The organism is Streptomyces sp. NPDC052016 (assembly GCF_044548445.1).
Classification (GTDB): domain Bacteria; phylum Actinomycetota; class Actinomycetes; order Streptomycetales; family Streptomycetaceae; genus Streptomyces.
The window spans coordinates 113,513-171,183 of record NZ_JBIUBX010000001.1 but is presented as its reverse complement, the minus strand read 5'-3'; the positions used below and the strand labels follow the sequence as shown (position 1 = coordinate 171,183).

The following is a 57,671-nucleotide window of genomic DNA, read 5'->3' as shown; positions in this document are numbered from 1 at the left end:
GCCTCGTCCTGCAGACAGGCCTCGGGCGGGAAGTGGAGGTGCACGGCGAGCGGGTCGCCCGAGGTGTAGCCGAGGGTGACGGGCACCGGCAGGTCGTGCTCCTCCGAGGTGATGAGCTCGGCACGGGCGGGCTGTTGGACGGTGACGTGGGCGAGGTCCATGGACGGTCTCCGCAGCGGTGAGTCGGCCGTTTCGGTGTGACGCTTGTAGGACTTCGCCGAGGCCGTTCGCATTACGGGGAAGCGGCGGCGAATTGGTGTGAGCTGCGTCACAAGCGCACCGTCCACCCCGTCCGGACGCCACAGCATGGAACACACAGCCGTCGAACACTCGGATGAACACTCGCCGCACACCATTGCGACTCCACCAAGTCACGTACCCCGTCTACGACTTGCACCCTCGACCGACGTACGCATTCACACGTCCCGACGCCCCCCTGAAGACTGTGGCATATGCCAAACGCATCACCGGATCGTGTGTTGCCAAATCCCTTACACGGCGTCGCGGGCTGTGCAACAGTCGTAACAGCCCTTCCGTCGGCCTTGGTTGTCCCGTCCCCCCGCATCGGAGTGCGTCATGCCGTCCCACCTCTCTGCGGATCACCCAGCCGCCCAGCCGCCGGGTCGCGGCTCGGTCGACGCGCTGATCACGCAGACACGGCGGCTCAAGGGCGAGGTGGACGCCGTACGACGGGACGCACAGGGCGACGGAACGGACCTGCACGGACGCTGGCAGCGCGCCCTCTGCGACCTGGCGCTGCACCAACTCAACGACGTCGGCGCCCACTTGACCGAGCTGCGGGACGGCCCACCCGCCGTGGAGACCGCCCCCGTGTCGCCCGCCCCTCGAGGCGACGCGCTGCTCAGCAGGGTCGGCAGCGCCGAGTGGAACCTGCTGACGGACGAGGCCGACTGGTCCGCCGAGCTGTACCAGATCCTCGGCCGCGACCCGGCCGCTCCCCCGCTCACCCTCGACGAACTTCCCTCGCTCGTCCTCGAAGAGGACCGGCCGACGCTCACCGCGATGGTCACCGACTGTCTGGTCGACGCCCGGCCCATCGACGGGGAGTTCCGGATCGTACGGCCGCACGGCGAGGTCCGGACCGTGCACATGATGGGCGAGCCCGTGCTCGACTCCGACGGCGGCACCGCCGCCATGTGGGCGGTGCTGCGCGACGTCAGCGAGCTGCGGCGCAGCCAGCGGACGGTGCGCGCGACCCGTGACTCACTGCAACGTCACCGGCATCTGGCACAGACCGAGCACCGGCTCACGGCCGAGCTGCAGGAGGCCGTGCTGCCCCCCCGGCGCGGCTCCCTGCGCCTCCCGCACCAGGGCCGCCCCTGCCTCGACATCGCCGCGCACCACCTGCCCGCCGGGGCGAGCTCACCGATCGGCGGCACTTGGTACGACGCACTCGAACTCTCCGACGGCGAGACCCTGTTGAGCGTCGGCGACCTCACCGGACAGGGTCCCGCCGTCGCCTCCACCATGGCCATGATGCTGGGCGCCCTGCGCGGCATGGCGATGGCGGGCACCCAGCCGGCCCAACTGATGTCCTGGCTCAACCAGTTACTCGACTCCGGCGTCCAGCCGGCCCTCGCCGGCGCCGTCTGCTGCCGCTACCGGCCGCAGACCCGCACCCTGGTGTGGGCGCAGGCCGGACACCCCGCCCCGCTGCTCTTCCGCGAGGGGACGGGGCGCCGGCTGAGCGCACCAGGCGGTGTCCTCCTCGGTGCCACCTCGGGCGCCGTCTACGGGCAGGCCGAGGAGACCCTGGAGGAGGGCGACCTCCTTCTGCTGTACACCGACGGACTGGTGCCCCGGGGATGGGAGTCACCCCGCTGCCCGAGCGAAACCGAGAGCGGGGGACGACCGGCCGACGCGACTCCCCTCCTGGACCTGGCCCCGCGCTTCCACGCGGCGCCCACCGCGCGGGACTGCGTGCGGATCGTCGTGGAGGAGTTCGGCACGGGCGACCGCGAGGACGACGCCTGTGTGCTCGTCGCCCGGGTGACGCCCTGACAGCAATCGTGAGAGACGGGGACCGCGGCACCGGCCCCTACCGCATCATGGACGTCACCGCATCTACGCATCAGCGGCGTTGCCGCTCCGTCCTCCCCTCGGCTTCGGCAGCGCCTGCCGGATCTCCTCGCGCAGTTCGCTGATCCTCGGGTAGTTGGCGTACTCCGCGGTGAGCCGGTACATCTGACGCAGCCGGTCCCAGGTGCGACGGGAGGAGTTCGACCCCATCGACATCAGGGCGAGACGGGCGTACCGGTCCGCCTGTTCGGGATCGTCCGCGATGAAACAGGCCGACGCCATCGACAGGTGGTCGAAGATCTTCGACCGCTCCCGCCCGTCGATCCGCAGCGCGAGCGCCTTCTCCGCGTAGTGCTGGGCGTGCACGGCCGCCCCGGGCTCGAACTCGGCCAGGGTGCGGTAGGCCAGGGCCTGCATGCCGTACAGGTCCTCGTCCTTGAAGGTCTGCATCCAGGACGGCGGTTCCACGTCGCTCTTGTCGGAGACGAACAGGTCCTCCGCCCGGCCGAGGGTGCGGCGCATGGCCTGGCCCTTGCCCATGGACGCCTGTGCCCACGCCTCGATGGTGTGGAACATCGCCCGGGTCCGCGGCAGCACCTCGTCACCGGAGCCGGACTGGGCGAGCTTCATCAGGTCCAGGGCGTCGTCGGGCCGGCCGAGGTGGACCATCTGCCGGGCCGCCCGGGACAGCGCCTCACCGGCCCGGGGTCGGTCACCGCCCTCACGCGCGGCATGGGCGGCGATGACGAAGTACTTCTGGGCCGTGGGCTCCAGACCGACGTCGTGCGACATCCAGCCCGCGAGGACGGCGAGGTTGGCGGCGACGCCCCACAGGCGCCGCTGGAGATGGGGAGGGTGACGGTAGGCGAGCATGCCGCCCACCTCGTTGAGCTGGCCCACCACGGCCTTGCGCTGGAGCCCGCCGCCACGGGCGGCGTCCCAGGCCCGGAACACCTCGACCGAGCGCTCCAGTTCATCGACCTCCTCCGTCCCGATGGGGGCGGCCTCGTAACGGTCGAACCCGGCGGAGTCGGCGTGCAGAAGCGGTTGGTCGACGAAGGGAGCGTCGGCGGAGAGGGTGGGGTCGGAGTGCAGCCAGTCGTACATGGCGCTGCTGAGTGCTGATCCCGCGGCGAGCGCGGCACCCGCGCCCACCAAGCCGCGTCGGTTGAGCATGAGGTCCATTCCCGTGAATTCGGTGAGGACCGCGGCGGTCCGTTCGGGCGCCCACGGCACGCCGTCGGGATGTTCCGCGCTCCCGCCGCCCTGCCGTTTCCCCGTACGCCCGTGCCGTACCAGACCGAGGTCCTCGATGGTCACGACACGGCCGAGTCGCTCGGTGAACAGAGCCGCCAGCACCCGCGGCACCGGATCGCGCGGGATCTCTCCCATGTCGATCCACCGCCGCACCCGGGAGGTGTCCGTCGCCAGCTGGGGGTGGCCCATGGCCGCCGCCTGCCGGTTGACCAGCCTCGCGAGTTCGCCCTTGGACCAGCCGGCCAGGCCGAACAGGTCCGCGAGCCGGGTGTTGGGTTGTCCGCTCACGTAAGCCCCCAGGTTCTCGGCTGAGTTGACAGTAGCCCGGTGAAAGTTGCCGAGGGACTATTCGCCAGGGTTTCGCCAGGGTCCGCCAGATGGTGTGCCAGTGGGCCTTGGGTGTCAGGTAGGAACGCGCCACCCCGACCCGGTCGCCGAGGGACATTCCCCAGGGTGTACCCGTAAGGGCCGGTCGGGGCAGCGTTTTTGACGTCCGGCACACGAAGGGATCTGTTTCGCCCATGTACGCAGCATCGTCCTCCGTGTCCGCCCCGCCCCGGTCGCTGCACCCTCGCCCGGGCGGCGGCGGCCCCTACCTCGACCCCGCGCGGTCGGCGGCTCCCGTGCTCGGCACGGGCCGTGGCCGGCGTCCCGCGGGCGTCGGCACGCAACCGCTCAGCGGGAGACTCGACTTGTCCGGCCCCCAGGGCGCCCAGCTGCGCACGGCGATCGCCTCGGTGCACCGGATCTGCCCGGAGTTCGCTCCGGTTCAGGTGCTGCGCCGCAGCGGACGCTCCGTGCTCCTGGTCGGTACGACAGGACGCAGCACGGCCGTCGCGAAGTGTTTACTGGACCACTCCCCCGTGTGGGCCGAGCGGATCCGCCACGAGATAGCGGCATACCGCACGTTCGTCCGGCACCGCCCTCCGGTGCGCGTGCCGAGACTGATCGCGGCGGACCCGGACAACTGCACACTCGTCGTCGAACGGATGCCGGGACGGGCCGCGGCCCTTCAGCGCCACCCGGCGGAGGCGCCGCCGCGCGCGGACATCCGGGCGGCGCTCGGCGCGCTCTGCCGGCTCAACGCCTGGCGGCCGCCGGCCGGCACCTTCGACGCGCCGCTGGACTACGCGGCACGGATCTCCCGGTACCACGAGCTGGGTCTGCTCACCGACCGGGACCTGGGCGACCTGCAGAAGCTGCTGCACGGCATCGCGACGACCGCGGGCCGCCAGGGCATGGGCCAGTTCTGCCACGGCGACGCCCTCCTGTCCAACATCCTTGTGTCACCGGCCGGTCCAGTGCTGGTGGACTGGGAGCACGCGGGGTGGTACCTGCCGGGCTATGACCTGGCGACGCTGTGGTCGGTGCTCGGGGACGCACCGGTGGCGCGCCGTCAGATCAGCCAGATCGCGCAGTCGGCGGGCCCGGCCTCGCGCGACGCGTTCCTGGTGAACCTGATGCTGGTGCTGACCCGGGAGATCCGTACCTACGAGACGGCCGTGCAGCGTTCGATGCACGAGACGGCTTCGACGGCCTCGGGGACGGCCCACCCGGGTGCCGCCCCGTCCGGCGAGGAACAGCGGCTGCTGCTGCGGCGGCTGCACGACGACTGCCAGATGGCCCGGCGGGCCGTACGGGCGGCGGTCGGCACTCGCTGAGGGAGAAAAGCCCGCGGTGCGCCCGAGCGGCGGCGCACCGCGGGCCTTCGTATGTCCGCCCCACGCGGCACCCGGTCCGCGGTGGCACGCAGCGCTGCCGTGCCCCTCGGTCGGCCGTGCGCGGGGAGACGGTCAGCGGGAGGTGAGGGGGGTTTCGGACTCGACGCGGGTGAGCTTTTCGGGGTTGCGGACGTAGTAGAGACTCGTGACGCGGGCGTTCTCCACGCGGAAGGCCAGCACGCCGTCGATCACGCCGTCCACGCGCAGGATGAGTCCGGGGTTGCCGTTGACCGTCGTGGGCTCACTGGTGAAGGTGCCGCCGGCCTTTTCGACACTGCCGGCCATGTAACGGAGCACCTTGTCGGCGCCGACGACCGGCCGCTGGGCCGCCAGCTTGAGGCCGCCGCCGTCGCTGACGAAGACAACGTCCGGGGCGAGTACGTCGAGGAGCCCGTGCAGGTCCCCGGTTTCGAGCGCGGACTGGAACGAAAGCAACGCTGCCCGGGTTTCTTCCGGAGAGACCGATGTACGCGGCCGGCGGGCGTCGACGTGTTGGCGGGCGCGGTAGGCGATCTGGCGTGTGGCGGCGGGGCTCTTGTCGATTGCGGCCGCGATGTCCTCGTAGCCGATGTCGAAGACCTCACGCAGCACGAAGACGGCGCGTTCGGTCGGTGAGAGGGTCTCGAGGATGAACATGAGTGCCAGCGACAGGTTCTCGGACAGTTCGACGTCCTCGGCCACGTCCGGCGCGGTGAGCAGGGGCTCGGGCAGCCAGGGGCCGACGTAGGCCTCCTTGCGCCGTGTGAGGGTGCGTAGCCGGTTGAGTGCTTGCCGGGTCGTGATCCGTACCAGGTAGGCGCGCTGGTCCTGCACCTGCTCCAGGTCGACCTCGACCCACCGCAGCTGCCAGGACCACCGCAACCGCCGCCACCCCCCATGCAGTGGACGCGGCATCAAGACACCAGCCACCCCTCTGCCGTAACAGCCCGCGGATGAGACGTGGCGCACACCGGACACAACGGAACGCTCAGCCGGGAACGCGCGGCGAACGAGCGCGGCTTCGCCGACCTGAAAAACTGGCGCGTACTCACCAACCTCGCCTGGACGCGAAGCAGGCCACCGTCCTCCTGCGTGCCCTCCTCGTCCTGACGAACGCGGGGCGAGCCGCTGACTCGACGCGGCAGACGATCACCCCGGCACGCTCAGTCCGACGACCAGCACGAGCACCCCACCCCCGCTCACACCAGCCCCACTGACCAGCACATTTCAAGGTGGCAACGTCTCAATGGTGCGCCACGGACGCCCCCGCAGGTCCGGGCCTCCGTTGACGCAACGCGCCGGACCCCCGCCGACAGGGGAAATCACCATAAGCTCGGCATTATTGACGGGTCATCGGCAAGCGGGTACCACTGCCTCACGCCCGGCCCCGCACGCCCCGCCCCCCTCGTTCTCCCAGGAGGCCGCATTGCGAGGATCCGTCACCCACCCCGGTTCGCTCCCCGGTCGTGCGCGCGCCCGAAGAGCCGTAGGCGCCGCGGCGTCGGTGGCCCTGCTGCTGCCGCTGATCGGGGCGACCCCGTCCACCGGCGCGACGAGCGACTCCGCGACCGGGCTCCAGAAGGCGTTCGCCGCCGCGGCCGCCGAATACCGCGTGCCGCAGAGCGTACTGCTGGGCGTTTCCTACCTGCAGTCCCGCTGGGACGCGCACGGCGGGGCGCCGAGCGTGATCGGCGGCTACGGCCCGATGCACCTCACCGACGCCCGCACCGCCCTCACCACCGCGCCGCACCACAGCGAGGGCCTGGAGGACGCCCGCGGCGACGGCGCCCGCGCCCCGCTGCACCCCGAGATGACGCTCCCCGAGGACGCCGAGATCCCGGCCCGCTTCACGACGCTCCTCCAGGCGGCCGAGCTGACCGGCCTGAGCCCCGACCTGCTGCGCACAGACCCCGCGGCCAACGTGATCGGCGGCGCCGCGCTCCTCGCCGCCGCCCAGCGCGATCTGGGCGCCCCGCTGAGCGCCGACCCGGCCGACTGGTACGGCGCGGTGGCCCGCTTCTCGGGCGCCGACGACAGCGCGACGGGCGCCACCTACGCCAACGACGTGTACGAGGTGATCCGCACCGGCGTCGCCCGCACCACGGACGCCGGGCAGCGGATCGACCTGCCCGCGCAGCCGCGCCTGGCGCCCGAGACCGCCCAATTGCGGAACGTCGGTCTGCGCCTGGCCTCCGCCGCGGGCACCGAGTGCCCGGCGACCGTCTCCTGCGAGTGGATCCCGGCGCCCTACGAGCAGTTCGGCGACGACGACTACGGCAACCACGACCTGGGCGACCGCCCACAGTCCCAGCCCATCCGGTACATCGTCGTCCACGACACCGAGGGCGGCTGGGAAGGGGTCATCAACCTCGTCCAGGACCCGGCCTACGTGTCCTGGAACTACTCGCTGCGCTCCACCGACGGCCACGTCGCGCAGCACGTGAAGGCGAAGGACGTCGCCTGGCACGCGGGCAACTGGTACGTCAACGCCAGGTCGATCGGCCTGGAGCACGAGGGCTTCCTCGCCCACCCCGACTCCTGGTACACGGAGGCGATGTACCGGTCGTCGGCGCGCCTGGTGTCGTACCTGGCGGCGAAGTACGGCGTCCCGCTGGACCGGCAGCACATCCTGGGCCACGACAACGTGCCGGGCCCGACGACGGCGACCGTCGGGGGCATGCACACGGACCCCGGCCCGTACTGGGACTGGCGGCACTACTTCGAGCTGCTCGGCCGGCCCTTCCAGGCCACGGCCGACCCGAACGGCTCCCTGGTGACGATCCTGCCGGACTACAAGGCCAACCAACCGGTGTACACGGGCTGTGTGGCCAAGGGAGAGCCGTGCGCGGCGCACGGCTCCAGCGCGGTGCGGCTGTACTCCGACCACTCCGAGACCTCCGCCCTGATCAAGGACGTCGGTCTGGGGACGGCGCCGAGCACGGGCGTGAACGACATCTCCTCGCGGGTGTCCACCGGTCAGCAGTACGCGGTCGCCGACCGGTGGGGCGACTGGACGGCGATCTGGTACCTGGGCCAGAAGGCCTGGTTCCGCAACCCGGCGAAGAAGCCGACGGCCGTGCCGGCGTCCGGCCTGGTGGTCACCCCGAAGAACGGGGTGGACAGTGTCCCGCTCTACGGAAGGGCCTACCCGGAGGCGTCGGCCTACCCGGAGGGAGTCCCGGCGCAGGCGGTGTCACCGCTGCCGTACCGGATGCCGAAGGGCCAGAAGTACGTCGTCGGTGACAAGGTGCCGGGCGAGTACTACTACGCGGTCACCTTCGACACGGGCGGACACCGGGTCGTGGTCGGCAAGGACCTGTATTACCAGATCCAGTACGGCCACCGGGTGGCGTTCGTCCGGGCGGCGGACGTACGCCCGTCCGCCGCGTAGAAACGCCGGCCCGGCCCACCGGGCGGGCCGCCGGTCAGCCCTGCTGGAAAAGCTCCGCCGGGAGCGGCTTCAGCAGGGCGTACAGGTCGTCCGTGATGGGGCGGTCCCAGGCGGCGATGGTCACCAGGACGTTGTCGCTGCGGTCGAACTGCACGCAGGAGATGCGGCTCTCGGAGAGCTTGAGGCGGCGCACGATCAGGAGGTTGTCGCCCTGCATCACCGGCAGGTCCTCGGTGCCGACGACGGTCACCTCCTCGTCGTTCTCCAGTGCGAGCAGCAGCTGGGCGACCTCGAAGGGCACCTGGCCCTCTTCGACCTCGCGGGCCGGGGAGCCCTCCGGGAGATTGCCGATGATCATCGCGGGGCCGCGGCCGCCGAAGAGGTCGTAGCGCAGGAAGACGCCCTGGCAGGTGCCGTCGGGGGCGGGCAGCAGGCCGGCGCCGAGGTTGCCGGGCCAATCGCCCGGATCCATGGCCAGAACGTCGAAATCGGGCCCGGCGGGCGTGGCGCTGCGGCGGCGGAGGAACGACATGCGGCCATGGTACGTGCACCGGGGCCGCGGGCGTCGGCCGGGAGGCCGCCTGTTCCCGGTGATTCGGCGGCTCTCCCCAGGGGGCTCATCGGGCCGCTGCGAAGGACGGCGGTTCCGGCGGTTCCACGCCGATCGTCGCCTCCCGGAAGTCCGGGACGGCGGGGAGCCGACGCGGGAGCCCGGCGGTCCCGGCCCCTCCGTCTCCCCGGCCGAAACGGGCGTTCCGCATGTCCTTTCGGCAGGCGGAGTCGCCCCTCGGCCGCTCGCGCGTCGGGACCGCGCCTGCCGCCTCTGCCCGATCGGTGCAGGCCTATCAGCCCGATCGGTGCGGGCCCCTCTGCCCTATCGGGGCGGGCCCGGCGCTACGAGGACTGCTTGTGGCGTTCGTGGTGGCGGGCCACGCGGGCGCGGTTCCCGCAGGACGGCTTGCACCACTCCTGGCGCGGGTGGTCCTTGAGGAAGTAGCGGACACAGCGGGGGGCGTGGCAGGCGCGCAGTCGGTGCAGGTCGGGGCCGGCCAGGAAGGCGATCACGGCCTGTGCGAGGGCGGCCGTGAGATCAGCGCCGTCCTGGGCGGGCCGCCGGTCGACGACGGGGCCCGCGTCCTCGGCCCAGCGCAGCACGGGGACGGTGGGGGTGCGGGCGGCGGCCGCGTTGAGGCGTTGCAGGGCCTCCGGTACGGGGAGCAGGCGAGTGGCGTCGGCGGGGCTGGGCGCGCCGGGGCGCACGGCGTGCGCGAAGAGGGCGCGGACAGCGGCGCGCAGGTCGCGGACGGCGGCATGGGCGGTCGCGTCGGCTGGGTGCCCGGCGACGTGCGGGAGATCGTCGGCGTGCGCGCGGATCCAGGCGGTGAGGGCGGCGGGGTCGGCCAGGTCGTCGGCGATCCCGCCGCGGCCGTCGTGCCGGATGGTCAGGGCCAGGTCGAGGGCCAGGCGGGTGTCGCGGGAGGTCGAGTCCTGCATGCCCTAATGATAGGTCGGCAGGCATCCATTAGCATCCGGGTCATTCCTCCCCGGACTTCGGCGGCACCACCGCCACCGGGCTCGCCGCGTGCAGCAGGACGGCCTGGGTGACGGAGCCCAGCATGCGGGCGGGGGCCAGCAGTCGGCGCCGATGGCGGCCCACGACGACCAGGTCGGCGTCCTTCGAGGCCTCGACGAGCCGGCCGGCCGCGTCGCCGGGGGCCGGGTGGATCTCGGCGCGGACGCCGGGATGGCGCTCGCGGTGCGGGGCGAGGAAGCCCTCCGCGAGGGTGCGCGTCTCGTGCTCGACGACCTCCTGGTCGACGGGCGGAGCGATCAGGTCACCGGGCGCCGCCCACGTCTGGACGGGCCAGGGATAGGCGGCGACCACCTGGACGCGGGCACCGCGCAGGCCGGCCTCGGTGAAGGCGAAGTCGAGGGCGGCGTCGTCAGGGCCGTCCACCTTGAGGCCCACCACCACGCGGGGACCGGGCTCGGGCTGCGGGCCCTCGACCTCGCGGCCGGGTCGGGGGACGACCACGACCGGGCACTCGGCGTCGCGTGCCGTGGCCAGGCTGTTGGAGCCGAGCAGCAGGCTGGCGAAGCCACCGCGGCCCCGGGAGCCGAGGACGAGCAGTTCGGCCTCGGCTCCCAGTTCGGGCAGGAGGGCACCCGCCGCGCCGTCCAGGCCGACGTACTCCAGGTCCAGACCCTCAGCACGCCCGGCCAGCCGGGCGCGGGCGTCGTCGAGCACCGGGTCCTGGTCCGGGGGCGGTGGCAGGACGACGGGCCCACCTGGCTGGGTCCAGACCGCGTACTGGCGTACGTGCGCCACGCGGAGGGGAGCCCCGCGCCGGCGGGCGGCGTCCAGGGCCCAGTCGAGGGCGCGCCGGCTGTCTTCGGAACCGTCGACCGCCGCGACGACCGGCAGGGTGCTCATGGTCCTCACCTCCGGGATACGACCTTCGTCCTGCTGGGCCCAGCCTGGCCGAGGTGTCGGCCCGGGCCGGGTCCCAGAGGTCGCGTGTCCGGAAAACGAGAGGAAACACCGCCGGTTCGGGCGTTTCGCGGAGGCCTCCGGCCGGGTCAGGTCAGGTCGAACTCCCCCTCCCGCGCGCCGGACACGAAGGCGCCCCATTCCGCGGGCGTGAAGATCAGGGAAGGGCTCTCGGGGCGGCCGCTGTTGCGCATCGCGATGAACCCCTCGACGAAGGCGATCTGGACATCCCCCAGGCCCCTGCTGCTGGACTGCCAATCGGCCTTGCTGAGGTCCAGCTCCGGCTTGTCCCAGCCCGCGAACGGCTGCTGCTGGATGGTGCTCTCGGCCACGTCCGTGCTCCTCCCGGTTCGTCGTCCGCGGGCAAGCCTAGCGATCGGTCACGGACGCGGACAGAGCACATGAGTAGGACCTTTCAGGAGTCCGGAGGCCGTGCGCCCACGAGCCACATGGAGAAGAACTGCGAGCCGCCGCCGTAGGCGTGCCCAAGGACCTTCCGGGCCCCGTCCACCTGGTGTTCCCCCGCCTGGCCGCGCACCTGGAGCGCCGCCTCGGCGAAGCGGATCATGCCGGAGGCGCCGATGGGATTGGTGGACAGGACACCGCCCGACATGTCGACGGGCAGGTCACCGCCGAGTTCGGTCGCACCGGACTCGGTGAGCTTCCAGCCCTCGCCCTCGGCGGCGAAGCCGAGGTTCTCCAGCCACATGGGCTCGTACCAGGAGAACGGCACGTACATCTCGACGGCGTCGATGTCCCGGCGCGGGTCGGAGATCCCCGCCTGCCGGTACACGTCGGCCGCGCAGTCCCTGCCGGCCCGCGGCGACACGAAGTCCTTCCCGGCGAACAGGGTCGGTTCGCTGCGCATCGCGCCGCCGAGCATCCAGGCGGGCGGACGGGGGGAACGGGCCGCGCCCGCACGGTCGGTGAGGACCATGGCGCAGGCGCCGTCGGAGGAGGGGCAGGTCTCGGAGTAGCGGATCGGGTCCCAGAGCATGGGCGAGGCCTGCACCTTCTCCAGGGTGACGTCGTGCTCGTGGAGATGGGCGTAGGGGTTCTTGAGGGCGTTGCGGCGGTCCTTGTACGCGACGAGCGATCCGATGGTGTCGGGTGCGCCGCTGCGCCGCATGTACGCGCGTACGTGCGGTGCGAAGAAGCCGCCGGCGCCGGCCAGCAGGGGCTGCTGGAAGGGGATCGGCAGGGACAGGCCCCACATGGCGTTGGACTCGGACTGCTTCTCGAAGGCGAGCGTCAGGACCGTGGCGTGGACGCGGGAGGCGACGAGGCCCGCGGCGACGAGGGCGGTGGATCCGCCGACGGAGCCCGCCGTGTGCACGCGCAGCATGGGTTTGCCGACCGCGCCGAGGGCGTCGGCGAGGTACAGCTCGGGCATCATGACGCCCTCGAAGAAGTCGGGCGCCTTGCCGATGACGACGGCGTCGACGTCGGCCCACGTCAACTCGGCGTCGTCGAGCGCGCGACGGGCGGCCTCGCGGACGAGTCCGGCGATCGACACGTCCCGCCGGGCGGCGACGTGCTTGGTCTGGCCGATCCCGACGACGGCCACGGGCTCCTTGCTCATCGCGGATCCCCTTCGAGTACGGCGACCAGGTTCTGCTGCAGGCACGGGCCGGACGTGGCGTGGGCGAGGGCGCGGTCGGACTCGCCCCGGTGGACGCGGGCGGCGGCCTCGCCGATGCGGACGAGTCCGGCGGCCATCATCGGGTTGGCGGCGAGGGCCCCGCCGGACGGGTTGACCCGCACGTCGTCGCCGAGCCGGAGGGCCTTGCGCAGGACGACCTCCTGCGCGGTGAACGGAGCGTGCAACTCGGCGGTGTCCACTGGCCGTTCGAAGGCGCCGGCGCGCTCGGCGGCGAGGCGGGTCGAGGGCGAGTCGGTCAGGTCGCGCACACCGAGGCCGTGCGCCTCGATGCGGTGGTCGACGCCCCTGATCCAGGCGGGGCGTCCGCACAGCTCACGGGCCCGGTCCCCGGCGGCGAGGATCACCGCGGCGGCTCCGTCGCCGATGGGCGGGCAGTCGCCGGTGCGCAGCGGCCGTACGACGTAGGGGCCCTGCGCTGTCGGGCCCCGAAGCTGGGCGTGGGGGTTGGCGGCCGCCGCCGTTCTGCTGCGGGCGGCGATCGCGGCGAGGGCCGGCTCGTCGGTGTCGCCGGCGTCGATGAGGGCCTGGGCCTGGAGGGCGGCGAGGGCGACGGAGTCCGGCCACAGGGGCGCCACGTAGTAGGGGTCCAGTTGGCGGGTGAGGACGTCGCGGACGGAGCCGGGTGAGGACTTGCCGTACGAGTAGACGAGCGCGGTGTCGGCGTCGCCGGTGAGCAGCTTGGTCCAGGCCTCGTAGAGGGCCCAGGCGCCGTCGGTCTCGACGTGGGACTCGGAGATCGGCGGCCAGGCGCCGACGCCGTCGAGGGCGAGGGTGAAGGAGAAGGCGCGGCCGGCGAGGTAGTCGCTGGAACCGGAGCAGGTGAAGTCGATGTCGGCGGTCCTCAGGCCGGTCTGCGCCAGGACGTCGTGCAGCACCGGCATGAGCATCTCGACCTCGGAGAGCTCGTCGGTGGTGCGCAGGACGTCGGTCTGCGCGAAGGCCACGACGGCGATGTCCCGGAAACCCGGTGCCTGGCGCGTCACAGCAGCTCCTTGTAGGTGTCGTAGTCCGCGTCGGGTTCTCCGGTCGGCCGGTAGTGGTCCGGGTGGCGGGCGCCCTCGGTCCAGACGGGCTCGACCCGCAGGCCCATCCGTACCTGGTCGTAGGGGATGCCGCCGATGCGTCCGTGCAGGGCGAGGTCGGCTCCGTCGAGGGCGATGTGGGCGTAGACGTAGGGGACGTCGATGTCGAGGTTCTTCGCCTTGATGTTGACGATGCAGAAGGTGGTGACGGTGCCGCGCGGGCCGACCTCGACCTGTTCGGCGGTCGCGACACCGCAGGTGGGGCAGGCGCCGCGGGGCGGGACGTACACCTTGCGGCAGGACGGGCAGCGCTCGCCGACCGTGCGCTGCCGGGAGAGCTCGGTGATGTACGCGGACTGGGCGCGGCCCGGCGAGTAGGTGTAGTCGAGGCGGGCATGGGCGACGATGCCGGTCACCTCGTCCTCGAACCGGCCCGAGTGCCCGGTGGGTTGCCCGGCCACGCCGTCGTGGGGCTCGAAGCAGGCGATGTCGGTGATGGCGCCGGTGCGTTCCTCGGACCAGCGGACGCGGACGCGCATGCCGGTGTGCACGGCTTCGGGGCCGGGGACGTCGAGGGCGTGCAGGAGGGCGGTGTCGGCGCCGTCGAGGCGGACCAGGGCCCAGGCGAACGGGGTGGCGAGGGGCTGACCGCGCCGGGGGGCGTGGTTCCAGGCCCAGGTGGTGACCGTGCCGGTGGGGGCGACTTCGACGAGGTCGTGGATCTCCTCGGCGGTCGTGGGGTCGTACTCGACGGGCGGGACGAGGGTGCGGCCGTCGGTGGTGCGCACGCCGAGGACGACGCGTTCGCGCAGGCCGGTCAGGAAGGCGCTCTGTACGGGGCCGAGGGAGCGGGTGAAGGGGAACTCGACGACGAGGGGGGCTTTGAGGACTTCGGGCATCGAGGCTGCCTCCTTGGGAGGTCGGCGGTGTGGGCGTGCCCCGGGGAGGGCGCCGGGGCTGTGACACCTGCGGCTCGGCCGCGCGGGTGCGGCCGAGCCCATGGCGGCCCGCGGCCCCTCGCACGGCGTCTGCCGGCCGGCCCGGCGGAGCGTCACGCGCGTCGGTAGACGGGCGGCCGCTTCTCGGTGAAGGCGCGGGCGCCTTCCTTGGCGTCGGCCGTGTCGAAGACGGGCCACCCGCGGGCGAGTTCGGCGGCGAGTCCCTCGGTCTCGGTCATGTCGGCGGTCTCGTAGACCGACGCCTTGACGGCCTCGACGGCCAGCGGACCGCAGGCGTTGACGCGTTCGGCGATCTCCAGGGCCTTCTCCCGTGCGGTGCCGTCGGGGACGACGTGTCCGATCAGCCCGATGCCGGCGGCCTCGGGCGCGCTGTACGGCCGTCCGGTGAGCAGCATCTCCAGGGCGTGGGTGCGCGGGATCTGGCGTTGCAGGCGGACCGTGGAGCCGCCGATCGGGAAGAGGCCGCGCCGGACCTCGAAGAGGCCGAAGGTGGCGGACTCGCCCGCGACGCGGATGTCGGTCCCCTGGAGGATCTCGGTGCCGCCCGCCACGCAGTGCCCCTCGACGGCGGCGATCACGGGCTTGCGGGGGCGGTGGTGGCGCAGCATGGCCTTCCAGTGCAGGTCGGGGTCGGCCTTGAGGCGGTCGCGGTACTGCTCTCCCTCCATGCCCTGGCCGGCGAGGGCCTTCAGGTCCATGCCCGCGCAGAAGGAGCCGCCCGCTCCGGTGAGGACGATCGAGCGGACCGAGTCGTCCTCGTCGGCCTCCGTCCAGCCGTCGTACAGGCCGACGAGCATCGCGAGCGAGAGCGCGTTCTTGGCCTCCGGCCTGTTGAGCGTGAGCACGAGTGTGGCGCCTTCGCGCTGCACGGTGAGGTGTTCCGTACCGCCCACGGCCGTCTCCCGTCTGCCTGCCACGTCCAGAACGAGAACAGGTTGCAGGAGGCGGGGAGGCACTTCAAGGGTTTTCTGACAGACAGTCAGATTTTCTGGTGCGGGCCCTTCACACTTGGTGCGCCCTTTGCTCTGATGACCGGCGAACCGTCAGCAGCCAGGCCCGCCCGAGGTCAGGAGGATCGGTGGAGTACAACCTTGCCGACCTGTTCGAGTCGGTCGTCGACGTGGTGCCGGACCGCGAGGCGCTCGTGTACGTCGACCATCCGGGCACGGGCGCGGAGCGGCGGCTGACCTACGCGCAGCTGGACGCGGCGGCCAACCGCATCGGTCACCACCTCCTGGACAGCGGTGTCCGTCCGGGCGAGCACGTCGGACTCCACCTCTACAACGGAGTCGAGTACCTCCAGACGGTGCTCGGCTGCCTGAAGGCCCGCATCGTGCCGGTGAACGTCAACTACCGTTACGTTCAGGAGGAGTTGGCCTACCTCTACCGGGACGCCGATCTGGTCGCGCTGGTCTTCGACGCGGAGTTCACCGACCGGGTGGCGGGTGCGCTGCCGCAGGCGCCGATGCTGCGGCACCTGATCCGGGTGGGCCCGGAGGCCGAGGGAGCCGCCGCCACGGCCCTGACGGCGGTGCCGTACGCGGAGGCGGAGGCGGGCGGCTCGCCGGAGCGCGGGTTCCCGGCGCGCTCGGGCGACGACCAGTTCATCATCTACACCGGCGGCACGACCGGACTGCCCAAGGGCGTGATGTGGCGCCAGGAGGACCTGTTCTTCGCCGGGCTGGGCGGCGGCGCGCCGACCGGGGAGCCGGTGAAGAAGCCGGAGGAACTCGCGGAGCGGGTGGCGGCGGGCGGATCGGGCATCACCTTCTTCCCCACTCCCCCGCTGATGCACGGCACCTCCACCCTGACGGCGTTCATCGGCTTCCACTTCGGCCAGCGGGTCGTGATCCACCGCAAGTTCGTGCCCGAGGAGGTGCTGCGGACGACCGAGAAGGAGAAGGTCACCAGCATCTCCCTGGTGGGTGACGCGATGCTGCGGCCGCTGGTCGACGCGCTGGAGGGCCCGATGAGGGGCACGGACTGCTCGTCCGTCTTCAGCGTCTCCTCGTCGGGGGCGATCATGTCGGACACGGTCCGCCGGCAGTTCCAGGCCCTGCTGCCCCACGCGATGCTGCTGAACAACTTCGGTTCCTCGGAGTCCGGCTTCAACGGCACGGCGACGGATGACGCGGGACCCGAGCGCGGCTTCCGCGTCCGGGTCAACTCCCGCACGCAGGTGGTCGATCCGGTGACCCACGAGCCGGTCCGGGCGGGCGAGCCGGGCCGTGTCGCCCAACGCGGCCACGTCCCTCTGGGCTACTACAACGACCCCGTGAAAACGGCCGAGACCTTCTTCGAGAAGGACGGCGAGCGCTGGGTGCTCCTCGGCGACATGGCCACCGTCGACGAGGACGGTGTGGTCGTCGTCCTCGGCCGCGGCTCGCAGTGCATCAACACCGGGGGCGAGAAGGTGTATCCCGAGGAGGTGGAGCAGGCGCTGAAGTCGCATCCGGACGTGTACGACGCCCTGGTGGCCGGCGTGCCGGACCCGACGTGGGGCCATCACGTGGCGGCCGTGGTCCAGCTGCGCGCGGGCGCGCCCCGGCCCTCCCTGGAGGACATCCAGACCCACTGCCGCGGCCGCCTCGCCGGGTACAAGATCCCGCGCCGGCTGGTCGTCACGGACTCCATCCGCCGCTCGCCGAGCGGGAAGGCCGACTACCGGTGGGCGCGGGAGGTGGCGGGGGGCGCGGACCGCTGACCGGTCCCGGCCGCAGGGGACGCGCGCCGGGGCGGCCACGGCCTGCCGCGCGATCCTACTCCGCCGGCGGCCGCGCGGATCCGGTGGCGGTGCCGGTTCCGGTGGCGGTGGCGGTGCCGGTTCCGGTGGCGGTGCCGGTGGCGGTGGCGGTGGCGGTGCCGGTACCGGTGGCGGTGGCGGTGCCGGTTCCGGTGGCGGCTCCCGTGCCGGTGCCGATGTCGGTGCCGTCCAGGAAGGCGACGGTGCGGCGGACGAACCACTTCGGGTCGTCCAGCCAGGGATAGTGGCCGGCGCCGGGCTGGACGACGAACTCCGGGTTCGGAAAGGCGTCTGCCACGACGCGGGCGAGTTCGGGACGGGGTCCGCCGTCCGCCTCGCCGGCGAGGACGAGGACCGGCGCGGTGACCCGGGCGAGGGCGGGCCGCAGGGCGGGCGGGTCGTAGGCGCCCGGCTCGTGGAAGCGCTCCTCCGCCTCGAGGTCGGCCCCCTCCTCCATGGCGGCCGCGTGGGCGCGGGCGGTGTCGTCCCAGCGGCCGTAGAAGAAGCCCCCGAAGGCCGCGAAGTCGTCGTCCTCGAGGTCCCCCGCACCCGTCAGCCACGCCTCGAACGCCGGGAAGACGGCCGGGAACCACGGCTCGTCCTTGCGCAGGAGCGCCGCCTTCAGCCGGTCCTCGGGGGTGGCCGTCCTGCCCAGCGCCCACGGGATGCAGGTCACGAGCACGAGCCGGGCCACGCGCTGCGGGCACCGCGCCGCGTACAGCATCGCCAGGCTGCCGCCGGCCGAGTGCGCGAGCAGGTCCATCCGCTCCAGCCCCAGGTGGACGCGGAGCGCCTCCACGTCGTCCACCTGCCGGTCGCAGCGGTACGTCGCCGGGTCCGCCGGGACCGCGGAGTCGCCGGTGCCGCGCAGGTCCAGGAGGATCAGGCGGCGGTGGGCGGTGAGTCCGCCCAGGTCCCCGAGGTACGAGGAAGCCTTCATGGGCCCGCCGGGCAGGACGACGAGGGGGTCGCCCTCGCCCCGGACGTGGTACGCGAGCTCGGTTCCGTCGGGTGCGGTGAAGGTCGGCATGCGCCGATCCTGGGGGCGGGCCGTGTCCGGGCGCAACGCAGTTCTCGGCGCGCGGAAAGTGCGGGCCGTCCTCTTGCCTCCTGGGCGTGGGTGCGGATCATTGACCCCGAAGGGTTCGACCGAATGATCGGTCGCCCGGATCGCCGTGTTCGCGAGGGAGACGTCCGTGATGGCTGCGAGGGATCTGCTCGACGAGGGCGAGCGGCTCGACCCGGACGCGCTGCGCGCCCTGCAACTGGACCGGCTGCGCAAGTCGTTGCGCCACGCGTACACCCACGTCCCCTTCTACCGCGAGGCCTTCGACAAGGCGGGCGTCCACCCCGACGACTGCCGCGACCTCGCCGATCTGTCCCGCTTCCCCTTCACCACCAAGGCGGATCTGCGGGAGCACTACCCGTTCGGCATGTTCGCCGTGCCCCGTGACCGCATCCGCCGCATCCACGCCTCCAGCGGCACCACCGGACGTCCCACGGTCGTCGGATACACGCACAACGACCTGTCGACGTGGGCGGACATGGTGGCCCGTTCGATCCGGGCGGCGGGCGGCCGGCCCGGCGACACGGTCCATGTGGCGTACGGCTACGGCCTGTTCACCGGCGGCCTCGGCGCCCACTACGGCGCCGAGCGCCTCGGCTGTACGGTGATCCCCGCGTCCGGCGGCATGACTTCGCGCCAGGTCCAGCTGATCCAGGATCTGGAGCCCGGGATCATCATGGTGACGCCCTCCTACATGCTCACCCTGCTCGACGAGTTCGAGCGGCAGGGCGTCGATCCGCGCGGCACCTCACTGCGCGTGGGCGTCTTCGGCGCGGAACCGTGGACGGAGGAGATGCGCCGCGAGATCGAGGAACGGTTCGCGATCGACGCCGTCGACATATACGGGTTGTCGGAGGTGATCGGTCCGGGGGTCGCCCAGGAGTGCGTGGAGACCAAGGACGGGCTCCACATCTGGGAGGACCACTTCTACCCGGAGGTCGTCGACCCGATCACCGGCGAGGTCCTGCCGGAGGGCGAGGAGGGCGAACTGGTCTTCACCTCGCTCACCAAGGAGGCCATGCCGGTCGTCCGGTACCGCACACGGGACCTGACACGCTTGCTGCCCGGCACGGCGCGGGTCTTCCGCCGGATGCGCAAGGTGACCGGCCGCAGCGACGACATGGTCATCCTGCGCGGGGTGAACCTCTTCCCCACGCAGATCGAGGAGATCGTGCTGCGCACCCCGGACGTCGCCCCCCACTTCCAGCTCCGGCTCACCCGCGAGGGCCGCCTCGACGCCCTGACCGTACGGGCGGAGGCCCGCCCCGGCGCGGGCCCGGAGAGCCGGGAGGCGGCCGCACGGGCGATCGCGGCGGCCGTGAAGGACGGCATCGGCGTGTCGGTCGACGTGGAGATCGTCGAACCGGAGTCGCTGGAGCGGTCGGTGGGGAAGATCCGGCGGATCGTGGATCTGCGGCCGCGCTGAGGACGCGGGCCCGGGCCCGGTGAGTGGCCCGTGGCCGGCTCCGTCCCGCGCCGCCCGTCCGGCCCCGTCGCCTTCCGGGCCCGCTGGTCCGAGCGCGGGGCGGCCGACTCAGCCGAACCGCTCCCTCAGCTCCCGCTTGAGGATCTTGCCGCTGGCGTTGCGCGGCAGTCGCTCCACGAACAGCACCCGCTTCGGCGCCTTGAAGGCGGGCAGCTTCTCGCGGGCGTGGGCGATCAGGTCGGCCTCCGTGACCTCGCCGCGGGGGACGACGACCGCGGTGACGGCCTCGATCCACTTCTCGTCGGGCAGGCCGACCACGGCGGCCTCGGCGACCGCCTCGTGGGTGTAGAGGGCGTCCTCGACCTGGCGTGAGGCGACCAGGACGCCGCCGGAGTTGATGACGTCCTTCACACGGTCGACGACGGTGAAGTAGCCGTGGGCGTCGCGGACGGCGAGGTCGCCGGAGTGGAACCAGCCGTCGCGGAAGGCCTCGGCGGTCTCCTCGGGCTTCTCCCAGTACCCCTCGCACAGCTGCGGGGAACGGTAGACGATCTCACCCGGTGTGCCGTCGGGGACGTCCTCGCCGTTCTCGTCGACGACCCGGGCGTCCACGAACAGGACCGTACGGCCGCAGGAGTCCATGCGGCCCTTGTGCTCGTCGGGGGCCAGGACGGTGGCCAGGGGGCCGATCTCGCTCTGGCCGAAGCAGTTGTAGAAGGCCAGCTCGGGAAGGCGTTCGCGCAGGCGTTCCAGGACGGGGACCGGCATGATCGACGCCCCGTAATACGCCTTGCGCAGCCCGCTCAGGTCGCGGGTGGTGAAGTCGGAGCGGTTGGCCAGGCCGATCCACACGGTGGGCGGGGCGAAGAGACTGTCGACGCGGCCGGCCTCGACGAGGTCGAAGAGCGTGTCGCCGTCCGGTGCGTCGAGGACGATGTTCGTGGCGCCGACGGCGAGGTACGGCAGCAGGAACACGTGCATCTGCGCCGAGTGGTACAGCGGCAGGGAGTGCGCGGGCCGGTCGCCGGCGCTCAGGTCCAGGGCGGTGATCGCGCTCAGGTACTCGTGCACCAGGGCGCGGTGGGTCATCATCGCGCCCTTGGGCAGCGCCGTCGTGCCCGAGGTGTACAGCAGCTGGACGAGGTCCTCGGTGCGCGGCTCGGGGCCGTCGTACGCGGGGGTGGTGGCGAGGAGGGCGAGGAGCGAGTCGTCGGTGTCGCGCAGCGGCAGCGTCCGTACGCCGTCGGGGAGCCGGTCCGACAGGTCGGGGTCGGTGAGGACGAGGGCGCTGCCCGACTGGCCGACGATGTACGCCAGGTCATCGCCGGTGAGGTTCTGGTTGACGGGGACGTGGACCAGGCCGGCGCGGGCACAGGCGAGGAAGGCGATGACATAGGCGTCGGAGTTGTGGCCGTAGGCGCCGACGCGGTCGCCGGGGGCGAGGCCCTGGCCGAGCAGGACGTTCGCCGCGCGGGAGACGGCCTCCTCGAGCTCCTCGTAGGTCCACGTGCGGTCGCGGTACTCGACCGCGACGCGTGCCGGGGTGCGGCGGGCGCTGCGCCGCAGCACCCCGTCGACTGTGCTGCCGTGTCCGGGCGTCATGACGCCCGATCCTCGGGTGGCGGCCGGTGCAGGTCAAGTCGGCCGCGCCCGGCGGGCCGTCAGGCCACCTCGCCCGCCACTCCCGTCCGCCGTCGGGGACGCCGACGACGGTCACGATCGTCTCGTCACGGATGCCTTGCCCGAGCACCGCAGCCACCGCGTCGGCCGTGGCGCCGATCAGCCGGGCGGGGGCGTCGGGGACCTGGGGGAGGTGGTAGGCGGCCTCGCGCATGCTGAGGGTGACGTCGGGGGCGGTCCTGTCGGTCGGAAGGCCGCCGATGCCCCGCCGGTGCGACGGGAGACCGATCAGGTCGACGCCGGCCGGACCGCGGAACCGCGCGCCGTAGAAGGAGCCGACGGCGCCGCGTCACCTCTCCCTGCCGCCGTACGTCCTCTTCGACGGCCCGATGACCGTGAACGAGCCGGCCGCCCGTCTCCAGGTCGCCCGACCACCGTGAGCCTGCTCATCGGCGACCTGAGCCGTAAGGGGATCCTGGAGCGACGGGAGGACGAGCGGGACCGAGGGCGCCGGATCGTCGCCGTCGCGGCCGACCACGAGCCGGCGATCTCGGCGTGGCTCGCCCCGGGGGGCGGCGGCCTGGCGCGACGCCCTCGCCCCGCTGACGCCCGATCAGAGGCGGCCGTTCGTCCACACGTTGCTCACATGCGAGGCCGGGGTGGAGGCGGAAGGGGAGGGAGCGCGCGATCCGGGGACGTCCTGATCCCGCTCAACCCCGACTCGCAGCCCTGACGCGGCACATACCGGCTGGTACGCTCAACCGCTCCTTCCCTCGACGATGTTGGGAGGCACGATGCGCACCGGCCCGAGACGACTCGTCGTCGCCGCCGTCGCCCTGCTGACCGCCGCCACGGGCACGCTCCCGGCGACCGCGGCCGGGCAGCGGGACCACGGGTCCCGCCATGAACGACCGGGCGCCGGCGGCCTGTCCGCCGTCATCCGCTACACCGAGTACGGCATTCCGCACATCCTCGCCCGGGACTACGCGGACCTGGGCTTCGGCACGGGCTGGGCACAGGCCGCCGACCAGGTGTGCACGCTCGCCGACGGTTTCGTGACCGTGCGCGGTGAGCGCTCGCGGTTCTTCGGTCCCGACGCGGCGCCGGACCTCTCGCTGTCCTCGGCCGCCGGGAACCTCTCCAGCGACCTGTACTTCCGCGGGGTGCGGGAAGCGGGCACGGTGGAGGGTCTGCTGGCGCGGCCGGCGCCCGGCGGTCCGAGCGGCAGCGCCAAGGAGCTCATGCGGGGCTTCGCGGCGGGGTACAACGCCTGGCTGCGGCAGAACCGCGTCACCGACCCCGCCTGCAAGGGGGCCGCCTGGGTGCGGCCGATCACGGCGCTCGACGTGGCCACCCGGGGCTTTGCGCTCGCCGTCCTCGGCGGCCAGGGCCGGGCCGTCGACGGCATCACGGCGGCCCAGCCGCCCACCGCGGCCTCCGCCGGCTCGTCCTCCCCGACGACTCCCGACGCAAAGGACACCGCCCGGGCCGCCGCCCGCCTCTTCGCCGCCGACTCCGCCGACATGGGCTCCAACGCGGTCGCCTTCGGCGGCTCCACCACCGCGAACGGCCGCGGCCTGCTGCTCGGCAACCCGCACTACCCCTGGCAGGGCGGCCGCCGCTTCTGGCAGTCGCAGCAGACCATCCCGGGCAGGCTGAACGTCTCGGGCGCCTCCCTGCTCGGCACCCCCACGGTGTCCATAGGCCATAACGCCCACGTCGCCTGGAGCCACACCGTCGCCACCGGCGTTCCCCTCAACCTCCACCAGCTGACGCTGGATCCGTCCGATCCGACGGTGTACCTGGTGGACGGCAGGCCCGAGGGGATGACGCAGCGGACGGTCACCGTCGCGGTCCGGGAGGGCACGCCCGTGACACGCACCCAGTGGTGGACCCGCTACGGCCCGGTCGTCACCTCTCTCGGCGCCGGCCTGCCCCTGCCCTGGACGACCACGACGGCGTACGCCCTCAACGACCCCAACGCCACCAACCTGCGCGCCTCCGACACCGCGCTCGGCTTCGGCAAGGCCCGCGGCACGGCCGACGTCCTCGCGTCCCTGCGCCGCACCCAGGGCCTGCCCTGGGTGAACACGATCGCCGCCGACTCCCGCGGACACACCCTGTTCTCCCAGTCGCAGGTGCTCCCCCGGGTCACCGACGAGCTGGCCCAGCACTGCTCCACCCCGCTCGGCAAGGTCACCTACCCCGCCTCCGGGGTGGCGGTCCTCGACGGCTCGCGCGGCGACTGCGCCCTGGGCCGCGACCCCGACGCGATCGAGCCGGGCATCTTCGGCCCCGCCGCGCTGCCCACCCTGCGGGACGCCCCCTACGCGGAGAACTCCAACGACAGCGCCTGGCTGGCCAACGCCGACCGGCCCCTGACCGGCTATGAGCGCGTCTTCGGCACGATCGGCACGGCACGCTCCCTGCGCACGAGGGGCGCGATCGAGGACGTGGCGGCCCTGGCGGAACGCGGCCGTCTGACCGTGCGTGACCTGGAACGGCAGCAGTACGCCAACCGGGTGCCCGCCGCCGACCTGGCCGCGGCGGACGCGGCGAAGGCCTGCGCCGCGTTGCCGGGCGGCACGGCGACGGGCAGTGGCGGCACGGTGGTCGACGTGAGCGAGGCGTGCGGGGTGCTGGCCGCGTGGGACCGCACGGCCGACACCGGCAGCCGGGGCGCGCTGCTCTTCGACCGCTTCTGGCGCAGGTTCCCCGCGGCACAGCAGTGGAAGGTGCCCTTCTCGGCGGCCGACCCCGTCCGCACGCCCCGCACGCTCGACACCGGTGCCCCCGCCTTCACCACGGCCCTCGCGGACGCGGTCGCCGAACTGCGCGCGGCCGGCATCCCGCTCGACGCCCCACTCGGGGACCACCAGTTCGTCGTACGGAACGGCAGGCGGCTCGCCGTCCCGGGCGGCACCGAGTCCCTCGGCGTCTGGAACAAGGTCGAGGCCGCGTGGAACCCGGCGGGCGGCGGTTACCCGGAGGTGACGACCGGCTCGAGCTACCTGCAGGCCGTCGGCTGGGACGGCAGCGGCTGCCCGGTCGCCCGCACCCTGCTGACGTACTCCCAGTCCTCGAACCCCCACTCGCCCCACTACGACGACCAGACCCGCTTGTTCTCCGGGGAGAAGTGGGTGACGTCCCGGTTCTGCGAGCGGGACGTTCTGGCGTCGCCCGCGCTGAGGGTGGTGCGGGTGGCCGAGCGCCGGTGAGCCGACGCCTCACAGCGGGCGGCTGCGGCCCTCCCAGTACGGCTCCCGCAGCCGCCGCTTGTACAGCTTGCCGTTGGGGTCGCGGGGCATCTCGGTGATGAAGTCGATGCTCCTCGGCCGCTTGTAGCCGGCCAGACGGTCGGCGCAGTGGGCGAGGAGGGTGGCGGCCAGTCCGGCGCCGGGTGCGTGGCCCGGCGCCGGCTCCACGACGGCCTTCACCTCCTCGCCCCAGTCGTCGTGCGGAATGCCGAAGGCGGCGGCGTCGGCGACGGCGGGGTGGGCGAGCAGGACGGACTCGATCTCGGCCGGGTAGATGTTGACGCCGCCGGAGATGATCAGGTCGATCTTGCGGTCGCGGAGGAAGAGGTAGCCGTCCTCGTCGAGCACGCCGAGGTCGCCGACGGTGAAGAAGTCGCCGATGCGGTTCCTGCGCGTCTTCGTCTCGTCCTTGTGGTAGCTGAAGCCGCCCGTGCTCATCTTCATGTACACGGTGCCCAGTTCACCGGGTGGGAGCCGGTTGCCGTCGTCGTCGAAGACCGCGAGTTCGCTGATGGGCCAGGCCTTTCCGACCGTGCCGGGCTTCTTCAGCCAGTCCTCGGCGGTCGCGAAGGCGCCGCCGCCCTCGCTGGCCGCGTAGTACTCCTCCACGCAGTCGCCCCACCAGTCGATCATCGCCCGCTTCACGTGGTCGGGGCACGGCGCGGCGCCGTGGATGGCGTGCCGCATGGACGAGACGTCGTAGCGGGCGCGGACGTCCTCCGGGAGGGCCAGGAGGCGGTGGAACTGGGTGGGGACCATGTGGGTGTGCGTACAGCCGTGGACGTCGATGAGGCGGAGCATCTCCTGGGGCGTCCACTTGTCCATGAGGACCAGGCGGTGCCCGATGTGCAGGGAAGCGCCCGCGAACTGCAGCACGGCGGTGTGGTAGAGCGGGGAGCAGACGAGGTGCACGTTGCCGTCGAAGGGCTTGATGCCGAAGATGCCGAGGAAGCCGCCGAGGTGGGACTCCTCGGGGAGCGTGCCGGGCAGCGGGCGCCGGATGCCGCGCGGGCGGCCCGTCGTGCCCGAGGTGTAGTTCATGACCCAGCCGAGGGTGCGGTCGGCGGGCGCCGAGTCCGGCTGCCCGTCCAGGAGTCGGGCGTACGGGCGGAAGCCGTCGACCTCCCCGACGGCGTACCGGTGGGTGGCCGGGAGGCCGGCCTCGTCGGCGGCCCGGCGGGCCTGTGCGGCGAAACGCTCGTGGGCGAGGAGGACCTTGGCGCCGGAGTCGGCGACGATCCAGGCGATCTCGGGGCCGACGAGGTGGTGGTTGACGGGGACGAGGTAGAAGCCGGCCTGGGTGGCGGCCAGGTAGGCGGTGAAGAACTCGGCCGAGTTGGGCAGGACGACGGCGAACGCGTCGCCTCGTTCCATCCCGGCCGCGCGCAGGCCGTGCACGAGGCGGTTGGCGGCGGCGTGCAGGCGTCCGGCGGTCCACGTGTCGCCGTCCGGAGCGACCAGGACGGTGCGGTCGGGGTCCTGCGCGGCCTGGGCCCAGAATCCGGTCGGGGGTGTGCTCGTCACCGGGCGCTCCTTCCGGCGATGCGGTGGACACGGTCCACGGCCTGTTCGAAGCCGCGGGTGAGGTCGTCGAAGACGGCCCGGACGGTGCGAACGGAGTTCATCCTGCCGACGATCTGGCCGACGGGTGTGCCGAGCAGCGGGTCGACCTCGTACTTCTGGATGCGGGAGACCGCCTCGGCGACGAGGAGTCCCTGGAGCGGCATGGGGAGGGTGCCGGGTCCGTCGGGGTCGTCCCAGGCGTCGGTCCATTCCGTGCGCAGCTGGCGTGCGGGTTTCCCGGTGAGGGCGCGGGAGCGGACGGTGTCGCCGGAGCCGGCGGCGAGGAGCTTGCGGGTGAGGGCGGGCGAGTGCAGGTCGGCCTCGGCGGTGGTCAGCCAGAGGGAGCCGAGCCACACGCCCTGGGCGCCGAGGGCGAGGGCGGCGGCGATCTGCCGCCCGCTGCCGATGCCACCGGCGGCCAGCACCGGCAGGGGGGAGACCGCGTCGACGACCTCGGGCGTGAGCACCATGGAGGCGATCTCGCCGGTGTGTCCACCGGCCTCGTAACCCTGGGCGACGACGATGTCGATGCCCGCCTCCTTGTGCTTGAGCGCGTGCCGGGCACTGCCGGCGAGCGCCGCCACCAGGACGTCCCGCTCGTGGGCGCGGGCCACGACGTCGGCGGGCGGGGAGCCGAGGGCGTTGGCGAGCAGCCGGATGGGGTAGTCGAAGGCGACGTCGAGCTGGCTGCGGGCGACCTGCTCCATCCACCCGGTGATGCGCCACCCGGACGCCTCGCCCTCGGGCAGTTCGGGCACCCCGTACTTGGCCAGGGTGTCGCGTACGAACCGCCGGTGCCCCTCGGGGATCATCGCCTCGACGTCGGCCTCGGTCAGTGTGCGGTTGTCCGGGGCCTCCGCCTTCTTCGCCGGCATGACGACGTCCAGGCCGTACGGGCGGCCGCCCACATGGGCCTCGATCCAGTCGAGGTCGCGTTTGAGGTCGTCGGGGGCGGTGTAGCGGACCGCGCCGAGCACGCCGAAGCCGCCCGCGCGGCTGATGGCCGCGGCGACGGCGGGGAACGGCGTGAAGCCGAAGACGGCGTGCTCGACTCCCAGTTGGTTGCTCAGCTCCGTCTGCATGGGCGCAGGATGCCGCAGCGGGGCGGACGACGGAAGAGCTTTTCTGATGCTCCGTCAGATCCGGTCGGGAACGCCCGACGTAACGCCTGACGCGGCGTCGGCCGAACGGCGGTTCAAGCAGGAGCCCACCCCTCTCGACCGGCGAGACGACATGCTCCTCGGGCGGCGAGACGGCTGGGGCGGCGAGACGGCAGCTCCTCGGACGGCGAACGGCATGCTCCTCGGCCGGCCCGTCGGCCGGCCGAGGACGGCACTCCAGTCCTGTGGACTACTCGTTGAAGACGGCCTTCTGCACCTCGTTCGGCCCGTCGAAGTGGTCCTGCTTCAGACCGTCCAGTCGGCTGACGACCTTGTCGTCGGCCTTGTTCTGGCGGGCACGCTCCACCAGGTGCTGCTTGTCCGTCGGGTAGTCCATGCCCTTGAGGGCCTTCTGCAGGTCGACGGGGCTCAGGTCCGCCATGACAGCCTCCCTGTCAAAGGTGCGGTATTTCCGTTATGTCGCAGTACCCATCCCCGTCCGCGCCATGCGGCTCGTCAGCCCTCTCCCGCCTCCAGGACCGCCATCGCCGCGTTGTGCCCGGGCACGCCGCTCACCCCTCCCCCGCGTACCGCGCCCGCGCCGCACAGCAGGACGTTGGCATGCCGGGTCTCCACACCCCAGCGGCCGGTGCCCTCCTGCGCGTACGGCCAGGCCAGGGCGCGGTGGAAGATGTTGCCGCCGGGAAGACCGAGGTCGCGCTCCAGGTCGAGCGGGGTCTTCGCCTCGATGCAGGGGCGGCCGTCGGCGTCGGTGGCCAGGCAGTCGGCGAGGGGTTCGGCGAGGTGGGCGTCGAGCTGGGCGAGGGTCGCCCCGAGCAGTTCCTCGCGCACGGCGTCGTTGTCCCGGGCGAAGAGACGGGCCGGTGTGTGCAGGCCGAACAACGTCAGCGTCTGGTAACCCTCCGCGACCAGGTCCGGGCCCAGGATGCTCGGGTCGGTCAGGGAGTGGCAGTAGATCTCGGAGGGCGGGGCGGTGGGCAGCTCGCCGGCGGAGGCCTGGGCGTGGGCGGTGGCCAGCTGCTCGTAGCTCTCGGCGATGTGGAAGGTGCCGGCGAAGGCCTCGCGCGGGTCGACGGCGGCGTCCCGCAGCCGGGGCAGCCGTTTCAGCAGCATGTTCACCTTGAGCTGGGCGCCCTCGGCGGGAGCGGGCGGCTCGTCGCCGGTGAGGGCGGCGAGCGCTTGCGGGGAGGCGTTCACCAGGACGTGCCGGGCCGCGGCGACGCCCTCGCCGTCGGCGGTGCGGTAGGTGACCTCGGCGCCGTGGCCGTCCGTGGCGATCCGTACGGCCTCGTGTCCGGTGGCGAGGACGGCGCCCGCGTCCCGCGCGGCGGCGGCCAGGGCGTCGGTGAGGGCGCCCATGCCGCCCACGGGGACGTCCCAGGCGCCGGTGCCGCCGCCGATGACGTGGTAGAGGAAGCAGCGGTTCTGCTGGAGGGACGTGTCGTGGGCGTCGGCGAAGGTGCCGATCAGCGCGTCGGTCAGGACCACGCCCCGCACCAGGTCGTCCGTGAAGTGCTCCTCGACGGCGACGCCGATCGGTTCCTCGAAGAGGATCCGCCAGGCGTCCGCGTCGTCGACCCGGCGGCGCAGCTCCTCCCGGCTGGGCAGCGGCTCGGTGAGCGTGGGGAAGACGCGCCGGGCGACGCGCTCCGTCATGCCGTAGAAGCGCTGCCAGGCCTCGTACTCGCGCTCGCCGCCCGTCAGCCGCGCGAACGCCTGCCGGGTGCGCTCCTCTCCCCCGCCCACGAGCAGCCCGGTCGGCCGCCCGCCGCGTTCCACCGGGGTGTACGACGAGATGGTGCGGCCCTGGACGCGGAAGTCCAGGCCCAGATCCCGCACGATCTTCTGCGGCAGGAGGCTGACCAGGTAGGAGTAGCGCGACAGCCGCGCGTCCACGCCGGCGAACGGGCGGGTGGAGACGGCGGCGCCCCCGGTGTGGTCCAGCCGTTCCAGCACCAGCACGGACCGTCCGGCCCTGGCCAGGTAGGCGGCGGCGACCAGGCCGTTGTGGCCTCCGCCGACGATGACGACGTCGTAGGCGCGGTGCCCCTGGCGGCCAAGGGGTGCATGGTCTTCATGGGGTCGCTGGGATCCCTGGGGTTCCTGGTGTCCCTCGTGTGCAGGCATGGTTCTTCGTAACACGGGACGATCAAGGTCGGCCAGAGGGGGGCGGCGACCGGTGCGCGGCGCGTCAGGGGCGGCGGAGCCGGACCGCCAGGAAGGTCGGGGAACGGTGCGTCCGCTCGTACTTGCCGGGATCGACCAGCCGGCCCTCCTCGACGGCCCGCGGCTCCGCCAGCTCCTCCAGTACGTACCCGGCGCCCAGCAGCTCGCCCAGGAACGTCTCCAGCGTCATCCGCCGGTATGTGAGGGCGTGGTCGTTGCCGAAGGGCAGGGAGACCCGGTCGTCGGCGAAGTAGGAACCACCGAAGTAGTTCCAGTCGGCGGTGGGGTGGGTGGTGGAGACGAGGAGGGCGCCGCCCGGCCGCAGGACGCGCCGGACCTCGGCGAGGAGCCGGGCCCGGGCGTCGACGTGGTGGTAGACGAGGGCCAACACCGCGAGGTCGAACGACGCCTCCGCCAGGAAGGCCAGCGGCTCCTCCAGATCGTGGTGGTGCAGCTCCGCCCGCTCGCCGAGGCGCTCCCGCGCCACGCGCAGCAGGCTCTCGCTGCCGTCCACGCCGACGACACGGCCGGCGCCCCGCTCCAGGAACGCGGCGGCGTAGTGCCCGGCCCCGCAGCCGAGGTCCAGCACGCGCAGCCCGCCCACGTCACCCGCGAGCCGCAGCATGGCCGGACGGTCGGTGTAGGCGTTGTAGACGCTCCTGCCGGCCCGGGCGGCGAACTGCTCGCCCATCTCTCCGTGGTACGCGGTCTCGGCTCCCATACGATCATGATGGCTCAAGTGCCGTCCTGAGTCCGCCCGTCGGGACGAAAGGGGTGGACGCATGGACGCCGAGCCACGGCCGACCGCCGCACTCCGGCCAACCGGCGTGGGCGGTACCTCCTCCCCACCGCCCAGCCGACGATGGCGCCGCGGGCGGCGGACTGCGGACTACGCCGACGCGCAGTCCGGGCACAGCCCGCGATACGTCACCTCGACGTCGTGGACCGTGAAACCGAAGCGCTCCGCCTCGGCCGGAGCGGCCGGCGGACTGCCGCTCGGGGAGACGTCGCGCATCGCGCCGCAGCCGGCGCAGACGAGGTGGTGGTGCGGCCGGTGGGCGTTCGGGTCGTACCGCTTGGCACGTGCGCCGGTGGCGACCTCGGTCACCTCCCCGAGTGCGACCAGCTCCCCGAGGGTGTTGTAGACCGTCGCCCTGGAGATCTCCGGCAGCTTCGCGACGGCCCGCGCGTGGACCTCGTCGGCCGTCAGGTGGACGTGGTCGCCGTCCAGAACCTCGGCCACCACGCGCCGCTGCGGGGTCATCCGCCACGTACGCCCGCGCAGCCGTTCCAGGAGGTCGCTCATGGAGCGCATCGTACCCGGATAAGTACAATTTCCAGAACTGGTTTGAACCTGGAGTCCTGTTTGACTTAGACAAAGTCCATTGTAGGATCAAGTCAAGCTTCGGCCAGGGTCCTCCGGTGGAGGAACCGGCCGGGAGACAGGAACAGCGAATGGCGTGGGAGAAGCACGTGACCCAGGGACCCCTCACCACGGAGGCCGGCGCTCCGGTCGCCGACAACCAGAACAGCGAGACCGCGGGCGCGGGCGGCCCGGTCCTCGTCCAGGACCAGCTCCTGCTGGAGAAGCTGGCCCACTTCAACCGTGAGCGCATCCCCGAGCGTGTCGTGCACGCCCGCGGCGCCGGCGCCTACGGCACCTTCACGGTGACCGCCGACGTCACGCCGTACACCCGGGCCGCCTTCCTTGGCGAGGTCGGCAAGGAGACCGAGGTCTTCCTGCGCTTCTCGACCGTGGCCGGCAACCTGGGCGCGGCGGACGCCGTCCGCGACCCGCGGGGCTTCGCGGTGAAGTTCTACACCGAGGAGGGCAACTACGACCTCGTCGGCAACAACACCCCCGTGTTCTTCATCCGGGACGCCATCAAGTTCCCCGACTTCATCCACACCCAGAAGCGTGACCCGTACACGGGTTCGCAGGAGGCGGACAACGTCTGGGACTTCTGGGGGCTCAGCCCCGAGAGCACCCACCAGGTGACCTGGCTGTTCGGCGACCGCGGCATCCCCGCCTCCTACCGCCACATGGACGGCTTCGGCTCGCACACGTACCAGTGGAACAACGAGGCCGGCGAGGTCTTCTGGGTCAAGTACCACTTCAAGACCGACCAGGGGATCAAGTGCCTCACGCAGGAGGAGGCCAACCGGCTCGCCGGTGAGGACCCCGACTCCCACCAGCGCGACCTGCGCGAGTCCATCGAGCGGGGCGAGTTCCCGTCCTGGACCGTGGGTGTGCAGATCATGCCGGCGGCCGAGGCGGCGGACTACCGCTTCAACCCGTTCGACCTGACCAAGGTGTGGCCGCACGCCGACTACCCGGTCATCGAGATCGGCAAGCTGGAGCTCAACCGCAACCCGCAGAACATCTTCGCCGAGGTCGAGCAGTCGATCTTCAGCCCCGCCCACTTCGTGCCGGGCATCGGCCCGTCCCCCGACAAGATGCTCCAGGGCCGCCTCTTCGCCTACGGCGACGCCCACCGCTACCGCGTCGGCATCAACGCCGACCACCTGCCGGTGAACCGTCCGCACGCCACCGAGGCACGCACCCACTCCCGTGACGGCTTCCTGTACGACGGCCGCCACGGAGGCGCGAAGAACTACGAGCCGAACAGCTTCGGCGGCCCGTTCCAGACGGACCGTCCGCTGTGGGGCGCCACGCCCGTCACCGGGATGACGGGCAACCACGCGACGGCGGTGCACGCCGAGGACAACGACTTCGTGCAGGCGGGCAACCTCTACCGCCTGATGTCCGAGGAGGAGAAGGGCCGCCTGGTCGACAACCTGGCGGGCTTCATCGCCAAGGTCTCCCGCGACGACATCGCCGAGCGGGCGATCAACAACTTCCGTCAGGCCGACGGAGACTTCGGCAAGCGGCTGGAGGCGGCGGTCCAGGCCCTGCGCGGCTGACACACCGGCACCGGATCGCTTGACGTGTCCGGCGGGCCCGGCTCCCCTCGGGGACCGGGCCCGCCGGCGTGTTCGCCGGCGGGCCCGTCCCGCCCGGCGCCCCGGCGGCGGACCGACGTCGCGGACCGCACCGAGGCCGAGGTTCGTTCTGTCCGCGCCCTGCGGCCCCCTACGCCCCGCCCGCCGCCCTCCGGTACAGCTCGACCGCCTCCGGTCCCCGGCCGAGCCGTTCCAGGCAGTGGGCCTCGTCTTCGCGGCCGGCCAGGGTGTCGGGGGGTCGGCGCGTACGCCGGTGTGGCGCGGCCCGAGACGATGCGGTGCCCTACCTCACGGGCGTCGTGGGGGCGTTGGTCGGGTCGTTCGGCGAGCAGGTCCAGGATGACGCGGTCGAGGTATTCGGGCAGGTCGGCGCGTTGCTCGCGGGGCGGCCGTGGCGGGGTGTCGCGGTGGGCGACGAGGACGGCCCAGGGGTCACCCAGGTCGAACGGCGGTGCCCCGGTGACGATCTCGTACAGGACGCACCCCAGCGAGTAGAGGTCGCTGCGCCGGTCGACCGCGGTGCCGCCGATCTGCTCGGGTGACATGTAGTGCGGGGTCGAGGTCCTGCCCGAGGTGGGCGATGCCGAAGTCGCAGAGTTTCACGGTGCCGTCGGTGAGCCGGACGATGTTCGCGGGTTTCAGGTCGCGCTGCACGATGCCCTGCCGGTGGGTGCAGGCGAGGGCGGCGGCGACCTGTTCGGCGATGTCGGGGACGGGCAGCGGCCGGCGTTCGCCGTCGGGACGGGAAGGAGTAGACAAGGCCGCTGCCGTTCTGACCGGCACGTCAGCGCGTCCCGGTGGACCGCCCTTGGTATGCATGATCGCATCGGCCGGCTACCGGATGAGGAGGAATCGGGTGGCCTGTGCAGCAGTTCCCGCCATCCGGTTCGATGCGGGCATCGTCCGAGCCCCGTCGGAGGAGGCGTCATGGCCCGGTTCAATGAGGAGACGCTGCGGGGGATTGCTGAGCAGCTGCGGCGCGAGGATCCCCAGCTCGCCCATGCGTTGTCGGACGACCGCCCTGCGCGTCCGCGTCGCGGGTACTCGCGCTGGTCGCCCTGTTCACGCCGACCCTTGCTGTTGCAACCCTGGCCCTCGGCATCGCGCCTACGCAGGGCCTGCTCATCGCCACTGGCCTGGTCCTGGCCGGCGTCACCGCGAACCTGTTCGACCCTCTGCCTCTCAAGTCCAAGTCCCCCTACCCCCCGCCCCGGTGACGTGAGGACCGGCTGGCCGATGTCCGGCTGGAAGGTGGTCCGGTGACGCTTGCCGAGCTGTATATGGCGTTGCTCATCGGCGGCGCCATTCTGCTCGCCAGTATCGCCGCCGCCCGCGCCGCACACCGTGCCGGCCTGCCGAGCCTGCTGGTGTTCCTGGCTGTCGGCATGGTCATCGGCGAGGACGTCATCGGCCTGGAGTTCGACAACGCGCAGCTGGCGCAGGCGGTGGGTACTGGGGCGCTGGCGGTCATTCTGGTCGAGGGCGGCCTGACCAGCCAGTGGAGCGATGTCAGACGCCTGCTGGCCCCCGCCGGGGTACTGGCCACGGCTGGTGTGGGCATCTCGGTGGCGGTCACTGCGGCCGGCGTGCACTGGTTGCTGGGCATGGACTGGCACCTGGCCTTGCTGCTGGGGGCGATCGTGTCGTCCACCGACGCCGCGGCCGTCTTCGCCGTGTTGCGCTCGCTGCCGCTACCGCAGAAGGTCACCGGCCTGCTGGAGGCCGAGTCCGGCTTCAACGACGCGCCGACCATCATCTTGGTGCTGGTGTTCTCCACCGCTGCCGCCGACCTGCCCGGCCCGGCGTATGTCGCGGGCAACATCGTGTACCAACTGGTGGTGGGCGGACTGCTCGGCGTGGCCATCGGGCGCCTGGGCGCCGCCGCGCTGCGGCACATCGCCCTGCCTGCGACCGGCCTGTATCCGCTGGCCACGCTGGCCTTCGGCATCATCGCCTTCGCTGCGGCGGGTGTGGCCAACGCCAGCGGCATCATCGCCGCGTACCTGTCCGGGCTGGTGCTGGGCAATTCGAAGCTGCCGCATCGCGCCGCCACCCGCTCCTTCGCCGAGGGTGCCGGCTGGCTCGCCCAGATCGGCCTCTTCGTCATGCTGGGCCTGCTGGTCACACCCAGGGAGCTGCCTGGGGCGGTTGCGCCGGCTCTCGTTGTCGGACTGGTGTTGCTGCTGGCCGCCCGACCCTCCTCGGTCGTCGCCTGCCTGCTGCCTTTCCGGGGCATCTCATGGCGTGAGCAGGTGTTCGTCTCCTGGGCCGGACTGCGCGGCGCCGTCCCGATCGTGCTGGCCACCTTCCCCATCGTCGCCGGCGTAACGGACGCCGACGACCTTTTGAACATCGTCTTCGTGCTGGTGGTCCTGTTCACCCTGATCCAAGGCCCCACCTTGCCCGCCGCCGCCCGAGCTCTGGGCCTGACCCGCCCGGATGCCCTGCGGGACGTGCAGGTGGAGACCGCACCGCTGGACGTCCTGGACGCCGACCTGCTGACACTGACCGTGCCTCCGGGCTCGCGCCTGAACGGCGTGGCCGTCTTCGAACTGCGGCTGCCTCCCCCGACAGTGCTCACCCTGATCGTCCGCGACGGCGCCACCCTCGTCCCCCGGCACGACACGCTGCTGCGCAACGGCGACGAGCTTCTTCTGATCACTACGCCAGCCACCCGTGAGGCGGCTGAACGGCGACTGCGGGCGGTGGGTCGGCGCGGCAAACTCGCTCGTTGGTTCGGCGAGAAGGGTGATATCGAGCCCGTTCGGACAGGTCGCCATGGATGAAGCCGACCTGGGTCAGACGGTGAGCACGAGCGCGACCGAAGTGGCTGACCGTCCCTCGCACAGAGTAGGCGCCATTCAGAAAGGTCAGCGTCCTTCTTCACAAGGACGCTGTTGCGGTTGCAGCACAGATCGCGGCTGCTCCATGGATCGGATGTCCCGGAGGCGGTCGAGGCGTGCGATGACCGGCCTGCGCCGTCTCCGACCGGCGCTGGGTCTCCTGTCGAGGAAGCCCCCTGCCCCAGCCGACGGCTTGGGCCCGTTCCGCTCGTTGTCGTCCATGAACTGCGTGATGTGGGGTATTCGGCCGGGATGCCCGGCGGGGCAACCCACTGATCCATGGTGACGAGAAGGGCGGGCCGTACCGGTGACGAGCGCGGACGCGGTTTTCGCGTGGCTGGGGGTCGGAGCCTTGCTTGCGGCCGTGCTGCCGCGGGTCCCGTCCTGCGGGAGCGGTTGCGATGCGCACGGGCGGACGCGACGCTGTATGGGCCTCGGCCCATCAGCGGCTCGCAACCTGCCCAGCCCCGTTCGGCGGCGCACGCCGTTGGCAGAGCCCGCAAGCGTCAGCGGTAGCGGAGCATCAGCAGGGCCGCATCGTCGTGCAGCGGGCCGCTGACGTGCTGAAGCAGGTCCTGACGCAGGCATCTCCAGGGCTGCCTCCGGGTCGCCTTCCTTCAAAAGGTGAGCGCGCTCCGCAAGGGGGTGGAAACGGCCCTTCGCGTCGCGCGCTTCGGTGATCCCATCGGTGTAGAGCAGGAGCTGGTCGCCCGGGAGAAAGTCGGTGCGGAAGGTCTCCGCCGGCTCCGCGCCATGAGCGCCCAGGCCGAGGGGGAGAGCGTAGGAGGGGGCTCGGGAGACAGACGGTCCCGGCTCCCATCCCTGCACAGGACAGGACGCGGCCAGGCGCCGTCCTTCCGCCCGTGCGAGCGGAGTGCCTTCCGAGGGCCAGTGCCTGTCCGGCCCTTCAGGGTGAGCCTGTCTTCCCTCCTTTCTGGGTGTTCATGCGCTCCCACTCCGCAGCCCACCGCCCCATGCGGTGCCGCTCCAGTCCTTGGCGAGCCACCCAGCCAACAGCCAGAACGGCCCCGCCCGCCCCTGACGCGGTCAGCACGCCTCCTGAGATCGCGTGCCACCGGGTCTCCTCATTGGTCAGGGGCTCAGTCGCGATCTTGCCGTTCCGGTCCGTCCACACGGTGACCGTGTGCCCGGCCGGGGTCCCGGACGGCACTCTTGCCTCGTCCGTGTGCGTGGAACCTTCCGGCGCCGTCCAGCGCACTGTCGCCCAGACCCGATAGCCACTCGGTGCCCGTTCGGGCAATCGGTCCTCCGCGTCCTCGACGAGTACGGCCGAGATCTCACGCCGCTCTGCCCGCTGCCGCTCGGCGGAGTCTGTTACGGCGTTCGCCGCTGCCAGGCCCGCGAGCAGGCCGCCAACCAGTGCGACCACCCACGAGGCGAGCAACACCCATGCTTCGACGATGTCGCTGCGCCGCCGCAGCGGATTCCGCCGCCACCGCCACCACCGCACCCTTCCGTGCTGTGACGCTCCCATCGGCTGACACCCCAACCCCTGCTGACCGTTACCGACTTTCCGTGCCGCGGAGTGCCTGGCGCCGGACGATCCGGGAGATGTCGTCCGCGGTGATGATGCCCGCCAGTTTCTGCCCCTCGGTGACGAGGACGGGCAGGGCGCGGCCCGGAGAGAGCTTTTCGAGCACGTCCTGCAGCAGGTCGTCCGGCGCGCAGGTCGCACAGCGTGCCCAGGGGGTCGCCACGTCGCGCACACGGAGCGTCTCCCGTTGTGCGGCGGGAATCCTCGCGAGCCGTGGGAGGTGCACCAGACCGCTGGGACGCCCATCGAAGTCGATCAGGGCCAGTGCGGAGTGGCGGGTCCGCGCGGCCACGTCATCGACGCAGCGTTGCACGGTCAGCCAGTCCTGACATGTCTCGACGGGGCTCGTCATGGCATCCGCCGCTCGTATTCCGCGCAGGGCGGGAGCGAGCCTCGCACGCTGGTGTTCCGCGCCGGCGACGATCACGACGAAGAAGCCGATGACCGTCAGCCACAGCCCACTCATGGCGCCGCGCAGGACGACGATCCACCCGAGGCCGATCAGCACCACGCCGAGAACCTGACCGGCTCGTGCGGCCGCTCGCTCGGCCCGGTCCTGGTCTCCGGTGCGCCACCACGTCAGCGCCTGCACCACCCGTCCTCCGTCGAGCGGGGCGGCGGGCAGCAGGTTGAACACGGCGAGGACGAGGTTCACCCAGCCCAGCCAGAGCAGGACGGCTGCGGGCACGGCCGTCCCGGACAAGGTGTCCAGACCGATGCCCGCCCCGAGCGCCAGCGCACCGGCGAGCAGGCTGGTGAGCGGCCCGCTGACGGCTATCCAGAAAGTCGAGCCGGCCGTGCGGGGCCTGCCCATCTGGGTCATGCCGCCCAGGGCCCACAGTGTGATGCTCTGGACGGGGATGCCTTTCTTACGGGCCGTGATCGCGTGGGCGGCCTCATGGGCCAGCAGGCTCACAAGGAGCAGCAGGGCCCCGGCCAGGCCGGCGATGGTGTACGTGGCGTTCGACTGGTCCGGAATCATGGCCGGGAGGGTCTGGCTGCCCAGGCTGTAACCGAAAAGCACCACGAGCAGGGGCACGGTCCAGTGGATGCGCAGTGGCACCCCGAGAACGCGGCCCATCCGTACCGAGTTGTTCATGACCTTCTCCTGCGGACCGGGGCAGGCGGCCCTGCGCCGGAACCGATGTGCCGCGGTGTCCACGGGTCGGCACCTGCACGGTTTCCGTCTGCTGCCAGTGTCACTCGATGGGGGTGGATGACGGTGGGAGGCGCTTTCCTGGTCATGGGCGGATCACTTTCGCTGGGTAGGTACCAGGGAGGCAGCGAGACGGTGAGCCGATACCGGTTGCCACGTACGTCCGAACGGCAGCGGTTCTGACGGGCGTCGCAGCCGGGCAGGGGCGGGCACGGCGCGACGACGAAGTCGGCCACCAGCGGCCCTGCGGTCGGCACTGCCCGGGTACTCCCCCGGGCCCGGGAGCCTTCTGCCGTGCGTATGAAGAGATACAGCCGGAGCCCGGCTGTTCGGTGGTCCCTGATTGTCGTCCGTCGAGGCTGACCTGTTGAAGACCGCCGTGAGGATCAAACCCGCCACCAGCACGACGGCGAACACCACGATGGCCTTCCAGCGCCCGTCGAGGCGCAGGTCGTCGTCATTGGCGTCGTCGTGGGCGTCTGCGTCCTCATGGACATTCCTGTCGGCCTGGCCGTCAGGAAACTGATGGTTCAGCGCGTCCATCAGCCCGACCAGCTCGGGGTCCTCCTGGGAGAGGCGGCGCTCCATCTCTGCCAAGATGCGCCGGTCGTCCATCGAGGGGTTCATACCGATCACCTGTGTTCGGGGGACGCGGACTCGGCCGCTGAGTACATGGCCGCTCAGCGGGTCTGGTTCTATGCGGTACGGGCGCCGCTTGGCGCGGCGTCCGAGCCCCGGAGCATGTCGACCACGCGCAGGATTTCCATGGGCAGGGGGAAGATGAGCGTGGAGTTTCGCTCGCTGGAGATTTCGGCCATGGTCGACAGGATCCGCAGGTGCATGGCGGCAGGGTGGCCCTCGATCCGTTCCGCGGCGTCCGCCAGGGTCTGGGCAGCCTCGAACTCGCCCTTGGCGTGGATGACCTTGGCGCGCCGGTCACGCTCCGCCTCGGCCTGACGGGCCATGGCACGGCGCATTGCCTCGGGCAGCTCGACGTCTTTGACCTCGACGAGGGTGACCTTGACGCCCCACGGGTTGGTGACGTCGTCGATGATGCGCTGAAGCCGCTGGTTGATCTCGTCCCGGTTGATCAGCAGTTCGTCCAGGTCGACCTGGCCGAGGATGCTGCGCAGCGTCGTCTGGGCGATCTGCGAGGTTCCCTTGATGTGGTCCTCGATGGCCACCACGGAACGGTTGGGGTCGACGACGTTGAAGTAGGTGACGGCGTTGACCCGTACGGTGACGTTGTCCTTGGTGATGATGTCCTGCGGCGGGATGTCCATGGTCACGGTCCGCAGGGACACCCGGAACATACGGTCCACCACGGGGATGATGAAGAACAGCCCCGGCCCCTTCGCTCCGATGATCCGGCCGAGGCGGAAGATCACCCCACGTTCGTACTCGGGCACGATCTTCACCGCGGACATCAGCAGCATCAGGAGGACGGCTGCGCCGATGATGATGCCGATCAGACTCGCGTTCATGACCGGTACTCCTGTTCCGTGCCTGGGCCCGGTGTGGGCCCGGCGGGTTCGACGATCAGTTCCAAGCCGTCGTGGTCCACCACGCGCACGTGCTGGCCGTCGGAGACTTCGGCATCGCGGCCGCGCACGGTCCACCAGGCCCCTTCGAGCAGCACCTGACCGATGTCGCCCTCGACTCGTCGTACGAGTGCCTCGCGGCCCAGCAGTGCCTGGTGCCCGGTAGTCGCCGGCGCCTTCCTGGCGCGCCAGGCCAGCCGGCCGGCGAGCACCGAGCCGCCACCCACCACAAGGGCGGCCGGCCACAGCACAGCGGGATCCACACCGAGCTCACCGCGGAACATCAGCGCCCCCGCGAACAGCAGGGACACTGTTCCCCCTGCGGCGAAGACGCCGACGCCGGGGGTGAGCACTTCCGCCACGAACAGGGCGGCGGCCAGGGCGAGCAGGAGCAGCCCTCCGACGCTGAAGGGGAGCACGCTGAGCGCGACGAAGCCGAGGACGAGCAGGATCGCGCCGAGGACACCGCCGATTCCCATGCCGGGGCTGGCCAGCTCGTAGATCACCGCAAGCGTGCCGATCGACAGGAAGAGATACGCCAGTTCCGGGCTGGCCAGCATCTGCCGCAGCTCACCGAAGAACCCCAGCTCGTGCTCCACGGCCTGCGCCCCCGCCGTACGCAGTACGACCTCGCGCTCCGCGTCCTGCGGGCCGACCACGACACGGCGGCCGTCCGCCCCCGTGAGCAGGGCGTCTCGGGACGGCGCCACCAGATCGACGATCTTGATCCGCTGGGCTTCCCGGTCGGACACCGACCTGCCGTCACGCACCATGTCCCGGGCGAAGTCGGTGCTGCGCTCCCGCTGCTCGGCGATCGAGACCGCGAAGGCGACCGCGTCGTTGACGACCTTCTCGCTCGCCTCCTCGCCCTGCCCGGTCACCGGTGTGCCGGCCCCGATGTGCGTGCCCGGCGCCATGGCGGCGACGTGCGCGGACAGCGCGATGTAGGCGCCTGCCGATGCCGCTCTCGCCCCCGAGGGGGTGACGTACACGATGACCGGCACCTCGGAGGCGAGGACGTCCTGGACGATCTCCCGGGTCGACTGGAGCAACCCGCCCGGGGTGTCCATCTCGACCAGGAGCGCCTCATGCCCATCCCGCTCAGCCACACGCAGTCCCTCCTCAAGATGGCCGGCGACGACCGGAGTGATGGTGCCGTCGACCCGCATCGCGAGCACGGTCGGCGACTGCGCCGCGCTCACAGCAGGGGCTGCCAGCAGGCAGCCCAAGGCCACCAGGAGGATCTGGGTGATCCTCCTGGCCGACGAGAGGAGGCTGCTTGGGTACACAGCGCAATACCCCCTGGTCGCAGGGTTCTCCAGCGGCGCTTTACTCACGGATTACCCGGGCGGATCGGCTGGACGCCTGCCGAGCGGGCACAAACAGGGCCGTCTCGGCCCCTCACTCTTTGCCGTCCTTCGGCAAGATGGGAGCATGCCGACGGGAAAGCGTCCCCAAGCCCCGGGTCCGGTGACACCGTCTGCCACGGTTCCCGCCCGGGATGCCGTCGAGGGAGACGAACCCCCGGCGGCGGGGATGGAACGCCACCTGAACCAGCTCGCGGGCGCCTCCCTCGGCAAACGGCGACTGCCCCACGAGGACCTTGAGCAACTACGGCAGTTCGCCGCCACGGCGGCCGGCCGCGGAACAGCCCTGCGCATCCTGGTCGCCGAGTATCTCGCCTCGGTCCACCGGGTCTGGACGGACCTGTCAGGCACCGGGCGGGCGCTGGAGCCCGAAGACCTGAGGGAGGTCGGTTCCGCTCTGATCAGGGCGATCGGTGAGGCGACCGTGGCACTGACCGAGGGTTACGAAATCGCCCATCGTGCGGCCATCCGGGGGGAGGAGGCGATGCGGCGGGAGTTCGTCGACGACCTTCTCGACGGCCGAACCGACCTGGGCCGCCTCGCCGAGCGGGCCGAACGCTTCGGGCTGCGGCTGGTCGGGCCACACAGCGTGGCCGTTGCCCGGGCGGGCAGGCCGTTCGGTGCGGGAGACGACACCACGCGCTACGTCGAGGAAGCGCTGACCGCCCGGTTCACCACGCAGGACGTGCTGATCACCACCAAAGACAGTCTGCTCGTGTGCGTGTCGCCCGGCGCGGTGCCGGATGTTCCGGACTTCTTCGCCGCAGCGGTGCGCAGTGCTGTCGACGAGCCCTGCCGGATCGCCGTCAGCCGCCCGCGGCCCGGTCCCAGTGGCATCGTCCGCTCGTACCAGGAGGCGCGCAGCACGCTCGACCTCGCTGCCCAGCTCGGCCTGACCGCCCCGCGCGTGTACGCCTCTGACCTGCTGGTATTCCAGGTCCTCGGCAGGGACCGTGCCGCCATCACCGACCTGGTGGCCACCGTCCTCGGCGGCTTGGACGAAGCGCGGGGCGGGCCCCGGGCACTTCTGGAAACCCTGGACGCGTACTTCGCCAGTGGTTGCCTGAACACGACCACGGCACGCCGGCTGGGTGTGAGCGTACGTACCGTCACCTACCGGCTCACCCGTATCCGGCAACTCACCGGCCATGACCCCACCGACCCCGACCAGCGATACGTTCTGCAGACCGCAGCCCTCGGCGCCCGCCTCCTGGACTGGCCCTCCCACCCGCTGCAACCCTCGGAGTGATCCGGACCTCCTTCGATGGGTACTGGTCACGCATGAACGAGTGGTCGCCGGCACCGCAGGCGGACTACCTGCCGATCAAGGACCACGGCCTGATCGGCGACGGCCGCGCGTGCGCCTTGGTGGGCCGCGACGGCACCGTCAGCTTCATGTGCGTGCCCCGCTTCGACGCTCCGCCCCTGTTCTGCTCACTGCTCGACCGCCACCGTGGCGGGTCCTTCCTGCTGGCGCCGGACGGGCTACGGCTGAGCCGCCAGCACTACATGGAGGACACCGGGGTCCTCGTGACAGAGCTGAGGGCGGACACCGGCCTCGTCGAGGTCACTGACGCGTTCCTCCTCCGACCAGGTGCACGGCTGGAGGTGGACACCCCCGTCGGCACAGGGGAACTGCTCCGGCACGCGTGTGTCACGCAGGGCTCCGTCGATCTGAGGGTGGCGGTGAGACCACGCGGCGAAACCCAGGCCGAGCGTCAGACCGCCGGTTGGCAACTGACCTGCCCCCAGCAGTCCGTGAAGCTCCACCTGACCACGTCCCGGCCCCTGCCCCGTCCCGAATGCACACTGCGCCTGAACCAGGGCGAAGACCTCTGGATCCGTCTGCGCTGGAGCGAACCACAGGCTGCCGGCTCCGGACGATCAGTCTCCCAGAGCCTCGACGACACCGTACGAGCGTGGCGACGTTGGTCGACCTTCGTCGTGGCCGACACTCCCCGTGCGGACCTGGTGCGCCGCTCGGCCATCACCCTCAAGCTTTTGGACTACGCCGAGAACGGCGCCATCGTCGCCGCCGCGACTTCCTCACTGCCCGAGCGCATCGGAGGCGACCGGAACTGGGACTACCGCTATGCGTGGATCCGCGACGCGGCCTACACCGTGTTCGCCCTGCGCCGGATCGGCCTTCCCGACGAAGCCGGCGGCTTTCTCCATTGGGCGTTGACCGCCGCCTGGCGGGACGGACGACTGCGCGTGCTGTACGACGTGGACGGCCGGCCTCCGCCGCCGGAGGTGATCGACGCGGAACTGGAGGGCTACGACCGCTCCGCACCCGTTCGGTGGGGAAACGCCGCCGCTGAACAGGTCCAGCACGATGTCTACGGAGAGCTCCTCGACTGCGCCTTCCAGTGGGCGGCCACCGGCCGGCCCTTGAGCGCCGGCTTGTGGTACCGCCTGTCCGGCCTGGCTGAGCAGGCCCGCACCGCATGGCGGACACCGGATCACGGCATCTGGGAAGTACGTACCCAGGCGCGTCCGTTCACGTATTCCGCAGCAATGTGCCAGGTCGCCCTGGACCGGGCGACACGACTCGCCACCCGTCTGAACCTGCCGGGCAACGCCGCCGCATGGGCTGCGGAGGCCCGCCGCCTCGCCGGGCGGATCATCCACGACGCCTGGGACGAGCGCGCGCACTCCTTCACCGAGCACCTCGGTGCGACAGGCGGATTGGACGCCTCGCTTCTCGCCCTCCCGCTCCGACGCGTCCTACCCGCCGATCACCCCCGCATGATCGCCACAACGCGGGCGATCGCCGAACGCCTCGGCGCGGGCGACGGCCTGCTCTACCGCTACCTGCCGCAGGAGTCCCCCGACGGACTGGACCAGCCGGAAGGAGCCTTCCTGCTGTGCAGCTTCTGGCTCGTGGACAATCTCGCGGGCCAAGGCCGCACACACGAAGCCGCGGAACTGTTCGAGAAGCTGTGCTCCTACGCCAGCCCGCTCGGCCTGCTCGCCGAGCAGATCGACCCTCGCGACCACTCCTTCCTCGGCAACTTCCCCCAGGCACTCAGCCACGTCGGGCTGCTGTCCAGCGCCGTCGTCCTCGCCCGCGCAGAGCGCGGCATACGCCCGGAACTCTCCACGCACGCATGGTTTCGGTGAACGCGGCACCGGACGCCCGTCCCTGGTGGATTCCTGAGCAGCCAGTACGGGTGAGCGCAGAGCCGTTCCACTCAGCGTCCGTGCACCGCCACCAGGGAGACAGCCCCCGCTGCATGGCCCAGACTCGTAAGAAGACTGCCGGTCGATGACGCTGGAGAGGTCGGAACCGTGCATGACGTGCCGCTGTGGATGTGGGTGGCGTTCGCCGTCACCGTGCTGGTGTCGTTGGCCGTCGATCTTCTCGCGCACCGGCGGGAACACGTCATCGGTTTCCGCGAGGCCGCCGCTTGGAGCGGTGTCTGGGTAGGCTTGGCGATCGTCTTCGGTGGCGTGGTGTTCGCGGTGGTCGGCACGAGCGCCGGAGTCGAGTACACGACCGCATGGCTTCTGGAGAAGAGCCTGTCGGTCGACAACCTCTTCGTCTTCGCCTTGATCTTCGGCTACTTCAAGGTGCCGCGCGCCTACCAGCACCGCGTGCTGTTTCTCGGTGTCCTCGGCGCCCTGGTCTTCCGCGGCATCTTCCTCGCCGCCGGTGTAGCGGTGGTCAGCCGCTTCACCGCTGTCCTGTTCGTCTTCGCCGCGATCCTCTTCTACAGCACATACAAGATCTACAAAGAGGAGGACGACAGCTTCGACCCCGGCAAGAGCATCGCCGTGAAGTTGCTTCGCAAGGTCGTCCCGGTACGGGACGAGTACGCGGGGACCCACTTCTTCGTCAAGGAGGCCGGGAAACGGGTCGCCACGCCGCTGCTCGCCGTCGTGGCCGCGATCGAAGCCGCCGACCTCGTCTTCGCCGTCGACAGCGTGCCCGCCGTCCTGGCCGTCAGCAGTGACGCCTTCATCGTCTACACCAGCAACGCCTTCGCCATCCTCGGACTGCGCGCCCTGTACTTCATGCTCGCCGGGCTGCTCGACCGCTTCCACTACCTCAGCAAGGGCCTGGCGCTCATCCTCGCCTTCATCGGGGTCAAGCTCATCCTCCAGGCTTCCCACGAAACGATCAGTACCGCCGTGCCGGAAATTCCCTCACTCGTCAGCCTCGCCGTCATCGTCGCCGTTCTCGCCGTTTCCATCGGGCTGAGCATGGCTCGGCCCTTGCCGTCCCGCCCCACTGATGACCGATCGCGGACCGACGCCGACGCTATGCCCGCCTCTGCTGCCGCCGAGGATGCCTCTCATGTAGCTGACCGCGATCCACCGGACAATCACCACGGCACTGCCGAGCCGCCCGACACCTGAGACCCAAGTGACCACCAAGAAATAGTAAATACCTCCTAAAATGGAGATATGGGTGAGCAGAGAAAGGCAACCGCGTCGTCCGGGTACGTCTGCCGCTCGTGCAGAGAGCCCGTAGGCGCCGTTGTGAAACGACACAAGACCATGGGCGTTTTCGTTCCCGTCTGGACGGCAGGCCCGTGCCACAACCCACGATGTCTGGAGTACGTGCCCGAGCAGGAGCCGATCAGCTCAGCACGCAGGGGCACCACCGTTCAGCCGACGGGCTGGGAAAGCGACTGATCTCGGTACGGGCGCCGTGCTGTGGAGGCCGTCGCGCGCACCAAGGTGGTGAGACGGATGCTGCTGCCCATCGTGGTGGGGGTCGACGGATCAGAAAGCAGCTTGGGCGCGATCGACTGGGCCGCGGACGAAGCGGCCCTGCACGGCTTGCCACTGCGTCTCGTGCACGCCTGTCTGTGGGAGCGCTATGAAGGGCCCGCCTTCACGGAGTCCGCAGGGGTTGCTTCGGAACGCTTGCTCGCGCAGACCATCATCGACCGCGCCACCGAGCGGGCCCAGCAAGGTCATCCGGATGTGCGGATCGCGGTCGACATCGTTCCCGAGGACGCCGAAGCCGCCTTGTTGCGGGAGGCCCGACGCGCCACCGCCGTCGTAACAGGCTGCCGGGGAAGAGGACCGATCAGGGGTGCGCTGTTGGGCTCGGTCAGCCGTTCCCTGGCGACACGCGCCCCCTGCACGGTTGTCGTCGTACGCGGCCCTCAGAGGAACCGACAAGCAGCCAATGGTCCCGTCGTGATCGGCGTGGACGACCCCGCAAGCAGCGCTGCGGCGATCCGCTTCGCCTTCCACGAGGCCCAGGCGCGACGCTCCGTCCTGGAAGCCGTACGCGCCTGGCGTCGCCCCGCCCACAGGGCCCGGGCGCATCCCCTACTCGTCGGGAACCCCGCGCACGAACACGAGGATCAGGCAGCGGCGTTGCTGGACCGCGCTCTGCGCGATGCGGAACGCGAGCATCCCGACGTGCCGGTGCGCCGTGTCATCACCGAGGGCCCCGCCCACCACGTGCTGCTCACCCACTCGGCCACGGCCGACCTGCTCGTCCTTGGCACCCCGCGACGGCACGGACCCCTCGGGTTGCCCCTCGGGAGCGTGGCACATGCAGCGCTCCATCACGCCGACTGCCCGGTCGCGGTGGTACCACAACGCTGAGCCAGGACTTTGGCGGTGCTCGGCGTAACGTCCGCGCGGTGCGCCATGGCACGGCCTGCCTGCGGTGGGCCCGCGGTGGATCAGCCGTTAGGGAGAGAACGCGTCAGAAATGACGCGGGGTGTGCCGGGAAGTCGGGTCGGCGTCTGTCAGGGGCTGTATGCCCGTTGCCGGCCACCGGAGGTTCACACCCACATGCCTGCCACTCCGCGTTCGCGTCCACCCTTTCTCGGTTTTCTTCCCTGGCCCGAGCGGCAGGCTGTGGCCGGCGCGTTGCGGACGGAGACGGTCGGCGGCCTTGCCCTGCTGGCCGCGGCGTAGTGGCCCTGGTCTGGGCGAACGGCCCCTGGAGCGACGCCTATGAAACCGTGCGGGAGTTCCACTTCGGGACAGCGGCCCTGGGGCTCGACCTGAGCGTCGGGCACTGGACCGCCGACGGTCTGCTGACCATTTTCTTCCTGGTCGCCGGCATCGAGCTGAAACGCGAGCTGGTGGTGGGCGAGCTGCGCACCCCAGCCACCGCCGCGCTGCCGGTGGTGGCGGCCGTCTGCGGCATGGTCGTCCCCGCCGCGCTGTACGCCCTGACCGTCGGCAGCGGGGGCGGCAGCATGGAGGGCTGGGCGGTTCCCATGGCGACGGACATCGCCTTCGCCCTCGCGGTCCTGGCCGTGATCTCCACCCACCTGCCGTCGGCCCTGCGGGCCTTCCTGCTGACCTTGGCCGTGGTCGACGACCTCGGCGCCATTCTCGTCATCGCCGTCTTCTTCACCTCCCACATCAACCTGTGGGCCCTGCTGGGGGCCGCGGCCGGACTGGTCGTCTTCTACCTGCTGCAGAGGTTTCGGGTAACCGGCTGGTGGTGGTACGTGCCGCTGGGGGTCGCCATCTGGGCGCTGACGTACAACGGCGGGGTCCACGCCACGGTCGCCGGCGTGGCCATGGCGCTGCTGCTGCGCACCACCCCCGACGAAGGGGAGAAGCAGTCGCCCGCCCTGCGGACCGAGCACCTGCTGCGCCCGCTGTCCGCCGGGGTCGCGGTACCGCTGTTCGCCCTCTTCGCCGCCGGCGTCAGCGTCTCCGGCGACGCGCTGAGCCAGGTGTTCACCTCACCGAAGCCGCTCGGGGTGGTCATCGGCCTGGTCGCCGGCAAGGCCCTCGGCATCTTCCTCGGCACCTACCTGGCGGCCCGGTTCACCCGGGCCCAGCTCAACCCGGACCTCGCCTGGGCCGACGTCTTCGTTCTGTCGGCCCTGGCAGGCATCGGCTTCACGGTCGCCCTGCTCATCCGGGAGCTCGCCTTTCCCGGCAGCGCCACCGGCGAGCACGTCAAAGCCGCCGTCCTGGTCGGCTCCCTCCTCTCGGCGGCACTGGCCGCTGTACTGCTGCGCCGCCGTAACGTGATCTACCGGCGCCTGTCCGAGGAGGAGAACCTCGACGCGGACGCCGACGGCATCCCCGACATCTACCAACGCAGTTCCCACACCACCACCGCGACAGAACGGCAGAGCGGACAGACGGGCTGATGACCGCCGGCGCGGCCCCTGCTCGCACCGGCGATCATCCTCGCGGCGCTTGTCATCACAACCGCACTCACCGAACTCCGGCATCCGGGCACAGCCCGCGAGGAGTGGGCCTTCGTCACCGACGGGAAGGCCCTGGCTGCGGGAGCCGTCGCGGCAGCGGCCACCGTCCTGCTCGGCTGGGACCACATCGGAATCACCGGCGCGCCGGCCTGGGCATGTCTGGTGGGGACGCTCACCGCCCAGCTCTTTCACCGGTCCACACGCCGCGCGTGACAGCCGTGATGCCGCGCCACCGGTCGAAGAGCCTGTCCTCCTTCCCGCCTGTCATGGTTGCGCAGCGCTATGTGCCGGCTCCGCGTAGCGGGAGGGGTGCCTGCCGGCCGAGGAGTTCGGCCAGGCCCTGACGGGTCGCGGCGAGCACCACCCGGTCCTCGGGCCGCAGCACGTATCCGGGGTGAAGGTCCCATACGAGTCCGCCAGGACGGCCGGTGCCGTCCGCTGTCGGTATGGCGGCGAGGTCGGGCACCCGCTCGTCCGGTGCCGCCATGTCGATGGCCAGGACACGCCAGGCTCCAGGGCGGAACGACTCGGTGATCGTCCGCCCCTCCAGCTGCGGGTGTCCGGCGACGTTCAGGGCGGCGAAGAGCAGCACGCGGCGCTCGATCGGTATGGCACCCAGGACCTGGCGGCCCATCATGGCCCCCGCGAAGGCCGGCGCCGCGAGACTGGAGACGCTGCGACTGCGGGTGAGCGCCCGGGGATGGGCGGCACGCAGCGTGCGGTAGACGGCCGTGGCGAACCCGTCGTCGTACAGCCGCAGGGCCACCCTCAGGTCGGGTGTGACGGTGCGTGCGTACAGGGCCGCTTCCAGGTTCGTCGTGTCGCTGCTGGTGAGGGCGAGCAGGGCGTGTGCGCGGTGGATCTTGGCGGCTTCCAGCACGCCTTCCTGGGTGACGTCGCCGATGACGGTGGGAACGCGCAGGCGGCGGGCGAGCGGGATGCCGCGTGCTTCGGGGTTCTCTTCGACGCACACCACGGGGATGTCGAGTTCCCGCAGCCGGGCCAGCACCCGGGTGCCCACCTTGCCGAGGCCGAGCAGGACGACGTGGCTGGACAGGCCGCGGGGCGGGCGGCGGAGCGAGGAGGCGGCGCGGAAGGTGCCGAGCGCCTCCAGGACGGCCGCGAGCAGCACGGGCAGGAGCAGCAGGCCGGCCAGACCGGCGAGGAGCTGAAGGACCTGTCGCGCCGTGGGTTCGCCGATCGCCGGGTCACCGATCGCGAAGAGGTCGAGAAGGGTGAGGTAGGCGGCGTGCAGCGGATGGTCACCGGTGGTGAGCCACGTCGCGACGGCCACCCCCAGGACGCAGGCCGCCAGACCGGCCAGTGACCAGCGCAGCCGGCGTGAGAAGAGGGAACCCAGCGGCAGTCCGCGCTTCATCAGCCGTCGCTGTGCGGAAGCGGACGCGGTGTGGGTAACGGCTTCGAGCACCACCGTGCCATGTCCGGTGGCTCCGGCGACGGTGTCGTCGTCAGGGAGCAAAATCGGCGCTTCGCGGCCGCTGGCGTCCGAGCCCTCCGACCCGGCCGGGTCGTTCGTAGTCGACGAGAGCAGGGCGAGGGTGCACAGGCCGGGGCCGGCCGCCCGACCGTGGTCAGGCGGCGTGCGTTCCACAGCGCGCAGCAGCAGTCCGTCGGCCTGGACGACCTTGCTGGTGCCCGCGACGGCGGTGGCGGCGAGCGCGGGTGCCGCCGTGTCCGCGTCCGACACAACGGTGGTGGAGGTATCCAGGGCCTCCGGGTCGAGTCCGGGCACGGCGAGGGCCGCGGCCTGGTCGAGGAGTTCCTCCAGGTGCTGTCCGAGCTTGCGGTTGTAGAGCCGGATGACCAGCCGCAGCCTGGGATTGAGTCGACGCGCGGCCAGCGCGGCGCGGATGTTGGTCTCGTCGTCGTCATGCACGAGCGCCAAGGCCGCCGCCTCGCTCACGCCCGCCGCGGCCAGGGTGGCCGCGTCGAGCTCGGCGGCCTCGATGATGCGGGGTGCGGCGGTGGGGCCGGAGCCGACCGAGGGCTCGGCACGGTTCATGGCGGCCTGTACCCGGCCGAGCAGAGTCCCGGCGAGCGTTCTTCCGGCGGTGGCACCGATGCGCCGCGGCGGCGGTACGACGAGAGTGACTCGCTCCCGGTACACCGTGGCGAGCTCGTCCGCCAGCCGCTCGGCGAGCGCGTCGTCACCGCACACGATCATGTGTCCCGGACGCGGCGCGCCCCGTGCGGGCTGAGGAAACTGGATCATGCCGTACGGCACCCCCGTGTCAGTCGGAGGAGGAGCGGGGGCACAGGGACACGTACCACCGCGAAGACCACGCTGACCACCACGCCCGGCCCCCCGATCGGCGAAACTTCCGCCTCCGTCCCCCAAGATCGCCGACCAGACTTCCCGGCACGCCGCGGGGAAGCGTACCTGCTCCTGACGCCCTGTCACAGAGGATCCGCGGGGGTCCTGGCCGCCAGCCGGCCGGCTGTGGAGAGCCCGGCACTAAAAGCCGCGTAAACATTGCCGGAAGCAGGCAATGCCGTGCACAGGGTCCACATGTGACGATGCAGCTACCGACGGGGGTAAGGCAAGGAGAGGCGGTGTCGGCGGATGGCCTGGTTTCTGGGACTCGGCATTGCGGGGGTCGTCCTCCTTGCCCTGTCGTTCGTCCTCGACGGCCTGCTTGAGGGGCTGTTCGACGGCATCGCCGTTCTGGACGGCATCGTCGACGGGCTGCTGTCGCTGCCGGTGATCGCCGGGTTCCTGTCCACGCTCGGGTTCTCGGGGGCGATCGTCATGGGGACCACAGGGCTGGGCGCGGTGGGGGCCGTGGTGATCGGGGTGCCGGCCGGCGTGCTCACCGGCTGGTTCGCCTACTGCCTCAGCCGCGCTCTGATGCGCGACTCTTCCGGGGCCCCGCGTGACGACGACCTGATCGGCGCGTCGGGGTCGGTGGTCACCTCCATCCCCGCCCATGGCTACGGCGAGGTGCTCGTCCACCTGGCCGGGCAGCCGGTGAAGCTCTCGGCGAAGAGCCCGGTTCCGGTGGCCCGGGGAGCCGAGGTCTGGGTGGAGCGGGCGCTGTCGCAGTCGGCGGTGTCCGTCCGCCCGGTCGAGCGCTGAACCACGCGACCTGTCGGGCTTCCGGCACCCGGTCCAGCGGTGCCGTTCATATACGCACACATCCTTATCGAATGCCGTCCTCAGGGAGGGCTGAGGGGACAACACCATGAGTTCCGTCGTTATCGCGGCAGGGGGAGTCGTCGTACTCCTGGTGCTGGTCGCGCTGGTCGTCGTCAGCCGGTACAAGGTGGCCGGTCCGAGCGAGGCGTTCATCGTCACCGGCCGGCGTGGCAAGAAGTCCACCGATCCGGAGACCGGCCGGATCTTCACCGACAACAGCGGTCAGAAGGTCGTGGTCGGCGGCGGCGTGTTCGTCGTGCCGTTCGTGCAGCAGAAGTTCACCCTCGACCTGTCTTCCCGGCACATCCCTGTGGCCGTGCGCGGTGCGGTCACCCTGCGCGGGGTGAAGGCCAACCTCGAAGGGGTCGCGATCGTCAAGGTCGGCGGCACCGAGGACTCGATCCGGGCTGCCGCCCAGCGGTTCCTGATGCAGCAGGACGGCATCGTCGGCTTCACCCAGGAGGTGCTCTCCGGCGCGCTGCGGGCCATCGTGGGCCGGATGTCGGTGGAGGACATCATCCGCGACCGCGCGGCGTTCGCCGGGCAGGTGGCCGAGGAGGCGGAGGCGAGCCTGTCCGGGCAGGGCCTGGTGCTGGACGCCTTCCAGATCCAGGACATCACCACCGAGGGCTCCTACCTGGAGGACCTGGGACGCCCGGAGGCGGCCCGCGCGAAGCAGGAGGCCGACATCGCCGAGGCCGTCGCCCGGCGCGCCGCCGAGCAGGCCCGGCTGAAGGCGGAGGAGGAGATCGCGGTCGCCCAGCGGACCTTCTACCTCAAGCAGGCCGAGATCAAGGCCGAGACCGATGAGGCCGCCGCCCGCGCAGCGGCTGCCGGTCCGCTCGCCGAGGCGGCCCGCCAGCAGGAGATCCTCACCCAGCAGGAGAAGGTCGCCGAGCGGCAGGCTGCGCTGACCGACCGTCAGCTCGACACCCAGGTCCGCAAGCCGGCCGACGCCCAGCGGTACGCGGCTGAGCAGGAGGCCGAGGCCAGGCGGGTGGCCCGGGTCAAGCAGGCCGAGGCGGAGCGGCTGGCGGAGATCGCGTCCGCGCAGGCGGAGGCGGAGCGTGCCCGGCTGACCGGTGAGGGCGAGAAGCAGCGGCGGTCGGCACTGGCCGAGGCGGAGGCCCTTGAGGGCCTCAAGCAGGGTGAGGCCGAGCGGTCCCGGCGTGCGGCGATCGCGGAGGCGGTCCGGCTGGAGGGTGAGGCCGAGGCGGCGGCGATCGGTGCGAAGGCCGCCGCCGAGGCCGAGGCGATGGAGAAGAAGGCCGACGCCTTCGAGCGCTACGGCGACGCTGCGGTGCTGCAGATGCTGGTGGAGGTGCTGCCCCAGGTGGTCGCCAAGGCCGCCGAGCCGCTGAGCGCCGTGGACAAGATGACGGTCATCTCCACCGACGGGGCGAGCCAGCTGTCGCGCACCGTCGCCGACAACGTGGCCCAGGGAATGGAACTGCTCAGCTCCACCACCGGAGTCGATCTCGCCGAGCTGCTGAAGGGCATCACCCAGCGGGAGGGAGCTGCCCAGCCCGCGACCACGGCGGCCGCTGAAGCCAACGGAAAGATCCCGATCAGTTGAGTGTCGACGCGACGAACTGGTAAAGGAGCCCGGGTGGCATCGCCGCCCGGGCCCCGAGTCGGAAGCGCCGCCGCAGCGGCGACCGGCCGTGGCAGAGGACTGGAGCGGCGGTCGGCTTGTGTGGCGGAAAGACAGGGAGTGAGCAGCGCTCGCCTGGCTCCGGGTGGCGGTCTGGTCAGCGTGGGTAGTGCTCTTGGCGGTCGCCTCGTTGCATGGCTGGGCACCGGTACGTGCCCGCGCCCGACCAGTCGTCGAGCCGTCCCCGCGCCCGTGGCCTGGCACTGCTGCTGATCCGGGTCAGCGGGCTTGTCGGGCCGGTGGAGTCGATGGGATGCCGACGCCGTCAGATCGCATGGACCGTTCCGGCACCGGCGGACCGCTTCCACGGATGGAACCCGACCCCCGGGTCGTGCCCTGGTGGCGGGTGCGGGTTCTGCGGGAGGTCTCGCAGGTGGGGCCCGCCACCCTCAACGCGGCGTTCGCGGTGGTGACGCTGCTGGAGTGGTGGCTGTGGACCAGGGACTTCAAGAACTACCTACCGCTGCTCGTCGGCGTCCTGTCCGCTTGCAACGCCGTTCGGCTGGGGCGGCTGGCACTGCGAGCGGTGCCCGTGGTGCGGGCGATGCACCGAGCCGCCCGAGCAGCCGTTCCCGTGCCCAAACGCTACGTGGCCCTGCCGGGGTTCGACGACGGGCTGGTCCTCATCCTGTTCCCCGCGCACGGAGGGCCGGAGGACCTGCCGGAAGCCTCCCTGGAAGTCAACCCGCCCGGTGATCCGAGACATCCGGGGCGGAACATTGTCCCACCGGTCGGAACGCTGGAGCTGCGGGGCTGGCTGGACGACACTCCTACCGTCGTTCCCTGGATCGATAGCCGCCCGCTGTGGCCTCGGAAGCCGTACGAGAAGGTGGATCTCGACGACCGGCAGGAGCGGGACCACTTCGCCACACTGATGGGCCGGGGTACACCACAGCGTGCGGACGGTATTCCGTAGGCCCCGAAGTGGGCGGGACGGAAGGTCTGTGACTCTGGTCGGCCGCGCGCCGGCAGGACGCCGACGAGCATCGAGATCGAGGAGGACGCGTGACACGGCCGGCGGAACCCGACGAGTTCCTGGCGGGGTACGCCCGGATCCTGGCCGACGTCTGCGCCACCGGCCGCCGGCTGACCCGGGACGAACTGGAATCCCTCCGCGCTCAGGGAGAGCAGGCAGCGGAAGCGGGCCTGGGACTGCGTGCCCTCGTCCGCCGGCACCTGTCCGCCGCCCGCGAGCTCTCCCCCACCCTGTCGCCCGCAGGAGTCGAGCGTGTGCTCACCGCCATCGAACAGGCGGTTGATGCCTTCGCCGAAGGCCACGAACGCGCCCAGAAACTGGCGGTACGCCAGGAGGAGGCAGCCCGCCGAGAGTTCATCGACGACCTCCTCTACGGCCGCAGCGACCTCGGCCGACTGGCCGAGCGCGCCGAACGCTTCGGCCTGCTCCTCTCCCGCGCCCACGCCGTCGCCGTGGCCCAGGGGCAAACCCCGGTCGACGACACGCACTCCGCCACCCGCCAAGTGGACAGGGCACTTGTCGCGCGCTTCGGCGAACGCCACTTCCTGCTCACCACCAAAGACGGCCGCCTCGTCTGTATCGCCCCCGGCGACCGGAACGACGTGCTCGCCTTCTTCGCCAAGCAGGCACACGCAGCCACCGAGCACGGTCGCGCCGCCATCGGCCGCCCCCACCCCGGAGCCGGCGGGGTCGTCCACTCCTACGAGGAAGCCCTCAACGCCCTCGACCTGGCCGACCGCCTGAATCTTGAGGAGCCAGTGCTGCGCGCCGCCGACCTGCTCGTCTACCCCGTCCTCACCCGCGACCGGCAGGCCATGGCCGACCTCGTCCACAGCGCCCTCGGCCCGCTCCAGCAGGCACGCGGCGGCGCCAAGCCCCACATCGGAACCCTCACCGCGTACTTCGAGGCGGGGTGCGTGGCGGCCGAGGCGGCACGCCGACTGCGTCTGAGCGTGCGAGCCCTGACGTACCGCCTCGAGCGCATCCACACGCTCACGGGCACCAACCCGGCGGACCCCGTCCACCGCTACACCCTGCAGACCGCCGTCATCGGCGCCCGGCTTCTCGGCTGGCCGGACAACGACGTCTGACCCCTGAGCGAGAGAGGTCGGATGACGCTGCACGCGAGCGCCCCGGGAAGCCGGGGCGCTCGGGTCAGTGGCTGCCGTTATGCCACCTGTGGCTGCAAGAAGCGGGCCAGCAGGTCGTCCAGGCTCACCATGCCGGTGAGCTGGCCGGAGTCGTCGCGGACGACGGCGAGCGAGGCCCGGCGTCGGCGCAGCAGGTCGATCGCCTCGGCGACCGTGGCATCCTCGCTCAGCTCGGGCACCGGGCGGGCCAGGGAGCGCGCGCTGGTGGTCCGTCCCTGGGCGCGGGCGACCAGGGCGTCGCGGGCGTGGACCGAGCCGAGGACGGTGCCGTGCGCGCGGACCAGGAGCCGGGTGCGGTCGTTGCCGGCGGCCAGGCGCAGGATCTCGTCGGCGTCCGCGCCGGCGGCCACCGAGGTGATCTCCGCGGCCGGGACCAAAAGGTCCCGTACCGGGGTCTCGGGCTCGGTGAGGGAACGCGTCAGCAGCTCCGAGTCCGACTCGCTGATCAGGCCGAGCCGCTCCGACTCCTCCACCAGGTGCGCGAGCTGCTCCCGGTTGTGAACCGAGGCCAGCTCGTCGCGCGGGGTCACCCGACAAAGACGTACCAGCCCGTTGCTCATCTTGTTGAGCGCCGAGATCAGCGGGCGTACGGCCTTGACCACGCCCCGGAAGGGCGGGGAAAGCAGCATCGCCGAGCGCTCGGGATGGGCGATGGCCCACGACTTGGGCGCCATCTCGCCGACCACCATGTGCAGGAAGACCACCACGACCATGGCCACGGCGAACGCGACGCCGTAGCTGAGCGCGCTGGGCAGGCCCAGCTTGTGCAGCAGCGGGTCGAGTTCATGGGAGATCGCGGGCTTGGACACCGAGCCCAGCCCCAGCGTGCACACGGTAATGCCCAACTGCGCGCCGGCCAGCATCAGCGACAGCTCCCGCATACCGGCCAGAGCCGCCTTGGCGCCGCGCGCGCCCTCGGCCGCCGCCTTCTCCATGCGGTGGCGCTTGGCGGCGACGAGCGCGAACTCGGCGGCGACGAAGAACCCGCTGCCGATCAGCAGCAGCACGGTGACGAAAATCGCCATCGGGAAGCTCATGCCGACTCCTCCGCCATCTCGGCCACCAGCCGCTGGATCCGAACCCGCTCCGGTACGTGCCGGTCGAGGGTGCGTACGTCGATCACCGCGCTGCCGCCATCCGGCAGATGCACGGTGAGGCGGTCACCGATGGCCGGGAAGCGACCCAGCCGGTCGACGATCAAGCCGGCCACGGTGTCGTAGTCCTCCTCCTCGGGCAGCTCGATGCCGGTGGCCTCGGCCACCTCGTCCAGACGGCGCCCGGCGGCCACCAGCCAGCCCTCCCCGTCCGCGACCGCGGTCTCGGTGACGGTGTCGGACTCGTCGGCGATGTCGCCCACCAGTTCCTCGGCGATGTCCTCGTAGGTGACGATGCCGGCCACGCCGCCGTGCTCGTCCAGGACCACGGCGAACTCGTCGTCCCGCTCCCGCATCTGCTCCACGGCGTCCGGCAGCGGCAAGGTGTCGGGCAGCAGCAGCGGCCGGCGGGCCGCCGCGCCCGCCGTGGTGGCGGTGAGCCGGTCGGCGGGCAGCGTCATCAGCTCGCGCACACCGAGCACACCTGCGATGTCGTCCGGGTGATCGCCGAACACGGGGTAGTTGGAGTGGCCGTGCTTGCCGATGAGGTCGATCGCCTCGACCGCGGTGGCATCCCTGCGGACGAACACAGCGTCCGCGCGCGGCACCATCACCTCGTCCAGCGTCCGCTCGGAAAACTCCAGGGCGTGGTCGAGCAGCGCGGCGGTGTCCTTGGGCAGCTGCCCCTGCTCGTGGGACTCGCCGATCAGATGGCCCAGCTCCTCCAGGGTGGCACCGTGATGCAACTCCTCCACGGGCTCGATGCCAGCCTTGCGCAGGAGCCTGTTCGCCGCGCCGTCGAAGATGCGCACGACGGGTCCGACGACCCTCAGGTACGCCAGCGTGGAAGCGGCCAGGGACTTCGCCAGCCGCTCGGGAACGGCGATGGCGAGGTTCTTCGGGGCCAGCTCACCGATCACCATCTGCACGACGGTGGCCAGCACGAAGGCGAGCACCACGGAGATGCCACTGACGGCGCCGTCGGGCATGCCCAGGCCGGACAGCGCGGGCCTGAGCAGCGCGGACACGGACGGCTCGGCGATGAAGCCGACGACAAGGCCGGTCACGGTGATACCGAGCTGGGCGCCCGACAGCATGAACGACAGCCGCTCCAGCACCCTCAGGGCGCGAGCGGCGCGCCTGTCCCCCGCCTCGGCCTCACGGGCGAGGGCGAGCCGGTCGGCGGAGACGTACGCGAACTCCTGGGCGACGAAATAGCCGGTACCCAGGGTCAACACCAGGACGGCCAGCAGGCCGAGTGCGGCACTCATCGAACACCACCCCGCCGCGTGCCGTGCTCAGGAATGACCTGGCGGGATGGTCGGGGACTGTGCCCCGGAGAGTCCGTCGATCTGGCGGACAAGTGGGTGCTCCTTCACTAGAACGTTCACCTTGGCAACGATTCTGACCGCATCCGTGTTCCCGGGCGCGGCGTTCCTGGGCCGGTGACGAGGCGAGAGGCCGCTCACGCCCGGCCTGGCGCCGGTCCCACCAGCTCGGACAGCACGTCATCCATCGTCACGAACCCGATCACCTTTCCGTGCTCCCCGAGGACCCCCGCGAGATGGCTCCGCTC

General features: G+C 71.5%; 43 protein-coding genes and 3 pseudogenes (2 of these 46 running past the window's edge). 17 read left to right on the top strand and 29 right to left on the bottom strand.

The genetic code is table 11. The features are described 5' to 3' along the window. Positions 1-161, bottom strand: partial view of an SsgA family sporulation/cell division regulator gene (locus tag ACIHAR_RS00720; protein ID WP_365456482.1) — the beginning only. Its footprint begins 262 nt before the window's first position; only the first 161 of its 423 coding nucleotides appear in the window; its start codon is at positions 159-161; its stop codon lies off the left edge, out of view. Positions 162-576: 415 nt separating this feature from the next. Here ACIHAR_RS00720 and ACIHAR_RS00715 point away from each other — a divergent pair, with 415 nt between their 5' ends. Beyond that, the gene (locus ACIHAR_RS00715) at positions 577-2,022 is read left to right on the top strand and encodes a PP2C family protein-serine/threonine phosphatase (protein ID WP_400015614.1); all 1,446 of its coding nucleotides are present in this window, start codon (positions 577-579) and stop codon (positions 2,020-2,022) included. Between the two features lie 63 nt (positions 2,023-2,085). Here the strand turns inward: ACIHAR_RS00715 and ACIHAR_RS00710 are convergent, their stop codons facing one another. Beyond that, positions 2,086-3,585 carry a hypothetical protein gene (locus tag ACIHAR_RS00710; protein WP_400015613.1) on the bottom strand — a complete coding sequence of 500 codons (1,500 nt, stop codon included), beginning with the start codon at positions 3,583-3,585 and terminating at the stop codon, positions 2,086-2,088. 233 nt (positions 3,586-3,818) lie between these two features. Between ACIHAR_RS00710 and ACIHAR_RS00705 the strand changes: the two genes are divergently transcribed. Further along, positions 3,819-4,958: an aminoglycoside phosphotransferase family protein gene (locus ACIHAR_RS00705; RefSeq protein ID WP_365456491.1), complete on the top strand. Its 1,140-nt coding sequence runs from the start codon at positions 3,819-3,821 to the stop codon at positions 4,956-4,958. Between the two features lie 132 nt (positions 4,959-5,090). Here ACIHAR_RS00705 and ACIHAR_RS00700 read toward each other — a convergent pair whose 3' ends face one another. After that, positions 5,091-5,912, bottom strand: a complete 822-nt coding sequence (locus tag ACIHAR_RS00700; protein WP_400015610.1) for a sigma factor-like helix-turn-helix DNA-binding protein — start codon at positions 5,910-5,912, stop codon at positions 5,091-5,093. A gap of 511 nt (positions 5,913-6,423) precedes the next feature. On the opposite strand from ACIHAR_RS00700, the gene ACIHAR_RS00695 reads away from it, so the two are divergent. Continuing rightward, positions 6,424-8,388 (top strand): N-acetylmuramoyl-L-alanine amidase, encoded by a 1,965-nt coding sequence (locus ACIHAR_RS00695; protein ID WP_400015608.1) that lies wholly within the window; start codon positions 6,424-6,426, stop codon positions 8,386-8,388. Between the two features lie 34 nt (positions 8,389-8,422). On the opposite strand, the gene ACIHAR_RS00690 is transcribed toward ACIHAR_RS00695, so the two are convergent. The 8 genes from ACIHAR_RS00690 to ACIHAR_RS00655 all read right to left on the bottom strand — a co-directional run bounded on the left by ACIHAR_RS00690 (position 8,423) and on the right by ACIHAR_RS00655 (position 15,416). Continuing rightward, the gene (locus tag ACIHAR_RS00690; RefSeq protein ID WP_365456503.1) at positions 8,423-8,920 is read right to left on the bottom strand and encodes a hypothetical protein; all 498 of its coding nucleotides are present in this window, start codon (positions 8,918-8,920) and stop codon (positions 8,423-8,425) included. A gap of 362 nt (positions 8,921-9,282) precedes the next feature. Further along, complete coding sequence (locus ACIHAR_RS00685) at positions 9,283-9,882, bottom strand: CGNR zinc finger domain-containing protein (RefSeq protein WP_400015606.1); 600 nt, start codon at positions 9,880-9,882, stop codon at positions 9,283-9,285. Between the two features lie 40 nt (positions 9,883-9,922). Then, complete coding sequence (locus ACIHAR_RS00680) at positions 9,923-10,822, bottom strand: universal stress protein (RefSeq protein ID WP_365456509.1); 900 nt, start codon at positions 10,820-10,822, stop codon at positions 9,923-9,925. Positions 10,823-10,968: 146 nt separating this feature from the next. Further along, positions 10,969-11,211, bottom strand: coding sequence for a DUF397 domain-containing protein (locus tag ACIHAR_RS00675; RefSeq protein ID WP_365456512.1), 243 nt, complete (start codon positions 11,209-11,211; stop codon positions 10,969-10,971). Between the two features lie 83 nt (positions 11,212-11,294). After that, on the bottom strand, positions 11,295-12,461 hold the full coding sequence (locus tag ACIHAR_RS00670) for a thiolase domain-containing protein (RefSeq protein ID WP_365456515.1): 1,167 nt from the start codon (positions 12,459-12,461) through the stop codon (positions 11,295-11,297). Further along, positions 12,458-13,525 carry a thiolase domain-containing protein gene (locus ACIHAR_RS00665; RefSeq protein ID WP_388749394.1) on the bottom strand — a complete coding sequence of 356 codons (1,068 nt, stop codon included), beginning with the start codon at positions 13,523-13,525 and terminating at the stop codon, positions 12,458-12,460. The genes ACIHAR_RS00670 and ACIHAR_RS00665 overlap by 4 nt, the downstream gene beginning before the upstream one ends. Next, positions 13,522-14,463, bottom strand: coding sequence for a Zn-ribbon domain-containing OB-fold protein (locus ACIHAR_RS00660; protein WP_400015603.1), 942 nt, complete (start codon positions 14,461-14,463; stop codon positions 13,522-13,524). Before ACIHAR_RS00660 ends, ACIHAR_RS00665 begins: the two co-directional genes overlap by 4 nt. Before the next feature lie 152 nt (positions 14,464-14,615). Continuing rightward, a complete protein-coding gene (locus ACIHAR_RS00655) occupies positions 14,616-15,416 on the bottom strand; it encodes a crotonase/enoyl-CoA hydratase family protein (RefSeq protein WP_400016307.1) in 801 nt (266 codons plus the stop codon). 185 nt (positions 15,417-15,601) lie between these two features. Here ACIHAR_RS00655 and ACIHAR_RS00650 point away from each other — a divergent pair, with 185 nt between their 5' ends. After that, positions 15,602-17,227 (top strand): acyl-CoA synthetase, encoded by a 1,626-nt coding sequence (locus ACIHAR_RS00650; RefSeq protein WP_400015601.1) that lies wholly within the window; start codon positions 15,602-15,604, stop codon positions 17,225-17,227. A gap of 226 nt (positions 17,228-17,453) precedes the next feature. Here the strand turns inward: ACIHAR_RS00650 and ACIHAR_RS00645 are convergent. Then, positions 17,454-18,296: pseudogene (locus ACIHAR_RS00645) on the bottom strand (alpha/beta fold hydrolase); the annotation flags it as partial. A 169-nt stretch (positions 18,297-18,465) separates the two neighbouring features. Between ACIHAR_RS00645 and paaK the strand changes: the two are divergent. After that, complete coding sequence (paaK, locus tag ACIHAR_RS00640) at positions 18,466-19,758, top strand: phenylacetate--CoA ligase PaaK (protein ID WP_400015599.1); 1,293 nt, start codon at positions 18,466-18,468, stop codon at positions 19,756-19,758. Positions 19,759-19,866: 108 nt separating this feature from the next. Here the strand turns inward: paaK and ACIHAR_RS00635 are convergent, their stop codons facing one another. Continuing rightward, positions 19,867-21,360 carry an acyl-CoA synthetase gene (locus ACIHAR_RS00635; protein ID WP_365456532.1) on the bottom strand — a complete coding sequence of 498 codons (1,494 nt, stop codon included), beginning with the start codon at positions 21,358-21,360 and terminating at the stop codon, positions 19,867-19,869. An 812-nt stretch (positions 21,361-22,172) separates the two neighbouring features. On the opposite strand from ACIHAR_RS00635, the gene ACIHAR_RS00630 reads away from it, so the two are divergent. Next, positions 22,173-24,596, top strand: coding sequence for a penicillin acylase family protein (locus ACIHAR_RS00630; RefSeq protein ID WP_400015597.1), 2,424 nt, complete (start codon positions 22,173-22,175; stop codon positions 24,594-24,596). Between the two features lie 9 nt (positions 24,597-24,605). Here ACIHAR_RS00630 and ACIHAR_RS00625 read toward each other — a convergent pair whose 3' ends face one another. The 6 genes from ACIHAR_RS00625 to ACIHAR_RS00600 form a co-directional block, all read right to left on the bottom strand. Then, on the bottom strand, positions 24,606-26,159 hold the full coding sequence (locus ACIHAR_RS00625) for an acyl-CoA synthetase (RefSeq protein WP_365456538.1): 1,554 nt from the start codon (positions 26,157-26,159) through the stop codon (positions 24,606-24,608). After that, positions 26,156-27,280 (bottom strand): NAD(P)H-dependent flavin oxidoreductase, encoded by a 1,125-nt coding sequence (locus tag ACIHAR_RS00620; RefSeq protein WP_400015594.1) that lies wholly within the window; start codon positions 27,278-27,280, stop codon positions 26,156-26,158. The genes ACIHAR_RS00625 and ACIHAR_RS00620 overlap by 4 nt, the downstream gene beginning before the upstream one ends. A gap of 268 nt (positions 27,281-27,548) precedes the next feature. Further along, positions 27,549-27,740, bottom strand: a complete 192-nt coding sequence (locus ACIHAR_RS00615; protein WP_365456544.1) for a DUF2795 domain-containing protein — start codon at positions 27,738-27,740, stop codon at positions 27,549-27,551. Between the two features lie 74 nt (positions 27,741-27,814). Continuing rightward, positions 27,815-29,446: a phytoene desaturase family protein gene (locus tag ACIHAR_RS00610; protein ID WP_400015592.1), complete on the bottom strand. Its 1,632-nt coding sequence runs from the start codon at positions 29,444-29,446 to the stop codon at positions 27,815-27,817. Between the two features lie 64 nt (positions 29,447-29,510). Beyond that, positions 29,511-30,206: a class I SAM-dependent methyltransferase gene (locus ACIHAR_RS00605; RefSeq protein ID WP_400015590.1), complete on the bottom strand. Its 696-nt coding sequence runs from the start codon at positions 30,204-30,206 to the stop codon at positions 29,511-29,513. Between the two features lie 168 nt (positions 30,207-30,374). Then, positions 30,375-30,791 (bottom strand): Fur family transcriptional regulator, encoded by a 417-nt coding sequence (locus ACIHAR_RS00600; protein WP_400015588.1) that lies wholly within the window; start codon positions 30,789-30,791, stop codon positions 30,375-30,377. 167 nt (positions 30,792-30,958) lie between these two features. Between ACIHAR_RS00600 and ACIHAR_RS00595 the strand changes: the two genes are divergently transcribed. Continuing rightward, positions 30,959-32,410: a catalase gene (locus ACIHAR_RS00595; RefSeq protein ID WP_365456556.1), complete on the top strand. Its 1,452-nt coding sequence runs from the start codon at positions 30,959-30,961 to the stop codon at positions 32,408-32,410. 218 nt (positions 32,411-32,628) lie between these two features. On the opposite strand, the pseudogene ACIHAR_RS00590 reads toward ACIHAR_RS00595, so the two are convergent. After that, a pseudogene (locus tag ACIHAR_RS00590) lies at positions 32,629-33,187 on the bottom strand (serine/threonine-protein kinase); the annotation flags it as partial. A 521-nt stretch (positions 33,188-33,708) separates the two neighbouring features. Here ACIHAR_RS00590 and ACIHAR_RS00585 point away from each other — a divergent pair. Continuing rightward, positions 33,709-35,235 (top strand): potassium/proton antiporter, encoded by a 1,527-nt coding sequence (locus ACIHAR_RS00585; protein WP_400015585.1) that lies wholly within the window; start codon positions 33,709-33,711, stop codon positions 35,233-35,235. 84 nt (positions 35,236-35,319) lie between these two features. Here the strand turns inward: ACIHAR_RS00585 and ACIHAR_RS00580 are convergent, their stop codons facing one another. From ACIHAR_RS00580 to ACIHAR_RS00560, 5 genes are all read right to left on the bottom strand, one after another. Further along, positions 35,320-36,120 (bottom strand): SpoIIE family protein phosphatase, encoded by an 801-nt coding sequence (locus ACIHAR_RS00580; RefSeq protein WP_400015583.1) that lies wholly within the window; start codon positions 36,118-36,120, stop codon positions 35,320-35,322. Between the two features lie 695 nt (positions 36,121-36,815). Next, positions 36,816-37,946, bottom strand: a complete 1,131-nt coding sequence (locus tag ACIHAR_RS00575) for a site-2 protease family protein (protein ID WP_365456562.1) — start codon at positions 37,944-37,946, stop codon at positions 36,816-36,818. 153 nt (positions 37,947-38,099) lie between these two features. Then, complete coding sequence (locus ACIHAR_RS00570; protein ID WP_400015580.1) at positions 38,100-38,630, bottom strand: hypothetical protein; 531 nt, start codon at positions 38,628-38,630, stop codon at positions 38,100-38,102. 68 nt (positions 38,631-38,698) lie between these two features. Then, complete coding sequence (locus ACIHAR_RS00565) at positions 38,699-39,487, bottom strand: slipin family protein (RefSeq protein ID WP_400015578.1); 789 nt, start codon at positions 39,485-39,487, stop codon at positions 38,699-38,701. Further along, on the bottom strand, positions 39,484-40,833 hold the full coding sequence (locus tag ACIHAR_RS00560) for a nodulation protein NfeD (RefSeq protein ID WP_400015577.1): 1,350 nt from the start codon (positions 40,831-40,833) through the stop codon (positions 39,484-39,486). The genes ACIHAR_RS00565 and ACIHAR_RS00560 overlap by 4 nt, the downstream gene beginning before the upstream one ends. A gap of 247 nt (positions 40,834-41,080) precedes the next feature. Between ACIHAR_RS00560 and ACIHAR_RS00555 the strand changes: the two genes are divergently transcribed. The 5 genes and pseudogenes from ACIHAR_RS00555 to nhaA all read left to right on the top strand — a co-directional run bounded on the left by ACIHAR_RS00555 (position 41,081) and on the right by nhaA (position 48,003). Further along, positions 41,081-42,160 (top strand): PucR family transcriptional regulator, encoded by a 1,080-nt coding sequence (locus ACIHAR_RS00555; RefSeq protein WP_400015575.1) that lies wholly within the window; start codon positions 41,081-41,083, stop codon positions 42,158-42,160. A 32-nt stretch (positions 42,161-42,192) separates the two neighbouring features. Next, entirely contained in the window at positions 42,193-44,034 is a 1,842-nt protein-coding gene (locus ACIHAR_RS00550; protein WP_365456576.1) for a glycoside hydrolase family 15 protein, read from the top strand. 168 nt (positions 44,035-44,202) lie between these two features. Further along, positions 44,203-45,273, top strand: a complete 1,071-nt coding sequence (locus ACIHAR_RS00545; protein WP_400015573.1) for a TerC family protein — start codon at positions 44,203-44,205, stop codon at positions 45,271-45,273. A gap of 336 nt (positions 45,274-45,609) precedes the next feature. Beyond that, positions 45,610-46,482, top strand: coding sequence for a universal stress protein (locus tag ACIHAR_RS00540; protein WP_400015571.1), 873 nt, complete (start codon positions 45,610-45,612; stop codon positions 46,480-46,482). A 193-nt stretch (positions 46,483-46,675) separates the two neighbouring features. Next, positions 46,676-48,003 (top strand): annotated as a pseudogene (gene nhaA, locus ACIHAR_RS00535) (Na+/H+ antiporter NhaA). A gap of 340 nt (positions 48,004-48,343) precedes the next feature. Here nhaA and ACIHAR_RS00530 read toward each other — a convergent pair. Continuing rightward, positions 48,344-50,248 (bottom strand): potassium channel family protein, encoded by a 1,905-nt coding sequence (locus ACIHAR_RS00530; RefSeq protein WP_400016305.1) that lies wholly within the window; start codon positions 50,246-50,248, stop codon positions 48,344-48,346. A gap of 399 nt (positions 50,249-50,647) precedes the next feature. Here ACIHAR_RS00530 and ACIHAR_RS00525 point away from each other — a divergent pair, with 399 nt between their 5' ends. The 4 genes from ACIHAR_RS00525 to ACIHAR_RS00510 all read left to right on the top strand — a co-directional run bounded on the left by ACIHAR_RS00525 (position 50,648) and on the right by ACIHAR_RS00510 (position 54,941). Beyond that, a complete protein-coding gene (locus ACIHAR_RS00525; protein ID WP_400015569.1) occupies positions 50,648-51,160 on the top strand; it encodes a hypothetical protein in 513 nt (170 codons plus the stop codon). 106 nt (positions 51,161-51,266) lie between these two features. Then, entirely contained in the window at positions 51,267-52,796 is a 1,530-nt protein-coding gene (locus ACIHAR_RS00520; RefSeq protein ID WP_400015567.1) for an SPFH domain-containing protein, read from the top strand. Between the two features lie 388 nt (positions 52,797-53,184). Beyond that, on the top strand, positions 53,185-53,790 hold the full coding sequence (locus ACIHAR_RS00515; RefSeq protein WP_400015564.1) for a hypothetical protein: 606 nt from the start codon (positions 53,185-53,187) through the stop codon (positions 53,788-53,790). An 89-nt stretch (positions 53,791-53,879) separates the two neighbouring features. After that, positions 53,880-54,941: a PucR family transcriptional regulator gene (locus ACIHAR_RS00510; protein ID WP_400015562.1), complete on the top strand. Its 1,062-nt coding sequence runs from the start codon at positions 53,880-53,882 to the stop codon at positions 54,939-54,941. Between the two features lie 77 nt (positions 54,942-55,018). Here ACIHAR_RS00510 and ACIHAR_RS00505 read toward each other — a convergent pair whose 3' ends face one another. From ACIHAR_RS00505 to ACIHAR_RS00495, 3 genes are all read right to left on the bottom strand, one after another. Then, the gene (locus ACIHAR_RS00505; RefSeq protein WP_400015560.1) at positions 55,019-56,038 is read right to left on the bottom strand and encodes a hemolysin family protein; all 1,020 of its coding nucleotides are present in this window, start codon (positions 56,036-56,038) and stop codon (positions 55,019-55,021) included. Then, complete coding sequence (locus tag ACIHAR_RS00500; RefSeq protein WP_400015558.1) at positions 56,035-57,366, bottom strand: hemolysin family protein; 1,332 nt, start codon at positions 57,364-57,366, stop codon at positions 56,035-56,037. The genes ACIHAR_RS00505 and ACIHAR_RS00500 overlap by 4 nt, the downstream gene beginning before the upstream one ends. A gap of 194 nt (positions 57,367-57,560) precedes the next feature. Beyond that, positions 57,561-57,671 carry the final stretch of a hemolysin family protein gene (locus tag ACIHAR_RS00495; protein WP_365456602.1) on the bottom strand. Its footprint extends 912 nt past the window's final position, so the window shows 111 of its 1,023 coding nt (coding positions 913-1,023); its start codon lies beyond the right edge, outside the window; it ends in the stop codon at positions 57,561-57,563.

What these genes read in the sequence shown, in the direction of transcription:
- ACIHAR_RS00715 (WP_400015614.1), top strand. Translation starts at nt 577, where the DNA reads ATGCCGTCCCACCTCTCTGCGGATCACCCAGCCGCCCAGCCGCCGGGT.
- ACIHAR_RS00705 (WP_365456491.1), top strand. Translation starts at nt 3,819, where the DNA reads ATGTACGCAGCATCGTCCTCCGTGTCCGCCCCGCCCCGGTCGCTGCAC.
- ACIHAR_RS00700 (WP_400015610.1), bottom strand. Translation starts at nt 5,912, where the DNA reads ATGCCGCGTCCACTGCATGGGGGGTGGCGGCGGTTGCGGTGGTCCTGG.
- ACIHAR_RS00690 (WP_365456503.1), bottom strand. Translation starts at nt 8,920, where the DNA reads ATGTCGTTCCTCCGCCGCCGCAGCGCCACGCCCGCCGGGCCCGATTTC.
- ACIHAR_RS00685 (WP_400015606.1), bottom strand. Translation starts at nt 9,882, where the DNA reads ATGCAGGACTCGACCTCCCGCGACACCCGCCTGGCCCTCGACCTGGCC.
- ACIHAR_RS00680 (WP_365456509.1), bottom strand. Translation starts at nt 10,822, where the DNA reads ATGAGCACCCTGCCGGTCGTCGCGGCGGTCGACGGTTCCGAAGACAGC.
- ACIHAR_RS00670 (WP_365456515.1), bottom strand. Translation starts at nt 12,461, where the DNA reads ATGAGCAAGGAGCCCGTGGCCGTCGTCGGGATCGGCCAGACCAAGCAC.
- ACIHAR_RS00660 (WP_400015603.1), bottom strand. Translation starts at nt 14,463, where the DNA reads ATGCCCGAAGTCCTCAAAGCCCCCCTCGTCGTCGAGTTCCCCTTCACC.
- paaK (WP_400015599.1), top strand. Translation starts at nt 18,466, where the DNA reads ATGGCTGCGAGGGATCTGCTCGACGAGGGCGAGCGGCTCGACCCGGAC.
- ACIHAR_RS00635 (WP_365456532.1), bottom strand. Translation starts at nt 21,360, where the DNA reads ATGACGCCCGGACACGGCAGCACAGTCGACGGGGTGCTGCGGCGCAGC.
- ACIHAR_RS00630 (WP_400015597.1), top strand. Translation starts at nt 22,173, where the DNA reads ATGCGCACCGGCCCGAGACGACTCGTCGTCGCCGCCGTCGCCCTGCTG.
- ACIHAR_RS00620 (WP_400015594.1), bottom strand. Translation starts at nt 27,280, where the DNA reads ATGCAGACGGAGCTGAGCAACCAACTGGGAGTCGAGCACGCCGTCTTC.
- ACIHAR_RS00615 (WP_365456544.1), bottom strand. Translation starts at nt 27,740, where the DNA reads ATGGCGGACCTGAGCCCCGTCGACCTGCAGAAGGCCCTCAAGGGCATG.
- ACIHAR_RS00610 (WP_400015592.1), bottom strand. Translation starts at nt 29,446, where the DNA reads ATGCCTGCACACGAGGGACACCAGGAACCCCAGGGATCCCAGCGACCC.
- ACIHAR_RS00605 (WP_400015590.1), bottom strand. Translation starts at nt 30,206, where the DNA reads ATGGGAGCCGAGACCGCGTACCACGGAGAGATGGGCGAGCAGTTCGCC.
- ACIHAR_RS00600 (WP_400015588.1), bottom strand. Translation starts at nt 30,791, where the DNA reads ATGAGCGACCTCCTGGAACGGCTGCGCGGGCGTACGTGGCGGATGACC.
- ACIHAR_RS00575 (WP_365456562.1), bottom strand. Translation starts at nt 37,946, where the DNA reads ATGAACAACTCGGTACGGATGGGCCGCGTTCTCGGGGTGCCACTGCGC.
- ACIHAR_RS00570 (WP_400015580.1), bottom strand. Translation starts at nt 38,630, where the DNA reads ATGAACCCCTCGATGGACGACCGGCGCATCTTGGCAGAGATGGAGCGC.
- ACIHAR_RS00565 (WP_400015578.1), bottom strand. Translation starts at nt 39,487, where the DNA reads ATGAACGCGAGTCTGATCGGCATCATCATCGGCGCAGCCGTCCTCCTG.
- ACIHAR_RS00555 (WP_400015575.1), top strand. Translation starts at nt 41,081, where the DNA reads ATGGAACGCCACCTGAACCAGCTCGCGGGCGCCTCCCTCGGCAAACGG.
- ACIHAR_RS00550 (WP_365456576.1), top strand. Translation starts at nt 42,193, where the DNA reads ATGAACGAGTGGTCGCCGGCACCGCAGGCGGACTACCTGCCGATCAAG.
- ACIHAR_RS00540 (WP_400015571.1), top strand. Translation starts at nt 45,610, where the DNA reads ATGCTGCTGCCCATCGTGGTGGGGGTCGACGGATCAGAAAGCAGCTTG.
- ACIHAR_RS00530 (WP_400016305.1), bottom strand. Translation starts at nt 50,248, where the DNA reads ATGATCGTGTGCGGTGACGACGCGCTCGCCGAGCGGCTGGCGGACGAG.
- ACIHAR_RS00525 (WP_400015569.1), top strand. Translation starts at nt 50,648, where the DNA reads ATGGCCTGGTTTCTGGGACTCGGCATTGCGGGGGTCGTCCTCCTTGCC.
- ACIHAR_RS00520 (WP_400015567.1), top strand. Translation starts at nt 51,267, where the DNA reads ATGAGTTCCGTCGTTATCGCGGCAGGGGGAGTCGTCGTACTCCTGGTG.
- ACIHAR_RS00515 (WP_400015564.1), top strand. Translation starts at nt 53,185, where the DNA reads ATGGAACCCGACCCCCGGGTCGTGCCCTGGTGGCGGGTGCGGGTTCTG.
- ACIHAR_RS00505 (WP_400015560.1), bottom strand. Translation starts at nt 56,038, where the DNA reads ATGAGCTTCCCGATGGCGATTTTCGTCACCGTGCTGCTGCTGATCGGC.
- ACIHAR_RS00500 (WP_400015558.1), bottom strand. Translation starts at nt 57,366, where the DNA reads ATGAGTGCCGCACTCGGCCTGCTGGCCGTCCTGGTGTTGACCCTGGGT.